At 67.0% G+C, this 57,671-nt stretch carries 52 protein-coding genes and 2 pseudogenes (1 of these 54 running past the window's edge); 22 read left to right on the forward strand and 32 right to left on the reverse strand.

What is annotated here, in order from left to right:
• Window positions 1–88 precede the first annotated feature (88 nt).
• The 10 genes from QSK18_RS34415 (at window position 89) to QSK18_RS34460 (ending at window position 9,234) form a co-directional block, all read left to right on the forward strand.
• Window positions 89–406 (forward strand): integrase core domain-containing protein, encoded by a 318-nt coding sequence (locus QSK18_RS34415; protein WP_285628305.1) that lies wholly within the window; start codon window positions 89–91, stop codon window positions 404–406.
• Between the two features lie 12 nt (window positions 407–418).
• Complete coding sequence (locus QSK18_RS34420) at window positions 419–1,573, forward strand: NsdA family TPR-like regulatory protein (protein ID WP_502894325.1); 1,155 nt, start codon at window positions 419–421, stop codon at window positions 1,571–1,573.
• A gap of 52 nt (window positions 1,574–1,625) precedes the next feature.
• Complete coding sequence (locus QSK18_RS34425; protein WP_285628311.1) at window positions 1,626–2,117, forward strand: TrmO family methyltransferase domain-containing protein; 492 nt, start codon at window positions 1,626–1,628, stop codon at window positions 2,115–2,117.
• 389 nt (window positions 2,118–2,506) lie between these two features.
• Window positions 2,507–4,255, forward strand: a complete 1,749-nt coding sequence (locus QSK18_RS34430) for an ATP-dependent nuclease (RefSeq protein WP_285628314.1) — start codon at window positions 2,507–2,509, stop codon at window positions 4,253–4,255.
• Window positions 4,252–5,775: a UvrD-helicase domain-containing protein gene (locus tag QSK18_RS34435; protein ID WP_285628320.1), complete on the forward strand. Its 1,524-nt coding sequence runs from the start codon at window positions 4,252–4,254 to the stop codon at window positions 5,773–5,775. The genes QSK18_RS34430 and QSK18_RS34435 overlap by 4 nt, the downstream gene beginning before the upstream one ends.
• Before the next feature lie 119 nt (window positions 5,776–5,894).
• Window positions 5,895–6,050, forward strand: coding sequence for a hypothetical protein (locus tag QSK18_RS34440; RefSeq protein ID WP_285628323.1), 156 nt, complete (start codon window positions 5,895–5,897; stop codon window positions 6,048–6,050).
• Window positions 6,047–6,256, forward strand: a complete 210-nt coding sequence (locus QSK18_RS34445) for a DUF397 domain-containing protein (RefSeq protein ID WP_352396719.1) — start codon at window positions 6,047–6,049, stop codon at window positions 6,254–6,256. The genes QSK18_RS34440 and QSK18_RS34445 overlap by 4 nt, the downstream gene beginning before the upstream one ends.
• Window positions 6,257–6,325: 69 nt before the next feature.
• On the forward strand, window positions 6,326–7,660 hold the full coding sequence (locus QSK18_RS34450; protein ID WP_285628329.1) for a hypothetical protein: 1,335 nt from the start codon (window positions 6,326–6,328) through the stop codon (window positions 7,658–7,660).
• Between the two features lie 4 nt (window positions 7,661–7,664).
• Window positions 7,665–8,201, forward strand: a complete 537-nt coding sequence (locus QSK18_RS34455; RefSeq protein ID WP_285628332.1) for a flavoprotein — start codon at window positions 7,665–7,667, stop codon at window positions 8,199–8,201.
• Window positions 8,202–8,667: 466 nt separating this feature from the next.
• Window positions 8,668–9,234: a GNAT family N-acetyltransferase gene (locus QSK18_RS34460; protein WP_285628335.1), complete on the forward strand. Its 567-nt coding sequence runs from the start codon at window positions 8,668–8,670 to the stop codon at window positions 9,232–9,234.
• A gap of 103 nt (window positions 9,235–9,337) precedes the next feature.
• Here QSK18_RS34460 and QSK18_RS34465 read toward each other — a convergent pair whose 3' ends face one another.
• The 5 genes from QSK18_RS34465 to QSK18_RS34485 form a co-directional block, all read right to left on the reverse strand.
• A complete protein-coding gene (locus QSK18_RS34465; protein WP_285628338.1) occupies window positions 9,338–9,538 on the reverse strand; it encodes a hypothetical protein in 201 nt (66 codons plus the stop codon).
• Between the two features lie 119 nt (window positions 9,539–9,657).
• Window positions 9,658–10,293: a hypothetical protein gene (locus tag QSK18_RS34470; protein ID WP_285628341.1), complete on the reverse strand. Its 636-nt coding sequence runs from the start codon at window positions 10,291–10,293 to the stop codon at window positions 9,658–9,660.
• 575 nt (window positions 10,294–10,868) lie between these two features.
• On the reverse strand, window positions 10,869–11,207 hold the full coding sequence (locus QSK18_RS34475) for a hypothetical protein (protein WP_285628344.1): 339 nt from the start codon (window positions 11,205–11,207) through the stop codon (window positions 10,869–10,871).
• A gap of 10 nt (window positions 11,208–11,217) precedes the next feature.
• Window positions 11,218–11,451: a DUF397 domain-containing protein gene (locus QSK18_RS34480; protein WP_285628347.1), complete on the reverse strand. Its 234-nt coding sequence runs from the start codon at window positions 11,449–11,451 to the stop codon at window positions 11,218–11,220.
• A 715-nt stretch (window positions 11,452–12,166) separates the two neighbouring features.
• Window positions 12,167–12,466 (reverse strand): hypothetical protein, encoded by a 300-nt coding sequence (locus QSK18_RS34485; protein WP_285628350.1) that lies wholly within the window; start codon window positions 12,464–12,466, stop codon window positions 12,167–12,169.
• Between the two features lie 182 nt (window positions 12,467–12,648).
• Here QSK18_RS34485 and QSK18_RS34490 point away from each other — a divergent pair, with 182 nt between their 5' ends.
• The 6 genes from QSK18_RS34490 (at window position 12,649) to QSK18_RS34515 (ending at window position 16,709) form a co-directional block, all read left to right on the forward strand.
• Window positions 12,649–13,467: a helix-turn-helix domain-containing protein gene (locus QSK18_RS34490; protein WP_285628353.1), complete on the forward strand. Its 819-nt coding sequence runs from the start codon at window positions 12,649–12,651 to the stop codon at window positions 13,465–13,467.
• Window positions 13,464–13,658, forward strand: coding sequence for a DUF397 domain-containing protein (locus QSK18_RS34495; RefSeq protein WP_285628356.1), 195 nt, complete (start codon window positions 13,464–13,466; stop codon window positions 13,656–13,658). The genes QSK18_RS34490 and QSK18_RS34495 overlap by 4 nt, the downstream gene beginning before the upstream one ends.
• Before the next feature lie 183 nt (window positions 13,659–13,841).
• Window positions 13,842–14,159: a hypothetical protein gene (locus QSK18_RS34500; RefSeq protein ID WP_285628359.1), complete on the forward strand. Its 318-nt coding sequence runs from the start codon at window positions 13,842–13,844 to the stop codon at window positions 14,157–14,159.
• Between the two features lie 129 nt (window positions 14,160–14,288).
• A complete protein-coding gene (locus tag QSK18_RS34505; RefSeq protein ID WP_285628362.1) occupies window positions 14,289–14,615 on the forward strand; it encodes a hypothetical protein in 327 nt (108 codons plus the stop codon).
• A 353-nt stretch (window positions 14,616–14,968) separates the two neighbouring features.
• A complete protein-coding gene (locus tag QSK18_RS34510) occupies window positions 14,969–16,060 on the forward strand; it encodes a hypothetical protein (RefSeq protein WP_285628364.1) in 1,092 nt (363 codons plus the stop codon).
• On the forward strand, window positions 15,993–16,709 hold the full coding sequence (locus QSK18_RS34515) for a hypothetical protein (protein WP_285628367.1): 717 nt from the start codon (window positions 15,993–15,995) through the stop codon (window positions 16,707–16,709). Before QSK18_RS34510 ends, QSK18_RS34515 begins: the two co-directional genes overlap by 68 nt.
• A gap of 145 nt (window positions 16,710–16,854) precedes the next feature.
• Here QSK18_RS34515 and QSK18_RS34520 read toward each other — a convergent pair whose 3' ends face one another.
• The 16 genes and pseudogenes from QSK18_RS34520 to QSK18_RS34595 all read right to left on the reverse strand — a co-directional run.
• Window positions 16,855–17,433: a hypothetical protein gene (locus QSK18_RS34520; RefSeq protein WP_285628370.1), complete on the reverse strand. Its 579-nt coding sequence runs from the start codon at window positions 17,431–17,433 to the stop codon at window positions 16,855–16,857.
• Between the two features lie 121 nt (window positions 17,434–17,554).
• Window positions 17,555–17,998 (reverse strand): lactococcin 972 family bacteriocin, encoded by a 444-nt coding sequence (locus QSK18_RS34525; RefSeq protein ID WP_285628373.1) that lies wholly within the window; start codon window positions 17,996–17,998, stop codon window positions 17,555–17,557.
• A 1,387-nt stretch (window positions 17,999–19,385) separates the two neighbouring features.
• Window positions 19,386–19,700 (reverse strand): hypothetical protein, encoded by a 315-nt coding sequence (locus QSK18_RS34530; RefSeq protein WP_285628376.1) that lies wholly within the window; start codon window positions 19,698–19,700, stop codon window positions 19,386–19,388.
• 103 nt (window positions 19,701–19,803) lie between these two features.
• Window positions 19,804–20,139, reverse strand: coding sequence for a hypothetical protein (locus tag QSK18_RS34535; RefSeq protein WP_285628379.1), 336 nt, complete (start codon window positions 20,137–20,139; stop codon window positions 19,804–19,806).
• Window positions 20,140–20,282: 143 nt separating this feature from the next.
• A complete protein-coding gene (locus tag QSK18_RS34540) occupies window positions 20,283–21,377 on the reverse strand; it encodes a hypothetical protein (protein WP_285628382.1) in 1,095 nt (364 codons plus the stop codon).
• 158 nt (window positions 21,378–21,535) lie between these two features.
• Complete coding sequence (locus QSK18_RS34545) at window positions 21,536–21,856, reverse strand: hypothetical protein (RefSeq protein WP_285628385.1); 321 nt, start codon at window positions 21,854–21,856, stop codon at window positions 21,536–21,538.
• 232 nt (window positions 21,857–22,088) lie between these two features.
• Window positions 22,089–22,661 (reverse strand): class II glutamine amidotransferase, encoded by a 573-nt coding sequence (locus QSK18_RS34550; protein WP_285628388.1) that lies wholly within the window; start codon window positions 22,659–22,661, stop codon window positions 22,089–22,091.
• A gap of 294 nt (window positions 22,662–22,955) precedes the next feature.
• Window positions 22,956–24,068 (reverse strand): C40 family peptidase, encoded by a 1,113-nt coding sequence (locus QSK18_RS34555; protein WP_285628391.1) that lies wholly within the window; start codon window positions 24,066–24,068, stop codon window positions 22,956–22,958.
• Between the two features lie 361 nt (window positions 24,069–24,429).
• A complete protein-coding gene (locus tag QSK18_RS34560; RefSeq protein WP_285628394.1) occupies window positions 24,430–25,713 on the reverse strand; it encodes a GGDEF domain-containing protein in 1,284 nt (427 codons plus the stop codon).
• 246 nt (window positions 25,714–25,959) lie between these two features.
• Complete coding sequence (locus QSK18_RS34565; RefSeq protein WP_285628397.1) at window positions 25,960–26,619, reverse strand: hypothetical protein; 660 nt, start codon at window positions 26,617–26,619, stop codon at window positions 25,960–25,962.
• 612 nt (window positions 26,620–27,231) lie between these two features.
• Window positions 27,232–27,825, reverse strand: coding sequence for a hypothetical protein (locus QSK18_RS34570; RefSeq protein ID WP_285628401.1), 594 nt, complete (start codon window positions 27,823–27,825; stop codon window positions 27,232–27,234).
• Between the two features lie 480 nt (window positions 27,826–28,305).
• Window positions 28,306–29,199: a DUF3846 domain-containing protein gene (locus tag QSK18_RS34575; protein WP_285628404.1), complete on the reverse strand. Its 894-nt coding sequence runs from the start codon at window positions 29,197–29,199 to the stop codon at window positions 28,306–28,308.
• A gap of 269 nt (window positions 29,200–29,468) precedes the next feature.
• The gene (locus QSK18_RS34580) at window positions 29,469–30,392 is read right to left on the reverse strand and encodes a hypothetical protein (protein WP_285628407.1); all 924 of its coding nucleotides are present in this window, start codon (window positions 30,390–30,392) and stop codon (window positions 29,469–29,471) included.
• A 370-nt stretch (window positions 30,393–30,762) separates the two neighbouring features.
• Window positions 30,763–31,548 (reverse strand): hypothetical protein, encoded by a 786-nt coding sequence (locus tag QSK18_RS34585; RefSeq protein ID WP_285628410.1) that lies wholly within the window; start codon window positions 31,546–31,548, stop codon window positions 30,763–30,765.
• Window positions 31,549–32,288: 740 nt separating this feature from the next.
• Entirely contained in the window at window positions 32,289–33,629 is a 1,341-nt protein-coding gene (locus QSK18_RS34590; protein WP_285628413.1) for a replication-relaxation family protein, read from the reverse strand.
• A 246-nt stretch (window positions 33,630–33,875) separates the two neighbouring features.
• Window positions 33,876–34,581, reverse strand: a pseudogene (locus QSK18_RS34595) (helix-turn-helix domain-containing protein); the annotation flags it as partial.
• Between the two features lie 155 nt (window positions 34,582–34,736).
• On the opposite strand from QSK18_RS34595, the gene QSK18_RS34600 reads away from it, so the two are divergent.
• The 3 genes and pseudogenes from QSK18_RS34600 to QSK18_RS36155 all read left to right on the forward strand — a co-directional run bounded on the left by QSK18_RS34600 (window position 34,737) and on the right by QSK18_RS36155 (window position 38,009).
• Window positions 34,737–36,173 carry a NucA/NucB deoxyribonuclease domain-containing protein gene (locus QSK18_RS34600; RefSeq protein ID WP_285628416.1) on the forward strand — a complete coding sequence of 479 codons (1,437 nt, stop codon included), beginning with the start codon at window positions 34,737–34,739 and terminating at the stop codon, window positions 36,171–36,173.
• A gap of 93 nt (window positions 36,174–36,266) precedes the next feature.
• On the forward strand, window positions 36,267–36,866 hold the full coding sequence (locus QSK18_RS34605) for an SMI1/KNR4 family protein (RefSeq protein ID WP_285628419.1): 600 nt from the start codon (window positions 36,267–36,269) through the stop codon (window positions 36,864–36,866).
• 368 nt (window positions 36,867–37,234) lie between these two features.
• Window positions 37,235–38,009: pseudogene (locus QSK18_RS36155) on the forward strand (transposase family protein).
• Window positions 38,010–38,026: 17 nt separating this feature from the next.
• Here QSK18_RS36155 and QSK18_RS34620 read toward each other — a convergent pair.
• The 11 genes from QSK18_RS34620 to QSK18_RS34670 form a co-directional block, all read right to left on the reverse strand.
• The gene (locus QSK18_RS34620; protein WP_285628429.1) at window positions 38,027–39,094 is read right to left on the reverse strand and encodes a hypothetical protein; all 1,068 of its coding nucleotides are present in this window, start codon (window positions 39,092–39,094) and stop codon (window positions 38,027–38,029) included.
• Between the two features lie 600 nt (window positions 39,095–39,694).
• A complete protein-coding gene (locus tag QSK18_RS34625; protein ID WP_285628432.1) occupies window positions 39,695–41,026 on the reverse strand; it encodes a replication-relaxation family protein in 1,332 nt (443 codons plus the stop codon).
• 436 nt (window positions 41,027–41,462) lie between these two features.
• Window positions 41,463–44,636, reverse strand: coding sequence for a type IV secretory system conjugative DNA transfer family protein (locus QSK18_RS34630; RefSeq protein ID WP_285628443.1), 3,174 nt, complete (start codon window positions 44,634–44,636; stop codon window positions 41,463–41,465).
• On the reverse strand, window positions 44,633–46,645 hold the full coding sequence (locus QSK18_RS34635; protein ID WP_285628446.1) for a VirB4 family type IV secretion system protein: 2,013 nt from the start codon (window positions 46,643–46,645) through the stop codon (window positions 44,633–44,635). Before QSK18_RS34635 ends, QSK18_RS34630 begins: the two co-directional genes overlap by 4 nt.
• Window positions 46,646–46,863: 218 nt before the next feature.
• Window positions 46,864–48,384: a PrgI family protein gene (locus QSK18_RS34640; RefSeq protein ID WP_285628449.1), complete on the reverse strand. Its 1,521-nt coding sequence runs from the start codon at window positions 48,382–48,384 to the stop codon at window positions 46,864–46,866.
• A 226-nt stretch (window positions 48,385–48,610) separates the two neighbouring features.
• Window positions 48,611–50,317 carry a conjugal transfer protein TrbL family protein gene (locus tag QSK18_RS34645; protein WP_285628452.1) on the reverse strand — a complete coding sequence of 569 codons (1,707 nt, stop codon included), beginning with the start codon at window positions 50,315–50,317 and terminating at the stop codon, window positions 48,611–48,613.
• A complete protein-coding gene (locus QSK18_RS34650) occupies window positions 50,317–51,102 on the reverse strand; it encodes a pilin (protein ID WP_285628456.1) in 786 nt (261 codons plus the stop codon). Before QSK18_RS34650 ends, QSK18_RS34645 begins: the two co-directional genes overlap by 1 nt.
• A gap of 1,113 nt (window positions 51,103–52,215) precedes the next feature.
• Window positions 52,216–52,842 (reverse strand): hypothetical protein, encoded by a 627-nt coding sequence (locus QSK18_RS34655; RefSeq protein WP_285628459.1) that lies wholly within the window; start codon window positions 52,840–52,842, stop codon window positions 52,216–52,218.
• 1,529 nt (window positions 52,843–54,371) lie between these two features.
• Window positions 54,372–54,620 carry a hypothetical protein gene (locus QSK18_RS34660; RefSeq protein ID WP_285628462.1) on the reverse strand — a complete coding sequence of 83 codons (249 nt, stop codon included), beginning with the start codon at window positions 54,618–54,620 and terminating at the stop codon, window positions 54,372–54,374.
• Between the two features lie 541 nt (window positions 54,621–55,161).
• On the reverse strand, window positions 55,162–55,320 hold the full coding sequence (locus QSK18_RS34665; RefSeq protein WP_285628465.1) for a transposase: 159 nt from the start codon (window positions 55,318–55,320) through the stop codon (window positions 55,162–55,164).
• 239 nt (window positions 55,321–55,559) lie between these two features.
• A complete protein-coding gene (locus QSK18_RS34670) occupies window positions 55,560–56,408 on the reverse strand; it encodes an LLM class flavin-dependent oxidoreductase (protein WP_285628468.1) in 849 nt (282 codons plus the stop codon).
• Between the two features lie 271 nt (window positions 56,409–56,679).
• Here QSK18_RS34670 and QSK18_RS34675 point away from each other — a divergent pair, with 271 nt between their 5' ends.
• The 3 genes from QSK18_RS34675 to QSK18_RS34685 form a co-directional block, all read left to right on the forward strand.
• A complete protein-coding gene (locus QSK18_RS34675; RefSeq protein ID WP_285628471.1) occupies window positions 56,680–56,871 on the forward strand; it encodes a transposase in 192 nt (63 codons plus the stop codon).
• A gap of 364 nt (window positions 56,872–57,235) precedes the next feature.
• Window positions 57,236–57,481: a hypothetical protein gene (locus QSK18_RS34680; RefSeq protein ID WP_285628474.1), complete on the forward strand. Its 246-nt coding sequence runs from the start codon at window positions 57,236–57,238 to the stop codon at window positions 57,479–57,481.
• Window positions 57,482–57,490: 9 nt separating this feature from the next.
• On the forward strand, window positions 57,491–57,671 hold the 5' portion of the coding sequence (locus QSK18_RS34685; protein WP_285628488.1) for a DDE-type integrase/transposase/recombinase. 101 nt of this gene lie beyond the right edge of the window; 181 of the gene's 282 nt are visible here — the first part of the coding sequence; its start codon is at window positions 57,491–57,493; its stop codon lies off the right edge, out of view.

Consider the following 57,671-nt stretch of genomic DNA (forward strand, 5'->3'; position numbering starts at 1 on the left):
GCGCTGAACGCGCGGCCAAGGAAGATCCTGGGCTGGAGAACCCCCGCGGAAGCGCTGAATCAGCTACTCTCGCAGACTTAACCAATGAGTGTTGCGACCACCCCTTGAGTCTGGTCAATACACGTCAGCCCAGTTTGCACGCGCAGCAAGCTATCTCGGTGTTCGTCTCTCCCATGGGCGCAAGGGCCAGTGCTGGGACAACGCCGTCGGGGAATCGTTCTTCGCGACCATCAAGACCGAACTGCTCGAGGAGGTCTCCTGGCCCGACCACGCCACCGCCGCGAAGGCGATCTTCGAATACATCGAGGGCGATTACAACACCCGCCGACGCCACTCCAGCCTCGGCTATCTCAGCCCCAACGCCTACGAACAATCCGCTATCCCGGCTGGCGCCGGGCTAGCCTGACCGACACAACCAATCTGTCCGTCAGAGCGGGTCAACCCCAACACCGCCTCCAAGCTCAACTGGACCGTTGATACGCTCACAGCACTGGCCGACCTCAGGAGAGACGACGTGGAACTGGAACGCCGCCGCGTTCTCGGGGCCGCTGCATACTCCATCGCCGCACTCGCCCTACCCGAGGACACCTGGTGGCAGCAGATGACGGCCAGGAGCCGCCGGCGTGCATCGACCGGCGCCCTCGTAGTCGGCCAGACCGACGTCGACGCAGTCCGCGAAATGATCGCCATGTTCTCCACCATCGATCAACGCCGCGGCGGAGGCCACGCCCGCAGCGCCGCCTACCGCTACCTGACCACCGACGTCGAGATGTACCTGCACGGCGCCTTCCGAAGCGACACCGTCCGCCGGGACCTATTCAGCGCAGCGGCCGAACTCGCCTACCTGGTCGGCTGGATGGCTTTCGACAGTTCCGAGCACGCCACCGCCCAGCGGTTCTTCTCCGTCGCCCTCAAACTCGCTGCAGAAGCAGACGACCCTGCCCTGGCAGGGCACATCCTTCGAGCCATGTCCCACCAAGCCGTAGACCTCGGCCATCCACCACAAGCACTCGCACTGGCCACAGCCTCCGTAGACGGCAACCGCTACACCCATGCCACCCCCCGCGAACGAGCACTCCTTGGCGTCGTCCACGCACGCGCACTCGCCGTCTCCGGCCGGGCCTCAGACGCATCTCAAGCCCTTTTACGCGCATCCGACAACCTCCGCGCCGCCCGGCCCGGAGACAACGACCCCGCCCGCGTATTCTTCTTCGGCGAAGCCAGCCTTTCCCACGAAACAGCCTGCGCACTCAGGGATATTAATGACCCTGCCAACGCGATCAAAGAGTTCAACCACAGCGTAAAGACCCGCAAGGCAACCACGTTCACCCGCACTCACGCCGTGACACTTGGCTACCTCGGCGCCCTTCACCTCCAACGGGGCGACCTTGACCAGGCTTGCAGTAGCTGGTCAGAGGCTCTCACCGCCATGGAGGGGGTTCGCTCCGGCCGCACGCGCCAAGTCGCCTCCACCATGCATAGCCTCCTCTTGCCCTTCCAGCGTCGCAACGTCCGTGTCGCTCATGAGATCACGACCCGGGCCACGACATACCTGCGCGAAAGCCCTACCTAGAATAGGACTTCCTTAAACGATCCCCCCACGGAACCCGAGGAGAGACACCGACATGAATGAGACGTTCGAGGTAATCCCCATCGCCCGCGTGATCGGTGGACGATCCGAGCCCACCGACGACTACTGGGGGGGAACAACCTCCATTATTCGTATCGACGCCGAACGCTTCCCCATCGAAGCCACCGCCGGTCTCGACTGTTTCTCCCACCTAGAAGTCATCTTTCGCTTCCACTTGACCGACCCCACGGACCTCAACCTCGGCGCACGACGGCCGCGTGACAACCCAGACTGGCCCCCCGTCGGCATCTTCGGCCACCGAAACATGCGCCGCATCAACTGGATAGGCGTCTCACGCTGCCGACTCCTCAAGGTCGACGGCCTCGACCTCCATGTCGAAGAGCTCGACGCGGTCGACGGCAGCCCCGTCCTAGACATCAAGCCCTGGTTCGCTGAGATGGGCCCCCGAGGCGAACAACACCAGGCTGCCTGGACGACGACCATGCTTCAGAAGTATTTTGCGCGTCGCAAAGGACATCCCGCATAGGTTGTTCGTCGATCACTACTGGACAGAAGATCGACACTGAAAATGCCGGGCGCACCGGAACCCAAATTTGGGCCGCCACCGCCGCTTCACCGAGCGGACGAAGCCCGGGTTGTAGCCGCGCATCCCCGGGCGATCCTGGACCACCAGTCGGCGACGACCACAACCGGGATGAACAACCGCAGCAAGCCGTACTTGCGAACTAGAGCCCCAACCCGTCCCCACCTGTAAGAGCCCAGAACCTCACTGCTATAACCGATCTACCGACCAAATAGCCCCAAGTTTGACCGAGACCGAGAAATAGGTCGTGTCCCACGGCTGCCGTCCCTTGGCTTCTGAGACCATCCATCCGGTAATAGGAGCACTTCAGACAAGGGGTACGGAGAGCAACGATGCGCATCCGACAGCTGAAGATCGAGAACTTCCGTGGAGTTCGCTCCGCCGTCTGGCAGGTCCCCGCCGAGCAGAATCTGCTCGCCCTAATCGGACCCGGCGACTCCACGAAGACCACAATCCTCGATGCAGTTCACCGTGCCCTGCATGAATCGTGGAACGTGAGCTTCCACGATTCCGACTTTCACAACGGTGACGTGTCACAGCCAATCCGGATCGAGGTGGTACTCGGCGATCTGGAGCCTGATCTGATCCGGATGGACTCCTTCGGACTCAACCTGTGCGGGCTGTCCCCAGAAGGTGAACTCTCTCATGATCCCGGGCCCCTAGATGAAGCCTGCCTCGTGGTGCGTTTGGAGGTTGAGCGCGACCTAGAGCCGGTCTGGACCCTCCACCGTCCAGAAGGCATAGGCGATCCTGTCACCTTGAAGGCGGGCCAGCGAAAGAAGTTCGGGGTGTTCCGGGTAGATGATCGAATCGATACGCACCTTCGCTGGTCCCGATCGTCGGCACTGGGACGCCTGACGGAGGAGCGCCATGGAACCAGCCAGACACTCGTAGATGCCCAACGGGCGGCACGGGCGGCGGTCGCGGCAGGCCTCAGTCCGGAGCTCTTGGAGCTGACCACGGAAGTCGGGCAGGGCCTGCGCTCGACCGGTAGTGGCGAGTTCCCCGGCCTGACTGCGGGCTTGGAGACCGACCTCAGCCATTCCCAGGGAAACCTAGCCCTGTTCGAGGCGGCAGTTCCGCTGACCCGCTTCGGGCTGGGGACTCGTCGGCTGGCAGGAGTGGCTGTGCAGCAGCTCGCCCATGCGGCCCGATCCATCATCCTGGTCGACGAGATCGAGCATGGTCTCGAACCCCATAGGCTCGTTCATCTGCTGACCCGGCTCCAGGCCTCCGGTGCTCAGGTCTTTTTCACCACTCACTCACCCACCGTCCTCACCCATCTCCAAGCCGAAAACCTCGCCTTGGTCCGTTCCAGCGCCGGCGCCACGACCGTACGTCAGCTGCGCGATCTCGAGAAAATGCAGGCCATCCTACGCTCGGTGCCGGCTGCCTTCCTGGCCCGTCACATCATCGTCGGAGAGGGAAAAACCGAGTTCGGCCTGTGCATGCAGCTGATCGATCTGTGGGATACCGAACGGGTGGCTGCCAGGCACCCTCCGAGCGCCGCTTTAGGTGTTGTCACGGTGGAAGGCGGAGGAGCCGAGGCCATTTCGCGATCGATTGGTCTGCGACGAGCTGGTTTTGACGTGACTCTCTTCGCGGACAGCGACGTTCCAACATTCAATCAGAAGGCCCAGGTACTGACCTCATTGGGCGGCAGGACTCTACTATGGGGCGACAATCAGAACGTTGAACAGGTGGTGTGCGCTGCCCTAGATGCCAAGGGACTGACAGCCCTGATCGAAGCGGCCATCGACTGCTCACAGCTGACCGGGAACGTCAAAGCGGCATTCGCACAGCGGCTTCGCGACAGCGGCGCGCCAACGGAATCCCCGCTAGACGTCGCAGCCTGGTCTCCAAGCCATTTTGACCTGATTAGAGCCCAGGCCGTCGTCTCGCACGCCGCTGGAGAAGGATCTTGGTTCAAGCGCGTAGATCGGGGGCGTGAATTGGCTCGCTTCATTCTGCTTCAGGACCCGGGCCCCGAAACAGCTCTGGCGCAGGGACTCGAGCGCTTGAAGGCCGCCGTTTACGGAACTGCGGAAGCAGACGAGACTGACCGGGACGATAGAGCGTGAGCACCACGAACCACCGCGCTGCTGACTTTATCGCGGCTCTCCCAGCCTCCATGCTTGCTCCGGCGGGAGTCGGCAAAACCCATCTCCTCACTCAGGTGATCACCTTGGTATCCGGAGGAACGGAATACATCCGTTCCGGGCAGCGGGTTCTGGTTCTCACACACACGAACGCGGGCGTTGATGTCATCCGACGCAGACTCCAGGACCTTGGCCTCCAGCAGCGGGCCCAAGTCGCCACCATCACCAGCTTCGCTTTTGAGTTAGCTCGGGCTTATCCTGGGATCGGTCAGGTCGTGGTACCGGCACTCCCGGACTGGAATGATTCACAGCGATACATCGAGGCCTCGGTCCGGGTGGCTCGTTCACCACATCTGCAGTGTGTGCTGCGGGCGACGTTCAGCCACGTTCTCGTGGACGAGTACCAGGACTGCACCCGGAGTCACCACGAGCTGATTCTTGCGCTGCAGGCCGCAGTGGACGCCTGCGGCGTCCTCGGGGACCCGATGCAGGCGATTTTCGGCTTCGCCGACCCGCTCGTCGAATGGCACGAGGTCCAGGAAGCGTTCCCATCGTTCACCCAGCAGTGTCAGCCATGGCGGTGGCGCGGTCACAACGAGGACCTGGGGACCTGGCTGCTTGACCTTCGCTCCCGGCTCGTACCGGGCGCCACCCTCGATCTGGCACGCGAGCGCCTGCCTCGGGGCGTGACACTCATACCGGATGTCAAGCCGTGGACCTTGAAGAACACAGCCCTCAGTACGGGAAGTGCCGACGAGAGTGTTCTCGTACTGACCGGCATCGCCCCGGCCATGGTCCGAACTGCTGCCGCGAAACTCGGCGGTCTGTTCTCCGCTATGGAGGAGATCCAGGGATCCTTCATGCGAGAGGCGCTAAGTGATCTGGCAGCGCGAGATCCTGCCCAGTTTGCCCACTGGCTCGCCGTGACCGCGAAAAAGTGTTTCGAAGGTTACGGCGCCCTGGACACCGGAGTGCTCACAGCACTTAACGGCGGCCGAACTGTCTCACACCTGAAACGAGAAGCCATCACTAGCAGCCTTTACGTTCTGGACGAGGTGCAACAGGAACGCACTCTCGAGTCCCTTGCGCGAGCAATGCAGGCTTTGGCTGACCTGCGGGATGCGCGCCTACACTCCCACGAAGCCTGGTACGACATCCGCAGCGCCCTGCTGGAGTCGCTAGCACCCGGGACCAGGCCCGCACCTGACGGTCCCCGTGAGGAAAGTGACCTGCACGATGCGCTCTCTCGCGTTCGCGAAGTGCGCCGGCACGTCGGCCGCAAGCAGCGTCGGCGCGTGGTCTCGCGGACGGTGTTGGTCAAAGGCCTGGAATACGATCACGTGATCATTACCGACATCAAGCAGTTGAGCGACATCTGCAACCTTTACGTGGCCCTGACAAGAGCCCGGAAGTCACTCACCATCCTTGGCCCATCTACCCTTACCCTCAAAGAGACTCCCTCAGGGCCGCGCGCCTCCACTCAACGCCGCCGTGCCTCTTAATCCCTCTGCTGAGGTGGTGAACTAGATGTTTCTGACCATGACGTTGTTGACGCCGTTTCGTAGCCGCGGGGCTAGGGAGCTGGTTCCCGGCAGCGGTGTGATCGCGACGGTAGCCATCGGTGGACACCATCACCTCCGACTTGGTCATCACCCAAAACGACCAGGTGGGCCACTACTGCCAACTCCATCGCGACCTCGCTGACGCTGCCCTGACCACTGCCGACAGCCTCGACTTCCTCGCCATCGTGGCGGAGAACCTGCACAGGACAGGATGACCATCGTGACTGATACCCCCACTTTCCTCACCTGGCGGAAATCCAGCCACAGCGGAGGCGGTGACAACTGCGTCGAGGTGTCGTTCGACCCTGAGGGCTACGTCGGGGTTCGCGACTCCAAGAACCCCAACGGCGGACACCTGACCTTCTCCGCCCACGAGTGGCAGGCGTTCCACGCCGGAGTCCGGGACGGCGAATTCTCCTGACCTGCAGATTCCTCCGTATCTGCTCCCCGAGGACTCGCCCTGGGAAGCAGAACAGCAGAAGATGGACCCATGTCCGATCGGGATGAAGAATCCGGCAGAGTGGCGAACCAGCGGCTCATCCAGGCCCGCCGACGCCTTTCCTCGCCCAGCGGTTCCGGCCAGGAAATGTCTCCTCAGGAACTTGCTGAGGCAATCAACGCTTATGTGTGGAAGCACCATAGACGTCAGGCGAACCTCGACCGGACGTACATTAACAAACTCGAAAACGGCACGCATCACTGGCCGAATCCCCAGTACCGGGAGGCATTCCGAAACGTTCTCGACGCCCCCACTGACGCGGCCCTCGGCTTCTACGCGCGGAACCGATCAGCGAAGCCCTCCAAGAAGGCCGTCCATCTGGACGCAGCCGTGACAACGCCGCCTGCCAGTGCACCCTCGCATCTACTCTCAGACCTGTTGCGTTGCAACATCGTTGCGGGTGAACCCATCGATGCGAATGCACCTGAAACGGATCATCTCCAGTTGAGGGCGCTGGTCGCGCAGAGGAACGTCGCCTATCAGGGCGCTGATTACGAACGGGCGCTGGCCCTTGTCCCCGCGGTGATGAACGCCGTTGCGAACAGGAAGAGTTCGCCATCGGTCGATCCGCGATCAGCCAGCGCCGCCGTTGCTCTGGCCCACCTGGCGCTGTCGAAATTGATGCTGAAGCTCGGTGACATTCATCTTGCCTGGATTTCCGCCGACCGCGCTCGTGCCCATGCCCGCGACGCCGAGGACCCCACACTGGAGACGGCCACACATTTCTCCATCGGCTGTGCTCTCTACGAGCTGCCCGACCGGCAGGACGAAGCTCGTCACTTGGTAGAGCGCGGTCTCGCCACCGCCAGGTCGGGCACCATCAACGATCCAGCGCGCGTCTCCGTGCTGGGGGCGCTGACGCTCCTGGCTGCTGTCCTTGCCTCCCGCCGGCAAGATCTGCCACAAGCCGAGCAGCACCTTCGGGCCGCCCGGAGTCTCGCTGATCAACTCGGCGGTGACCGCAACGAGCTGTGGACCGGGTTCGGGCCCACCAATGTCCTCATCCACCAAGTCGGCATCACCACCGTGACGGACCCCCAGCGCGCCATAGACCTGGGCGAACAGCTGGACACCTCGCGCATGCCGGTCTCGCTGGTCAGCCGCCGGACACAGGTGCACCTCGATCTCGCCACGGCCTTCAGCCAGCGACCCGAAGGCGACCCTTCGGCCCTACTGCATCTGCTCCGGGCCGAAGTGATGGCGCCCCAGCTGCTACGTGTTCATCCACCAGCCCGCTTGCTGATCAAAGACCTTCTGACCAGGGAACGACGATCGAGCACCCCAGGACTACGCGCTCTCGCAGCCCGCGCCAAGGTGGAAGTCTGAGCCGATGAGCAATCGCGTTCTCTACCTCATCGTCTGCGCTGCACCGCCAGCCCGGAACATCACCGAGCTGATCGACCTCCTCCACGCAGACAGCTGGGACGTCCATGTGATCGCGACCCCGAGCGCACTGGAGTGGATCCCCATCAGCAAGGTTGAGGCACAAACCGGTCACCCCGTCTCCCACCGACCGCGCCGTCCCGATGAAGCCCGCACCCTCCCCAAGGCCGACGCCGTCGTTGTGGCGCCAACGACGTTCAACACCATCAACCAGTGGGCCAACGGCACCAACGACACCCTGGCCCTCGGAATCCTCAACGAAGTGCTCGGGCTTCAAGTGCCTGTCATCGCAACTGTCTACGCCAAGCCCAGCCTGACATCACACCCCGCATTCGGGACACACATCGGCCTTCTCACTGGTGCCGGCGTCATCTTCACCGAAACCGAATCCTTGCGGCCGACAGACCCCAGCCACCCCTTTGAATGGCGCACCGTCACTGAACTTCTCGCATCGTTCGCCGACCCAGGGGCCAGGGAGCGCTGACCATGGCTGAACGGAGCTATGCGACCGGGAGAATGGCGAACAGGCGACTCCCCCAGGCGCGCCGATCCATAAACTCTCCCAGCGGGTCAGGGCCGGAGATGTCTCCGCAGAAAGTTGCCGAAGATATCAGTGCCTACGCGTGGAAACGTCACACCCGACTGGTGGACCTTGACCGTTCCTACATCAGCAAGCAGGAAATCGGTAAGCTTCGCTGGCCAAATACCCATTATAGCAATGCATTTCGACGCATCCTGCGGGTACCTCGAGGAGCGAAGCCAGGAATTCTGCTACGGATTCCTGCTGGTAGCAAGCAGCAAGATCAGCAACGTCGCCGAAGCGTATCCACAGGGTTAACCAAGCTGCACCCACCCCTGGTCACCACCCAAGATCCATCCCGCCCTACTCGAACGATCCAGGAACAGATCGCATCATTCACAGCCCGAACCGCTCGATCGGCTACTGGGCGATGACCGCCAAGCCTTCCGAGCACTCAGGGCTGCGCCTCGACGGCGGAAAAATAGTTCTGCGAGATCTAACGTTGCGGGATGTAGAAGACGTCTGGGCCATTGTTGGCGACGACCGCGTCACGTCCTGGCTCTCCTTCGCCTCCCGCGATCGCGCAGGGGCAGCCGCCATGGTCGCGAGCGCAGCGACGTCCGCCGACGTCCGTCCCCGGTCCGAGTACTACCTCGCCGTCACACCTCTGGATAGCGACCACGTCGTCGGCTTCGCCCGGCTCGCTCTCGGTGGAGTTCGCGCAGCCAAGCTCGGATACGCCCTGCACGCTGACCAGTGGGGCCGCGGATACGCGACGGCAGCCGCTCAAACCCTTACCCGGTATGCTTTTTCAGAACTTGACGTCCATAGAATCACAGCGGCTATCGGGCCCGAAAATCATCGGTCCATCCGACTGGTGGAGAAAGCAGGGTTCACTCTTGAGGGGACGCTGCGCGACCACGTTCACACAAACGGCGCATGGCGGGACAGCCTCTTGTACTCGCTCCTGAACGGCGAACAGCAGGGCAACCCTTAAGGCCCAAGGAACCAGCGGAGTCACTTCGCTGGCGCAGAGGCGGGCCTCGCGATGGAACGGGCTACTGCTTCCAGCTGCGAGCAGCCGTGTCTAGGAGCGTCTGTCATGACGACAGAGGTTTCCGGTCATCGCAGAACACGTTGAGGTGCTGAACGTCGCCGTGGGTCCACGCGACCACCCCGTCATAGGCCGCTTCCGGTGGACATTCTGATCCGTACTCCGGCGCCACCGCCGCCATGACCGCCGGCCTGCTCAGCACCTCCCAGTCATGCACGCGATCCTGCCACGCGTCGATAGCGCTCACGGCCCACCGCAGCGGGATGCCCACGACAGACGGTCAGCACACCCCCTGGTCGGCGCCCTACCCGGGCTGCCTACGCAACCGGTCGCATACCGCGGACGCAGCCCTGGTCGCTGGGGCGTTCATTCTCGCAAGAGACCGGCGCCCCCGGATGCGGTCTCTGGTCGAGTACGGCGGGCGAGATCTTCTAGCCAGAGAGCGTGCCGCGCCAGTTCCAGGGTGGTCACTGCTGGCAGGCCTTGGGCCAGAATCTGGGAGCGCACCCGGTTGCAGTGTTTCCAGGACCGCCTGTCCTGCTCAGACCACAAGCTCAGCCCGGTAGCGAACTTGAGCTGTTCGTGCAGGGGCAGCCGCTGGCTGACCTCCTCCCCCAGCGCCTGTGCCAGCCGCGCTCGCAGGGCTTCCAGTGCCTGCTCGAACTGCTCCAGGAACGCGGTCAACGCCGAGGAACCAGGCTCTCTCCTCCACCGTGGCGCCATCTCGTGCACCAAAGGCAGTTGTGCTCGTGCCGGATCCTCGTCATCGGAAACGGCTACCCATTCTCTCCGGCTCACCAGCAAACGGAACCTCCAAGCGTCCAACACTCTACGTGCGGCACACCACCAGGTCGTGATCGTGGCCTCGGCGCCCACCAGGGCGAGCACCAGGAGCAGATGAGCGGTGAACCAGCTGCCCACGATGATCGCTGGGATCAGCCCGACCAGGGCCACCTTCCGCGCGAGGACCACTGACATCGAGCTGGACCGGCCGCCGCTCAAGCGCTGAGCCTCACCGCTGGACCTGCTTCGGGTCGGGACTGATCCCTGACGACGCAGGCCTGCTGGTCCTGATTTCGCTGGGTGTGGGATCGGTGAATGACAATGCTCGGAATTGCCGCCTGGCGCAGGGCGAGAAACCTGGCCCGCTGCGGGGTGGTAGCTCGTTCCAGGACAGTGTCCAGGATGGCCTGACAGGTAGGCGTCTGAGTGAGAGAAGCTCCGCGGGCCTCCCAGTTGGCAACGGCGCGAGTGCTGATACCCAGATGCTCGGCGAACCCGATGACCGACATGCGCAGCGCGGTGCGGAGGGCCGCTGAGAGCTGGCCATCCCAACGCGACACCGCAACCAAATCATCAGATGTCAAGGCAATCCCGCGGGACGGGTCTGGCGCAGCAGGCGGCGAGGACGTTTCAGTGGTCACGGCTTACATCCCCTCAACGGGATCGATGGGCAACTGGGGTGCGACAGAGCGGTCTCTTGGCTGTGATCACGTAGCTGTTGCCTCTGCAAGCCAGGTCCAGACAAGCCCGGCTCTGGCCTGCGAGACCCTGGATGGAACGCGCGAACGGCGCTGTCAGAACACAGCGTCAAGGCGATCTTCCGGCCTTGCCCGCTCGACCTGCAGTAGGCTTGAAAGCTTCTGCAGTTCAGCCAACGTCAGGGTGTTGGTTCCGACATCGCCCGCGATGAGAACCGTAACCTTGCCCGTGCGAACTACCCGAAACTCGAGACGACCCCAACGGCGTCGTCTTCCTCTCCGCCAGTGTGTTCGTCGTACGAGATGCCTGGTCAGGGCAGCGGCCGAGATATCGACCAGAGGATGCCCCTGGTACAGAGCTCGCACTTCGTCTCCGAGCCGAATCAGCGTCAAGGCCTTGACTTCTCCACGGTTGGTGAGGACCTCGATGTCCATGCCCGGCCAACTATTCGTGGATCGCGATCGGGGTCATGGGCCGGTCAAACTCACCGCTGCGTGCACCTCGCAAGAGCGCGTCCCAGGCCTGTGGCAGGAACTCCAGCACCGGTCCCGCGCCTCGTGCACGGGAGTCGCGCAGCAAGACTCGTCCGTCCTCAGTGAACTTGACCTCGACCCCCTCGTCGCCTTCGCTCTCCTCGCATCTGAACCATTCACCGACTGGAGCCTGCGCCAGTTGCATCGAGTTGCCCTTCCCATTCGTTCTGATGGAGGTGGGCCGCCACCCCGGCCCCGCCGGGCGGAGGGAGCCCGGCGTGTGCAGCACGGCCTGGAGTCCGGAGCTGCAGCCGGGGCGGCGGCATGGTGTGCCCCGCCGGTGACAGGCGAACAGCCTCGTCATTGGGGCGGAGCGGTCCAACACTCAGCACCGCTCAGTTAATGCGGTTCCACTGATGCGGGATTCGCCGGATCGGTGCCGAGGGGTTAGGTGGGGAACGGCGAGGCGCACGCTGGCGGGTATCGGATCGACTTCGGGCTACGATTGCCTTGATACGGTCGGCCGGGGCGTCCCGGGTCTGCAGGGCACGCCCCATGCATGGCCATCTGGTTCGGCATTGCGGACAGACGCCCAGCACGTTCTTATGTGCTGCCATCGCCGCCTTTCCTCAAACATAGGATGTGGTGGGTTGTTGGTTCCGTCCCGGGCGAGGGCTGACAGACGCTGCCGGCCGGATTCCTGGCAGCGTCTGTCAGCATCGCCTGTGTCCCTCGCCCGGGACGGTGCCCACCTACCAGCAGCGCGGCATCCCCCGTTTGCCTGCATGCTGCACTGGTGGTGGGGTTTAGGCGCCGGAGCGGGTGGAGGGTGTCGGCGGGTGACTGTCACCCGCCCCGACGCTTCAGGGGGATCGTGCGCCGCCTGCGCCGAGCGGCGCACGATCCCGGCATGGGGTGGCTCAGCCGGGCCTGGCGGCCAGGGTTGCCAGTTCCTTTCTGATTCCGTCGCTCAGTAGGTGATCAGAAGTCTCCCGGCGTAACGTGATGCGTACTTCTCCTCTGCCGCAGTCAATCTGAGTGTCTCCCCAGGTCATGGACTGCAGGCCGGCCCTCCCGAACAGGGCGAGGTGACTGGCGAGTGATGCCGCCGGCATACAGGCGACCTCGGTGCCTGCATAGCGGAAGCGCATCATTCCTCGCCGTCGTGTGACGCGTAGGACGCCCACGTTCCCCTCCTTGTTGAGGATCTGGATTTCCATCCTCGACCTTTCGTTGCGAACCCATTTAGGTGGGGCCCGTCCGAGATGCTCGATGTGAAGCTAGATTTGACCTGCCGCTGATTCCTAGCGGTGCGACTATCATTTACACATCCGGACGGTCGGGCAACATAGCCACGGGATACGCTTTCACGGTTACGTTGGGCAGACGGGAGCGCAGCGTCATGACGGAAACAAGGGAACGCAGGCACCGGTCCAAGGAAGAAACGACGTTCGTCGGCCGCCGGATCGGCGGGCAACTCCGCCGCATGCGCGAGGCACGCGGCCTGACTCGCGAAAAAGTTGGCATCAAGGGCATCTCAATTCAGACCCTGTGGAGGCTCGAATCGGGGCAAGGGCCGTTCCGGGATCTCTACATCCGCGGTCTGTGCAGCAGGTATGGCGCCAACGATGAGCGCTTGGAGAAGCTGCTGACCATGGCCGAACGCTGGGACAACGAATCGTGGTGGGAGCCGTACGGCACGAAGTACGGAATGCTCTTCGACGTCGAGCTAGAAGCACGTCGCATCATCGTGGTGGCAGAAAGCCTCGTTCACGGGCTCCTGCAGACTCCCCGTTACCACGCAGCAGTCTGTGCGGTGATGGGCACGGACGAGCCGGTGCCGGTAGCGCTCAAGCTGCGGCAGGAGAGGCAGGCCCGCTTCTGGGCGCGCAAGCGCCCCCGCCTGACGGTCATCATGCAGGAGACTGCTCTGACACACGACTGGGGAGCCCCCCTCATCATGGATGAGCAGGTTGCCCATCTCTTAAAGATGACTCAAAATCCCGGCGTTGACATTCGCGTCATTCCGTCGACCGTGCCTCACAAGGCCATGCAGGGACCGTTCAATCTGATGGAGATCGACGAGTCGGAAACCCTGGCCTACGTCGAGCACTTGGACGGTAGTCGCTGGGTGACCAATACTGAGGCTGTCAGCACCTACCGGCAGACCGCCCGGGCGGTTCTACGGTCGTCCGTACCGCTACAAGAGAGAGCAACATGATCACGGAGTGGCAGAAGTCCAAGAAGTCCGGCGGCTCTGGCAACTGCGTTGAGCAGCGTCGCAACGGTTTGCACCGGCAGATCAGGGACAGCAAGAACCCCGAGGGCGCGATTCTGACGGTACGCGCGAGCGCGTACGCCGCGTTGATCGAGGCTGCCCAGGACGGCGAGCTTGACAACCTGGCTGATTGATCGGGATGTGGCTCACGTCGCTGTGCGACCGGGCCACTGATACGAGCCCCGGCCGGCATCGGCCGGGGCTCAGTCCTGCGTCAACGTTAATGTGTTCCTCCGACGGTACGTCACTGATCTGTTCACGCTGATCATTTGCCATTTGCTGTGCTCTCGTCAGGGCGGGCGACCACGCTGCATGACGTGGACGAGGCGCTGCGCCGACCGCAGACCTCGACGATCCCGCACCCCGATCTCAAGAAGGCGGGGATCGTCACCACGGCACGGCTGACCGAGCGGGGCCTGCAGCTGGCCCTTGACCTTGACCGGTTCATCGCCGGAGACCTGTCCGGGCTGATCGACGCCGAGACCAGCACCGACCTGGACCTGGACGCTGCGTTGCTGGTGTTCGACACCAGCGCGCTGCCGCACGAGTCTCCTGCCCTGGCGCTGGTGCTGGCCTCTTCGTTCCTGACGGCGGTGTGGGTGTACCGGCCCTGGAAGCGGCTGATCGTGCTGTAGGAGGGCTACCACACCACCCGACTGATGTACCCGGGTACGACGAGCGTGGCGACCATCCTGCGGTCCTTGGCCAAGCGTGGCCGAGGAATCGCTCTTTCGTTCGCGATGGTGATTCGTAACGTATCCGACGTGCCGGCCGACCCCGACGCGATGAGCCTGATCCGCGAGGCCGACGTCATTTACTGCTACCAGCAGTCCCGCTCCGACGACGCCGAGCAGGCCATCGCGCAGTTCCGGCCGCCCGAGCGGGTCTTCGACACCCTCGGCATGCTGTCCAAGAGATGTCACATCCTGCGGATCGGGACCGAGGCGCCCCGGCGGGTGCGGCACATCCGCGCCCGCCGGGAGGAATGGATCACCGACACCGAGGAGGCCATGACCGGCACCCGCCTGCACGACCCCACCCAGACCAGCGCCACCGGGGCGGCTGGCCTGATTGGGGAGGTCAGCGCGTGACCGCACCGGTGGTGCTCTTCGTCCTGCTCTTGCTCGTGGCGTGCCTGGCCGGGTTCCTGCAGGACACCTTCGGCAAGGGACCACGGGCCGGGTCACGCCCGGCCGACGATCCGGCCGGCGTTCGCCTCGCCGCGGCAGGTCCGGGCGGCGCTGTCGCCGGAGACGGTGCGCGCGGCCGGGTCGCAGGTGCGCCCCGGCCTGTCCCCCGATTCATAAGCTCCGTCAGCTGACCAGGCGGGAGATCCACGATGACAACCGTGTCCCCAGCATCCCAAGCTGCTCCTCGTGCGATCCGCAGTGAGGCCGTGGCCGGGTAGGAGTACGGGTACTACCTCGGGGAGCCGATTCGGCCCGTGGCCAACATGAGCTGTGGTCGCGAACGACCAGGCGCTGCGGGTGATCGGGCCAATGGGCAGCTGGGGACCTTTTGGTTACTGGCGCGCACGGTACGTCAGGCGCCGGGGGCGGTGCTGGCCACCTTCACAAAACCGGACGTCATCGAGCTGACCTACGGGGCGCGCGCCGGGCGCGGCCGGGTCGTGAGCGTGGACCCGCAAGGGGTCTGCCCGGGGCTAGAGCCGCTGCGCTGGTCGCCGGTGACCGGCGCCCACGACACCAAGGTCGCCGACCTACGCGCTAGCGCGTTCGTCGCCGGGACCTCCGCCAATGGAGGTAGGGATGATGCGGCGGTGTTCTGCCGGCGCCTGGCGAGCACGGTCCTGGCGTGCCTTCTGCACGCCGCGGCCTTGAACGGGGCCGGCCTTCGGCACGTGCTACGCCGGGCCAGCCGCCTGGACGACCCAGCGCCCCGGGCGATCCCCGAGCACCACCCCGGGGCCGGGCCCGGCTGGGCCGACCGGCTCACCGACGCCACCACCGGCGACGACCGAACCGTGGGCCATACCAGGGCGACCCTGGCCGAGGCACTGGCATGCCTCGCGCACGCCGAGGTTGTGGAGGCGATAGACGTCCAGGCGGACGGGGCCACCGACATCGAGGCGCTGATCGAGGCCGGTGGCACCCTGCACCTGCTGGGCAAGGCCTGCGCGTACGGCTCTGTCTCGCCGCTGATCACCGCGATGACCGAGGTCATTCTTGATCACGCCGAGCAGCTGGCCTTTTCGGCAGCCGTACCGGCCTGTGGATCCGCCCCTGCTGGCGGCGGCGTCGGGGATGCCGACTGGCTTCGGGACCTAGGACCTGTTTTGGAATCCGTTGGCTTCCGCACTGCATGCTTCCGGACCAGTCACCTCGAATCGGATGTCCGGGCGTGGCCAGACCCCCGGACGAGGTGTCTTCCAATCACGTTGCGCGCAGCCTTGTGCTTCACACCGAGGCGATTCGTTGCAGCGATCTGGCGATGGGAAGATCAGCATCATGAGCGACGAGGTCCAGCGCTACCCATCCGACCGGAAAGTTACCGAGATCGGGAAGGCGGTTGCTGAAGCGGCGATCGGGTCCATCCCGCTCATCGGTGGTCCACTCGCGGTGGCTCTGCAGTACGCCCTGGGATACCGGCTAGCGGACCGTCAGGAGGCCTGGCTGAACGACCTCGCGGCGAAGGTAGATCTGCTGATGCCGGGATTGGACTGGCAAGAACTGGTGGATGAGCCACCGTTCGTGGATGCCGTGGTGCAGGCGACACGCGCAGCAGCCGCAACCAGTGAGCAGGCAAAACGTCAGGCGCTGCGCAACGGCGTTCTCCACGTTGCCCTGGGCGATGCGCCGACCGTGGATGAGCAGGCACGGTTCTTCAGACTGGTCGACGAGTTCACGGTGGCGCACATGCTGCTGCTCGACTTCTTTTCCGAGCCCCGGCGCGCATTTGCCGATGCTGGCAGGGCGTGGCCGAACTTCCTCAGCTCGTCGAAGAAGGCTGTCTTCAAGGAGATGTTGAGCCCTTCGCAGGCCCGGGACGACGAGTGGCTGGATCTGATTTTCGCGGATCTTGAACGGGCACGGCTGGTGAACGCCAGTTTTTCGGCGATGTCCAGTGCTGGCGGGCTGGAGCAGAGCAACACCACGCCGTTGGGCGAACGGTTCCTGGCGTTCATCGCCGCACCCCCTGAGCCCCGTCAACAGACCGGCAGCTGAGCTAGTCTGCGCCGAGCTCGATCAGCAGCGGGTCCCGGAGCACCCGCGATGCGAGGTGAAAGTCCGCTGGTTGCAGTCCCTCGGAGATGGGTGCCGTAACCGCGTACGGTGCGGACAATAACGATCCCTGAGTGTGAACCGCAGGTCAAGCATTCATCTCTGAAGCTCTCTTACGAGTCCCGACTATCCAACGAAATGCTGCTCCCAGAACGATCAACGCCATTGTCAAGATTGCCGTCCCGCCGATCCATTCGCTGACCAATAGGAGCGCATGATCGTCAGGCGCGTCGTCCTGAAGCATCCAACCCCGAGTCTCGATGGCGCGATAGGCAATGAACGCAGGCACCGACAGCAGGGAAAGGATCCCTAGGACGCCACCCCGGTGAAAAAGCTTCACCACAAGCCCTACCGAAGCAGCCAGCAGAGACCCGAAGACAACGTAGAGCAAAGCATCCATCACCACCCCGGCGACATCAAAAACCTGGGCGCCACCGATCTCGGTCGCGTACGTCCCCCTCAGCGAATCCGAGACGTAGTACGCGATGACAGCCGGCCAGACAAAGAGCAGACCACTCTTCGTGGCCGACCGCCACGTCGGCATGGGCAGCGCTGCCAGAAGGCAGGCCGTCAGCCATGCCCAGTCATTGCCGATGACCTTGGCCGTGTACTGCGAGAAAGGCCCGAATCCATGGTTGATCGCAGAGTTCAAGGCACCGAAGGACACTCCGGCTATACTCAAGAAGATAGGGCGACTGTTCACTCGGATCTCGGTTCCAGTTTCTCTCAGGCCGGCCTGGGGTGACGACCTCACTCGCCCCAGGCCGACACTGCTTACAGCTCAGAGATTACGGGTTGCTGGTACGCCAGTATGTGTAGCAGGTGGCGGTGGTGTGCTTCGTGACGTACGCGTTCGCCCACGCGCCGGCATAGGTCCACGGCCGGTCCGTCGTGCCACCCATGGTGGCTGTGGCTCCATGAGCCACCCCATTATGGAAGTAGTAGGAGAAGCAGACCTTTGAACCATTGGTGCGTGCGGTCGCTCCGTAGTTCCAGGTACCACCGCCGACCGTCTTGACCGCTCGAGCCCCTGCCTGGGCGGTGTCGTCGATCGTCACCTCGCCGGTGCCATTGAAGGCCACCCAACCGCCGTCCTCCGTCGTACCCTGGTCCACGATCTCGATGTCACCCGTGGTGACGATCTCGACGGAATCCGCATGGGCGGTGCTCGCCCCCGCCATGAGAGACGCAGCTAAGAGCACGCCCGCCATGGCGCCGTTGCGTAGCTTCATTTGACGACCGCCGTGTTCGATGTAGTCATGACTACATACTTAGCGTTACGACAACGATGGTCAATGTCCTAGTTGTCACACTACGCACTCGCAGCGAGGTCTATTTAGACGTTATATGCACTGCATGCGCAGTTAGCCAGGATGTACAGCCGTCTCATGGGCAGCGCCAGCCCTCAGACCTCGGACAACTTCGCGTTCTGCAATCGCTGACTGCTCCAAATCCAGCTCATTGTCAAGCTGCTACGCCGTGGCCCGACGCTGGCGGTCCGTCTCACCGAGACCCCAGCGCTGCCCGCACATACGAATCAGAACCGCAACCGCCGCCGGGGCGTCGACCAGACACACATCGCCGACGCTTTCTCCCGGCGGGTCTGCAGCATCCGGCTCAATCTCTGCAAGCGGCGAGCGCCCATGGCGAAGACACGCTCGCGGGGCCAAGCCAGACGTGCTTCAAGATGGGCATGAACTGGCAACGGTGCTACCTGCAGGACTTTGCGGAACGCGAGACATCCCCAAAACGCAAGTAGGAAACAGCTCTCGTTCTCTGAGCCGCTTACCCCGGCCCGTTTGCGGGTCGGGGCGAGAAGGTGCTGTGGCAGCGCCCAACCTCTTGGGCCCCCAGACTTGTCAGGAAAGTTGCGTTGCGCGTATTAAGTCCCGTAGTTCGATCGATGTTCTTTGGGCTGCAGATTAATTCGGTCTTGGCGCGTTCGAGTGCTTGTTCGTCTTCCGGCTCCAGCGGTGGGGTGGGGCCTCGTCCCCGCCCCACCGCTGGAGCGTGCGGCTGCACTCGGCGACTGTGCTCTGCAGATCCCTTAACGTCCTTCGACGTGAGTCTGCGCCCACATCGTGTACGCATAGCGAGGGCCGTACAGCCGCGACCCGCACCCATCACAGGGCCTGGTGCTGAAGGCGTCCGTCCCGCAGTCGCAGTTTCTATCGCCGTCTCCGGGACAGCCGCGCTCCTCGTGCAGTTCTCGCGGCAGCCCGTAGCTCATATCACCCTGCTCATTCTTGAGAAGCGCCCAGGGAGGCGCGTCGTCGGGTTGGCGGCCCGGGTCAGGTTCGCCGTGCTCACGAGCCAGCAGACAGGCCTGGCACACCCAGATATCGAACAAGGTTCCCTCCTTGGCTGTGCGAATGCAGTGGCCCGGCCCACCGCAAGAGGAGGGCCGGGCCGCAGGGAGTTGCCGAACAGCTACGACCCCGGCGTCGGGGTCCGGTGCCCATACGTTGGGCCCCAGGAACGTCCGTAGCGGGGATGCGCTCGCTTCACAGTGCACGCGGACTGGTCCGTGATCCCGGCATCAGCGGCGGTTCCCCCACGTGGAGCCAGGGGCCAAGGGCCTGAGGCGCTCGGATCCCCGGGGGATGGGCGAGGGCCGGCTCAGCTGCTGCGTGAGCGTGTGTTGCCGCGGTAGATGTCGCCCTCGACGTAGGTGATCATGTCGCCGTTGGGCGCTTGCATGGCACAGTGGTACCAGGCCTCGAACCAGATGTGGTGCCAGCCGGCCTGGGTCAAAGATTCATCCACGCTCCCGTCACCACCGCTGCCGGCGAAGAACCCGTCTCCGGCGACACCGTCGCCGATCAGGGTCAGCGCCGTCTCCCTGGAGAGGATGCTCAGGACCTCGTCGGCTGTTCTTGCTGTGCGTAGTTCGCGCAGCTGACGCTCGATCACGGACCTGAAGTCGTCACTCATGGGGGTCTCTCTCCTTCGTTAATCTTGATGAGGTGGGGCGGCGTCACAACGCCCGAAGCAGGGCCGCAGGTACGGGACGCCGGGGCAGGTCAGCCGTGCTCGCTCAGGAGGGCTGTTCCGTCTGGACTGTCAGGAACGCGTTTCCGTGCGGGTCCTCGCCCACGGCCGAGTCCCAGGCCAGGTCTACGAGGTGGTCGCGTAGGTCTTCATGCAGGCGGTCCTGCTCCGGTTCGCTGCGTGTTTCCAGGAGGGAGCGGCCGTTCTCGTCGTACAGATTGCGCAGCCTGAACCCGTAGAGGTCTTGGTCGCTGGTCTCGATGTGTGCGGTGACCGCGGACGGTACGCGGGAGCGGATGAGTGTGAGCGCTTGCTGGAGGCTGTGTTTGTCGCGGCGCCACTGCGCATGGCCGCTCTCTTCCGCCTCGGGGGGCAGCGTCATCAGGGTCTGAGCCCTTCTGTAGGGGTGCGGTGGGCCGGGCAGCGGCTGGGATAGCGCGCGATGCCCGTCTGGCCGGTGGGTACGGGGTGCGGTGGCCAGACCTGAGCCTGGCCACCGCCTGTGGTGAGGAACCGACCCGTGCCCTAGGGGCGCTCTGGGCCTGCGGGTTCTTCGTTCTCGCGTGACCAGGTCGTGAGGATGTCCTCCACGAACAGGGCAGCGAACAAGACCCCTCCGTCTCGGGTCACGATCATGTCGACGATCTTCAGCAGCGTCTGCAACTGCAGTTGCTGGACTTCGGCGCTCATCACTAGGGGCGGCCGGCTGTGTTCTGCTGTCTGACGGGCGTTACGGGCGTAGAAGCGCGCCCGGTGCAGTGCGGCGCTGGCGTCGAGAACTTCGTCGCGCAGATGGTGTGCACAGATCAGGAGCGCCTCGGCGCGCGCGGCCACGTGTGAAGGTGCCTCTGCCGCGATGAACCGCCACAGCTCGACGGTGGCGTCGTCCAGCCACGTCAGGCAGGCCACAGCAGTCCGGGCATCCAGCAGGGCGTCGTAAACCGCCTGCAGGTGGCCGGAACTCAGGGCGTTCTCTCCGGCAGCAGCCAGGGTCCTGTGAGCCGCGCGTAGATCGGACCACCGTTGTACCTGGACGCTGACACTCCACCAGACGGCGTCCCCGGTCTGACTGCCTCCACCCTGGCCGGTCTCCTGACCTGCACCCTGCTCTGCAGTCTGACCTGCACCCTGCGCCGCACTCTGGCCGGCACTCTGGGCGGCAGTCTTGAAGGGAGCGGGTGTAGCACCGTGGTGGGTGACTGACTCCTGTCCGACGCTGGGGGCCGGGCGGGTGGTGTCTAGTCGCCAGGTGGGGACGTGGGAGACGCGGCAGCCGGTCCTGTCGGCGTGCACGATGCTCCAGCGCTGCGGTTCCTGCTCATCGCGCAGCTCCTCGGCGAAGGACCTGGCCTGGTTCGAGTACGCGAACACGTGGACGGTTGCTGCCGGGCCGGCCAGCGACAGGATCTGCTGGACGCATTCGTCGAGCCGCCAGGCCGCGTTCGCGTCGGCTGGGGGTGATGCCAGCACCAGGTGTGAGGTGTCGGCGGCGACGACGAACACCCGGTCGTCGAGTTCGAGCGCCCGGTACTGGCTCATCAGCAGGTGATGCAGGCCTTCCAGCGACACCGCTGGGGTGTGCTCCTGGTCAGGGGAATGAAACACGTTGTCGTGCTGCATGGTTCTCCGTTTCCACAGATGTTGTGTGGTGGACACATGACAAAGGCAGGCGCGCCGTAGCGGGCCTGCCTGGGATGTGAGGGCGGGGTGAGGGGTAGCGGGCGACCTTCGCTGTGAGGTCGGTGGGCCCCGCTCCTGTTCCGGGTGACTGGTCACGCTCAGAGGTAGTCGTCGAGGTTGGCATCGCCGTTCAGTTCGATGGCCAGTTCCTCTGCCATGTGCAGGTCACCGGCTGACAGCGCCGCCTTGATGCGGGAGCGGGCCCGCTCAGGGTCCGGGGCGGGCTTGTCCCCCACGATCAGGCGTTGGCCCCTGCCGGTCCCCAGACCCCGTCCATAGTCGAGGAAGCATGCCTCGCACATGTTCGCCCAAGGGCCCTTCGTGGTGGCACCGTCATAGTGCGCCTGGACCTTCTCTTGCTGCTCGTACCAGTGGATGTCGCAGTCCACCGGCTTGTTGATGTAGACGTCGTCAGCCATAGCTGACCTCCGTTCCTGGTTAGGTGTCGGGTACGACATGGGCGTGATGGCTGTCCGCCCCCTCCACGCCCGGGACGTGCGTCGTTGTGCAGCCAGGGCGCTTACGGCCTGGGATCCGGAACCGCCGGATCCTGGCCGCGTCACGTCCGGCTGTACTGGCAGGCAGGACGCGGCCGGTGTGGCGCGACTGGTGGACCGCGTGCGGTGGGGCCTGGCGCGGTGGACGGCTCGTTCACGGTTCGGGCAGGTAACTGGTGCCGGAGTGCCAGGTGCCGGTGTGGGTGTCCCAGTGGCCGCTGCCGGCGTTGAGCAGGTATCCGCGGTGGGCGGCTTCGCGGTTGCTGGTCAGCACGACCATGGTGTTGCCCGGGCCCATCCACCGTTCGGCGCGCACCCGGTTGCCCTGATTCAGCATGGATCCGAAGCGCACGAGCCGGCCTTCGGCGGCGATGCGGGTGTCGCTGCGCTCGTCGTGGCGGGAGCGTCGTAGCCCGCGGGGAAGGGTGCCGCTGTGGGCGATGACGGTGTGACGGTCGCCACCCAGGTGGAAGGGGTGGCAGTTTCCCAGGGTGACCGGGCCGCGGGTGGCGCTGCGGCAGTGGAACAGGGCCGGCGCATCGACGTACTCGGCCCGCAGGACCGCGAAGTCGCGCAGCAGCGGTGCGAAACTGAGGTTGTGCCGGACGATGAGACGCTCGCGGGTGGCGATGGCGAAGCCGTACCCGTCGCGGTGGCGGTGAGCGGCTCGCTGCAGATCGTCCTGGTTCAGGAGCGCATCGGCGGGCAGATAGCTCAGCAGGCCCATGCGGTGGCCTCCCGCCGGGCGAGGCGAGCGCACCTGCACGATGCGGGGGCGGATCCCGTGCGCGGCGGACGCCGGGCGCTCGGGTCCAGGGCGTTAAAAGACCTGTGCCTGGCGTGTTTCATGATGTCCTCCAAGGAGTGGGTGAACGACAAGAGCCGCCCCGGAGGCTCCGGAGCGGCTCGGTGTGGCGGTGACAGGAAAGGCCGTTGGTGACAGTGCAGCGCGGCGCAGGTGAGAGGGCCGGGCATGCTTGCCCGGGTCCTGGCCGGCCCTTGGCTCAGTGGCGGTGTGAGCTCATCTGCGTGCTGCGGTGGGGGTTGTGGCGCTGGGCCGGGTGGCGGCGATGAGACTGGACCAGCGGTGGTCCTCGATGCGGACGACGGCGCCGGTGTGGGGGGCGTCGATCATCCGGTTGCCGCCGATGTACAGCCCGACGTGGGTGATGGTGTCGGTGCTGGTCCCGAAGAACACCAGGTCCCCGGCCTGCAGATCGCCTACCGGCACGGGTGGGCCTTGGCGGTACTGCTCCTGGGCGGTGCGGGCCAGGGTGATGCCGGCGGCCCGGTAGGCGGCGCTGGTCAGGCCCGAGCAGTCGAAGCCGTTTTCGCCGTTGGCCGGCCCGTCCCCGCCCCAGAGGTAGGGCTGTCCCAGCTGGGACTGGGCGAAAGCGATAGCGGTGTTCACGGCCGCCGATTTGCCGCCGCCGGGGCACCCGGTGAGGATCCCGGCGGCAGGGGCGGTGCTGCTGTCCCCCTGCGGGTCCCGGGTCGTGATGGTCAGGACCAGAGCCAGTGCCTCTTGGACGTGGGCGGCGTAGGCGTGCGGATGGCGTGAGCGCTGCACCGCCTGGGCTGCCTCGGCCAGGGACAGGCGACTGTCCCAGCCGCGGATGTCCAGCAGCCCCGGTTGTCCGTCCTGACCGCCGGTGAAGAACATGTCCGCAGAGCGCTCCTGATCCATGCGCGCTTTCAGCGGCCCCCAGGCGGCGCGCTGCTGGAACAGCCCCCGCGAGTCGCGCCCGGCAGCATCCCCGTGCCTGAGATTACGCAGGGAGGATTCCTGGATAGCGGCGGCCACCGCTATCACCCAGCCTCGCGCAGGCACGTTCAGGGATTGCCCGACCCGCACGATGGTGCGGGCGTTGCCCAGCTGCTCGGCATCGAAGCGCCCGGCCAACTCGGCGATCTCGCTGCGCGAGGTCAGGCTCTGCAGCAGGTCGGCCCCGTCGGAGTCGCAGGACGTGGCGTCGGCGGTGAACGCCTCGGTCAGTGCCCTGGCGGCTGCCGAGGCCGGGTTGGTGTTCACCACGTGCAGGACTCCCTGCACGAGCAGGGTTACGGCGACCAGCACTGCCACGGTGGCGGCAGCGGCCGCCATCAGGGCCTGACCCCATCGAGACTCATTCATCTGCCGTCCCTTCTGCCTGCCGCCTCGCCCAGGCAGACCGCGGACGTGGCGAGCGTCCTGGCCGGACGTGCTGCCAGACGTTTCTGGCTGAGGCCACTGCATTGCATGGGTCGCACGGACGTCGACGAGCTGGTGGGCTGGGCGGCCTGCCGGTGGCCCCACCGCGGTGCAGGCGCCCAGCCCGGAAAGGGTCGACTTCCCCACCGACGGCCTTCCGGCTTCCGCCCGCGGTGGGGCTGGTTGGTGACCGTCCCGGAGACCGTCCGGGGCCAGCCCTGAACCACTCCGGGGCCAGTCCGGGGCCAGTCCGGGGGCAGTCCGAGGCCAGTCCCGTGCCAGTCTCGTGTGAGCCCCGGGGCCGTCACTGCCACGTTCCGGCGCCTCGGCCCTTGCGCCGCTCGGACAGGCTTTGTTGCACCACTGGCCCTGGGGCGCCGTCTTCTGCGCCCCCGCCGAACCAGGCGTTGCCCACCGCCCGTTCGGTGTGAGTCCAGCCGGCCCGCCCGGTTCGAGCACGCCGCTGCGTCGATGTGCTCGCGGCATGCCCGGCTGTCGACCATTCGCCCGAAGACCCGCCCAACGGTCCGCCCAACGGTCCGCTCGGCGGGGTGTTGGGTGCTACGGCGCGTCCGTTCGCCGGTGTGGCGGCCGACGGGTTCACCGACGCGAAGGACCCCGGCATTTCTTGAGCGGTCGGGGAGCTCGTCGGGACGGACCGCGCGGCGCCGTCCTGGTTGGGCTGAGTGCCGGCCGGGCGCACCGGCGCGTGGTTCGCGGGCTCGCCCTGCTGGGCGACGGTCGGCCTCGAGCGCTGGGGTTGCCTCACCTCGGGTGTCCCCTGCCTGCTGGCCATGACATCCGTGCTCTGACGGCCGTTGTACCGCCACTCACGGTCTCCATGACCGGATCGAGGGCCGGGTTCGCGACCGGCTTCATGGCTGGGGCGACGATCCTGTCCGCGGCGGGTCTGACGCTTGGCCCGGTACATGGACTCATCGGCCAACCGCAGAAGCCGGTCGCTGTCCAGTTGTGGGTCGTTGACGGCCACGCCCAGGCTGCCGGCCACCTTCAACTGCCGGCCGGCGACGTCGACCGGGGCGTCGAAGGTGTGCCGCAGCAGCCGATCGGCCCACACCTGGGCGACGTGCTCCGACAGGGACGGCAGGGCACTCGCCGTCGGCGGGGTATGCGCCGCGCTGGCGGGCGGCTGAGGGCGCGGGTACGTCCACAGGACAGCGAATTCGTCGCCGCCCAGACGGTAGGCGCTTCCGTGCCCGGCCATCGCGTGGTGCAGGCGGGAGGCCACAACCCGCAGCACCTGATCGCCTGCGTCGTGGCCGTAGGTGTCGTTGATGGGCTTGAAGTCGTCCAGGTCGATCAGGCCCATCATGAGGGTCGTGCTGGCGCCGCATGAGGTTTCGGCGAGCGCTTCAGCCAGGGCGGTGCGGTTTCCCAGGCCGGTCAGCGGGTCGGTGCGCGCCTGGCGGCGGGCCAGGCTGGTCTCGCCCTGCAGGCGGGCGACGGCTCGCCGTAGCCGCACCGTGTGCAGAACCCAGGCCAGGAGGGCCAGGATGAGCTGCGCGTGCAACGACTTTCGGGAAGGAAGCGTCACGGTCAGGACCGGACGTAGGTGGCTGCTGTTCATAGCTTTTTCTCCTTCGTGAGTTCCAGGCCTTCGTTGTCGGGGTGGGGCGGGACGCTCTGGGGCTGCGGTGGTGCGATGGCGGGAATGCCGTGAGGCCAGGGGGCTGCCTCGTCATGGGTGAGGGCGCCGGCTTGGTGTACCGGCGCCCTCGTGTTGGCAGGTGTTGATCGGCGTCGATCGGCGTCGATCGGCGTCGATCGGTGTTGATCGCAGTGATCAGCTACCGGTCGCGCAGACCGGGCGGGTTCACCGGGCGATGGGCCGCAGCGGCGCGGTGCCGGTGCGTCCCAGAACTTCTGCGGCGGTGAACGTTCCCGTGTGCGCACCAGCTGCCCTGCTTCGGCAGACGACCGCTACAGAGCAGCGGATCTGGAACTGCTCGTAGGGGCTCAGCCCCTGCATCAGCTCCTGCAGGTGCGCGGACAAGGCGGCCAGTGAAGCGGCGCGCAGCTGCACGTGGCGTCGTACGACGTCCTCGCCACGGTTGAGCCACTCATCCGCACCGGTGAACGCGTCCTTGGCCTGGTCGTCGCTGACGGCCCGCACGAAGTACGCGCGCCAGGCCCGGTACGTGCGCAGCATCCTCCACACCGAGGGGCGGGTGACGGTGAAACGGCCGTAGCGGCTCAGCCGGTACTCCCAGCTGACGCGCTGACACGCCTGACGGTAGGTGAACTGCAGCGGTGCAAGTCCCGGCTGCTGGTAACGAGCCAGCAGTGCCTCGATCTGCTCGTCCCAGACCACGGACGCCCTGATCGCCGCGTGGTACTCGCGATCGGGGTTGGCCTCCAGCAGCCAGTCACGCGCCTGCCTTCTGGACACCTTGGCCTTGCCGGCGCTCGTGGTGCGTCCGCCGGAGCGGATCTTGGCCGGCCGAGGGCCAGTGGTGACGTAGATGCGCAGCATGAATCGTCTCCTTTACTGAGAGGGGTTGGCCGGTCTGGCAGGGGCGCTGCGGAAGCGGGCATCGGCCGGCTTGCGCGGGTGGTGCGGTGGCGGCCCTACCGGGTGACGCGAGGCAATACCCGTGTTTCGGGTGTTGCGGGTACAGCCGTTCACGCCAGCGTTCTGGCGTTCGAGGCCTCCGGGGACCGGTGGTTGCGACGCTCGACCGCATGGTGCGGTGGAGGGCCGGGACCGGCCGTGGGAGGGCTCGATGGGTGGTGCTTTGGTGAAGGCCCCAGTCTGAGCGCCGCAGACACTGACCGGCAGGCGCCCGCAGGCTGTTCAGGCCTACTGCCCGCCGCCCTTCGGCCCACCCTTCGGCCCACCGCAGTCCCCGTTCGACTGCGACCGGCCCTGCAGGGGGCTGCTATCGTCCCGCCACCTCTGCTGCCAGCATTTCCCTTTCCCTGAGGGCTATGTCTTACCGCTGAGCACCCGTTGCCAGGAGTGATGGACGTCGTGGTGGCTGGCAGACAAAGCGAGCGGTCCCGCTGACCGGTCGGTTCGAGACCGAGCGTGTCAGCGGGACCGTGCGCATGAGTGGGCGCGAGGAACCCCAGGGATGCTGTCCTCTCAGGAGAGGATGTCGCTGGGCACCTCGGGTACATGCGCCTCGGCGGGCAGGTTGTCCACACGGAAGTAACGCACGTCGTGACTCATGAGCGCCTGGTCCCAGGCCCGCGTGCCGTAGTGCAGGTACTCCAGGCCGTTGTCGGGTGCGGTGCTGGCGGAGGTGTTGGCCCGCATGATCTGGCTGATCCTTCCCGCGGTGCCGAGACCATGGCGGCGGTGCACCCCGAAGACACCCGCGCCGCCGTCCAGTTGGGCGCAGCTGCGCGACAGGGCGGCCTCGAACGCGGTGGCTGGGCGAAGGAACTCGCCCCTGCGCGAACGCTCGCTGGACAGCAGGGTGTCGATCTTGAAGAGGTCGCCCCAGGGGCAGGGCGGCACGGATGGTGGAATCACCATCGAGGTGATGTCGTGATACTCGATGCGCGCCTTGATTCCCTGCGCCCCCAGGTGGTGCACCAGGTCCTCAGGACGCACCCGAGCCGTGAGGTCCGGGTACAGCTCGCGTAGCGTCCTCAGGGCACCGGCACGGTCGCGCACCAGCTTCGTCGAGGGCAGCTGATCGGGCGCATCGATGAACAAGCTGACAACGTTCACGTTCGTCCTCCGACATGTCTTGGGAATCTTGTCGAACTACCGTCGAACTACTGGGCTTTCCGGGGCTGCCGGCGTGCCACGTCCCGCCCCAGGTCCGCCTGCGGCAGTGGTGACCAGCAGGAGGCCGCATGTGTGGCGTTCTCCTCCAGCCCGGCAGCCGCCAGCATCTGATCGCCCCGGCGCAGCGACCGTAGCTACGCGCCCCTGAACGGCACTGCCTGCTGGTGGGGCTCACCGCCCCTCCGGCAGCCCCGACGCCGCCCCGCGGCTTACCCGTAGCCGCCCGGGCAGGACAACGCGCAGGCGTGACGTGCAGGCGGTGCGGCACGTCCAGTAGGCGCTTCATGGTGGGGTGCCCTATCGGTGTAGGGGCACCCCACCATGATGTGGTCGGTACCTCAGCACGTAGCTGAGCGTGGGCGTCTCGGCGTTCTGGCTCCAGCCGTGCCAGAGCGTCGAGACGGACGCTGCTGTGGTCTCTTACAGCTCCGAACGCCACTCTTCAGCGGTCAGAGCTGCCAGGTACTCCAGCCAGCCGCCCAGCTCCTCCTGCGTGAGACCACGCGGCGATGGCGTGGTCGTCGCCCTGTCGTAGCGCACGGCCGTCCACCGCTCGCTTCCGCCGACGCTGCCGCTGTACAGAAGGCACAGGTCCCGCCAGGTGAAGGCCTGCCCGCTCTCGGGGCCGGCGAGGCGGACCTGCGTGGCCAGGTCGCTGAGGTCCCGGCAGGCCAGCAGAGGGACTTCGGAGCCGTCGCCGACCCAGTTGCCTTCGTGGTGCACGAGCATGGCAGCGGTGAACTGCCAGAAGGCCAGCAGTTCCTCCTCCACGGCCGAGACAACCCGCACCGGGAAGCGTGGGTGCAGGAAGTTGGCCCACCAGTAGGCCGCGAACCACTGGGTGTGCGTGCTGAGCAGCTGCCACTGCAGCGTCCCATCGGGGGCCGGCTCGCTCAGGGCGGCCTGAACCTGCCAGGTGCCCGTTGCCACCGTCAGGTTGACCATCTCGGCCGGCGCGGTGGTGTCCTCCCCCGCCTCATCGACCGGGCCCACCAGGAAGGCCGGGCCGTTGACGACGTCGCGCCCGTGAAAGAGCGGGTTGTGCACCCACAGCAGGCTGGTGGCCCGCTGGTTGACCGGCATGGCCAGGATCTTGCCCTCCTCGTTGCAGTACAGCGAGGCCTGCGGCTCGTCCAGGTGCAGGACCTCGAAGTTGCCGTCCACCCACGTGTGGAAGGCCTGGGTGCGGGCGCCGCGCTCCAGGGGGACCTGCTCGAGCCTGATGGGCTCGTCCAGGTCCACGGGGATGACGACGGCCAGCATCTGCTCCCCCGAACCGGCCCCACCCCCGTGGGGCGCGCCGTCACCGACCATGCCAGGACCAGCTGTCGTGGCTTCGGTGGAACCTGACCCACCCGGCTGCTTCTGGGAGCCCGTAGGGCTGGGTGTGCCGTGAGCATGGGCGTTGTTCTGGTTCATCATGGACCTCCGATTGTCGACGTGTGTTTCCTGTGTCGCTCGCCCCACCCGTGTCTGTGCGGGCAGGACGAGACGGTTGTGCTCGGCCGGGACAGCACGAAGCGCCCCGCCCCCGGTGCAGGGGCGAAGCGCTCAGGTGTGCGTTCTCAGGCCAGGTGCGGGTTTCAGAAGCGACCCGCGTTCAGCTGCCGGTCGTCGGCGCTGCAGATCCGTTCGATCAGGCTCCGGAACCTGCGCTGGGCGATCAGGGCAGGCAGGTCTGGCACTGCGAAGGTCACGCCGTGCCGCACGGCCAGCCAGCGTTCCCGATATCCGCTGTCACTGAGGCTTTCGGGGACCTGCTCGCCGGGGCCGGTGTCGCGATCAGCTGCGTGTCCACGGCTGTGGCTGCGCTGCTGCCAGCCGTTTTGGCAGTTGTCCCGGCGACTTTCCTGGCGGCCGTCTGCGCCGGGACCGGGTGCGCAGGTACGAGTGTTGTCCCGCTGCAGCAGGAGCAGATCCTGGTAGCGGTAGGCGCGCACGTGTTCGGCGTCCCGGGTGATCGCACCGGCCAGTTCCGCCACGTTGTAGCAGGCGCGGATGCCGTGCGCGTGGCGGTGCTTCAGCGCCGGGTTCCCCGTGGCCGGCCGGGCATGGGCCTCGACGATATCGACCCACCGCTGCAGCGTCTGGGCGTTCACGGCCGGGACCGCTCGTACGTGCTGGGCCTGGGTCCATCGCCCGGCCAGGCCCAGTCCCCACGTGTAGGCCTCGTCCCAGGTCCTGAACAGCAGGTCGTTGCCTGCCCACTGCCCCGGTTCGCCGTACGTGCCCACCTGGACCTCGAACATGCCCTGGTAGGTGGCCAGGTTCAGGAACTCGTCCGGGATGCTCCTCAGACGGTTGGCCTCGCGCGGGCCGACGACGATGGCCGGGCCGAAGACCCACGAATGCTCACACGGCTGGGCCCGGTGCGCCTTCAGCAGGAGGCTGGCCCGTTCGTTGACGGCAAGGCCGTCCGAAAGGACCTGCGCGTTCACGAACATGGTGGCTTGGGGCCGCTCGAGTGCGATGGCGACGGCCCCCTGGCGGGCCAGCCATCGCGCCATGCGCGCGGCTTTGAGGCCGCCCGCCCGGCGTAAACGTTCATCATCGTGGTGCGAGATGACGACGGCCTCAATACCCTCGCGCCCCGATGAGCCTGGCTCCTGCATGAGGCTTTCCGGTAGCGCGTCTGTTGACGATGATGCTCGATCCATCGTGTGCTTCCTCGGGATAGTGGGATGGCAAGTGCGGTGCCCGGTCTGGTGCTTTCCAGGCACGAAAAAGCGCGCCCACCGAAGGTGTGGACGCGCTGAATGGGGGGTGGATCGGGACCTGTGCCGGCCCGGCCGTGGACATGAGCTGTCCCGGTCCTGGTCTGTCAGGCCCCTGGCCCGACTCGTCGCCGCCTGGCGGCGACCAGGCTGCCGGTAATGATCAGTTGGGGCCTCGCCGTGGTCCCGGGACGCTGCGGGCACGGACCGGTCCGGGCTGGGCCGGTAGCGCCGTGATGGCGCTGATCAGGCTGTCGAACACGCCCGCCGCGATGCACGGCCGCAACGGGGTGACCTCGAAGGCCGTGGCCCCGTGGATGAGCAGCCACTGTTCTTGTCCGTCGCCCAGATTGACCAGACACAGGTCGCCGTAGCGAAAGGCCGTCCCCGCCCTGAGGGGCTCAGCTGTGATCCCCTCAGCCAACTGCGGCACCGACCAGCAGACCCTCAGGTCCTGCAGATCGAACTCGTGCAGCGCCCCGGCCGCGAGCGCCTCACCCACCAGCGTGCTTCCGCGCTGGCGGCGCAGGTGCTCACGAGCGATGTGTACCCACAACTGCACCTGCCGGTCGGGGGCCAGGTGCACGACACGCGTGTCGGTGACCGCTCCCTGCAGGGCGCTCAGGTGCAGGGCGTGTTCGTAGGCGCGCTCCCAACTGGTGTAGGCCGTCGCGCAGGGCGCCCAGGCGTGCGGGGAGGCCGGGCTGGTGATCTGCACCTGGTAGGCCCACGAACCCACCAGATGCTCGACGACATCCTCCGGGACGGAGCCGTAACCGCCGTTTCCCGTGCTGCGGCCCACGAGATAGGCGTCGCCGTAGACGCGCCGGCGAAGCCTCATCCGGCGATCGTGCAGCCAGGCGAACGTCGTCGCGCGCTCGTTCTCCAGCGCCGCAACGCTCTGCTGCGCCGGGTCCGTCAGGCCCTGCGGGTCCGGATGCTGCCACACCAGGACAGCATCCAGGTGCGCGCAGTCGGCCCGCAGGTCCGCCCTAGCCGGCAGGGGTCCCTCCCCGGTATAGGCGTTCACGGGAACGCTGTCCAGACGTACCGGCCGATCCCGTTCCTGAGGGATAACGAGTGCCAGGACCGTCCCGACCGGTTGTTGCCGGCCATTGTCGGCTGGGTGGCCAGGGTCGCCGACGATCAGGGGCTGTTCGGGCCCGGTGGCCTCGTCCTGGCGTGGCTGGCGCTCGCAGGAGCCCATGTGCGTCTGCTCGCCAGGTTGCCCTGCAGCGTCGGGTTGTTCGCGTGGTGTTGGTGACGACAAGTGCACGCTCCTTCGTGGTGGTGGGATCTGAGGTGAGCTGTGAAGCCCGAGTGCGTGGAGCATGTGAAGGTGCAGTGGTGCGGATCCGGCTTCCCCGGTCTGAGGCCTGTCTCTCGACCAGGAACTGGTGGAGGTGGTGACGGGCACGCAGGCACAGGAAGGGCCGGCCTTCCGGCGCCGGGGCGTGTGCCGACGGATCGGCGTACGCGCAAGGCGCTGTCAGGTGGTGCTGGGTGGTGATGGGTGGTGCTGGAGAAAGGACCAGCCTGGACGTTGCCGGCGCACTGCCGCACCCACGGGTGGGCCTTTCACCCCACCCGTGGGGTGGGCGAGGCGCTGTAGCAAGGGGCGATCGGTGAGTCGTCCTGGCCCGTGCGGCATCTCGGCGACATAGGTAGGACGGGCAGGGATTCGGTGAGTCAGCGGCTGCCCAGCCCGAACAAGGGGTCGTCCTGGGGACGTGGTGGTCCTGGGTCCCACAGACGCTGCGAGCTCGCGCGAGTTTCGAGGTCGGACAGACTGACTCGGTGCCCCGCGGCGGCCGAGATCAAAGGTGGGCCCGGGTCGCTCGAATGAGCGCCGGCAGGTTCTTGACCGGCGTCGGTGGGGTGTGCCAAGTTGGCGCGTTGCCGTGCGCGGGGCTCGAAGCCGTCCATGGGCTGCCAGATCTGACCGGCCGGCCCCAAAGGGTCATCAGTGATCCGTTCACGGCTGGTGGTCAGCACCGCGAGCGGTGAGCCGGCTGACTGAGTCGTGGAGGCAGCCTGGTCCTGGCGCCACGCATCGGGGGGTCCCGGCATCGCGTACGGGTGGGCTGCCGGGCGGGGCGGGGCTGCGGGCCAGGTGGGGTTCGAACTGCGCCGCTGGCGGATGTACTCGTGCAGGTGCCGTTCACGCGCCCGGGTCGGTACCACGATCAGCACCGGCCAGTCCGGGCCTTGACCCTCGCCGCAGAAGTTCTGGTACGGGCCAAGTTTGTCTGCCAGCTGCCCCAGGGGCTCGGTGCCCCGGTCGTATTCGAGGTAGAACCCCACCTGGACGAGGCCGGATCCCCTGTCGCCGGGTAATTCCACAGTGCTGGTCGTCTTGTCCCCTGCTGATGGGGCGGGTCCGCTCCCAGGGTCGGCAGCAGGGTCGGCAGCGGGGCCGGTCATGGGGTGGGCCGCGAGGGTAGTTGTGGGTAGGGGCGTGTACTCCCAGACGCCGTGCCCGTCGGGGTGCACGTGTGCGCCCACCTCGCGGGCGGTCCGGGCAGCCGACCACCAGCGGGCCACACGAGCCGCCCCCGCCGCTTGCGTCGGCCCGCTCGCAGCGGCCATGTCCGGCTGGTGGGGGGATATCGCTCGTGTGGCAGCGATGAGGGCGACGAAGAAGTCGTGGATGCCGTCGGTGTGCTCCAGTTGGGAACTGGCGGCGGCTTTCTCGTTGCGGGTGCGCACGGCGCGCGGGGTGGGTTCGCCTTCCTCGGCGGCGAAGGCCGCCCACCGACTGCCCCACTGATCCAGCACCCAGTGCTCAGGCAGGCGCCGCCCGGCCCGCTGAGTGTGGAAGTTGGTGACCCACCCCTGGCGCCGTAGCCGCGCCAGGCGTCCCCGGGCGCTGTCAGGGCTGGCGAACAGCAGCGCGGTGATCTGCGGGCTGGTGAGAGTGGTGTGCTCGTGCAGCAACTGCATGAGCACGTGATCGCGTGCGGACAGCCGCTGCAGGGCCTGCAGGTAGGCGCTGCGCGAGCGCCCCCGGGCAGCGGAGGTACCGCTCATGCAGGGCCCCGGCAGGGAGCGCGGGCACAGCTCGTCACACCGTGCGTGGCTTCGGCAGGCTGCCTGGTCTTCCCCCTGTCGGGGTATCTCCTCCAAACAGGAGATAGTCGCAATACGCCTTCACGTCGCCTCGCACGCTGGTGGGCCTTCTGAGCTGGCCCGTTGCCCTGCCGGCGCCCCACCCGGGACGTGTGGCGCCCGGGCGGGTCCGGCACGGCTCACGCCGAGGTTGTTCATGGCTCACAGGAACGCGCCGGATCGGTAGCAGGAGCCGTTGCCGGTGACCACTCTGGTGATGCGCTGAATGCCGTGCGCAGCGAAAAAGGCACGGACCCGCGCCATGGAAACGATGGCGGTGATGGTTTTCTCGTTAGGCAGGTGCTCGGTATAGGCCAGGCGGCAGAAACCGTCGATCGCGGTGTGAAGGAAAACGTAGCCGGTCCGGACACCTTGATCGCCGAGGCGATGTGGACGCGGGCATCCGCTCGCCGGGAGGGCTTGTGCGCGGCGCTGCCGCGGCCGTGGGCCTTCCATCCACCGCCCTCGGGGATCCTGCCGAACTTCTTCACATCGATGTGGATCATGTGGCCGGGATAGCGAGCGACGATCTTCTGAGCCCGTTTGCGGTGGGAAGAACTGGACGGGTCCAGGTCACGGCGGCGGCTGATGCCGAGCTTGCGCAGCCAGCGGGCCACGGTTGCCTCGCTGATCCGGATACCCTCGGGCTCAGCTCGGTGACGATGGCCCGGGTGGAGAACTTCTTCTCCCGCCGCAGATGCTCGATCTTGGCGATGACCTGCGGCGATGTCTGGTTCGGGCTGACCTTCGGGGCGCTGGAGGTATCGACGAGGCCGACCTCGCCCAAGCGCCTGTAGCGGTTGGTCCACTTCGAAAGGCACTGGCGGCTGATACCGGCCTCGGCCGCGACGTGAGCGATCGGACGGTGCCTCATCGTTGGCTGCGAGCGTCGGGCGACTCGACGGAAGGCGCACGAGAGCGGCCGAGCTTGGGCCACCCGCGTGATGATGTCACTGTCTGTTAGACCTTCTAGGTACTAGAGGTCCGGATGTGCACAGGTAAACCTCAGGTCGTGTTCACCTTGTTCTCATGCGAACGAAGCGCAGGAGATCCCTGCTTGGAGCCGCTTTGGCGGTTCTCACTGCTGCATCGCTGGTCTCGGCCGGTGCTGTAGGCCTGGCGTCAAGTGCCGCAGCGGCCACGACCGGCAAGGTAACACCGGGTGATCTGATCGTGGGTACCTGCTACGGCGGGCAGAGCTCGGACGCCACGCCGTGCTGGGCATTCCAGATCGACTACCCCAATGTGAAGGACATGGCGGTTTGGTACAGGACTGCCGCCGGTGACGAGGGCGACTTGACCTGGAAGACCGGCCAGCAGCGGACCCAGAACTCAGCCGGGTTCTGCATGGAGGCATGGCAGCGTGGGGTCACCGACCCGATGGACATGACCTTCTCGCTCTACTCCGGCGGCGACCATGTGGCGGACCTGCCGGTCAAGGACGCTGTGGCAACGCCCTCCGATGTGACCGCGGCTGCTCTGCTGCACCAGATCAACCGGCTGAGCCTAACCGATGTGTCCCGGATGAACCTGTGCGTCGAGCTGGGACGCCTTTTCCCTGCAAAGGCTCCTGACTCCAGCGTCCCGTACATCACGCAGGCCTGCCTCGCGGAAAGGGCGGCCGAGGGACGGATCAAGTTGACCGAGTTGCTGGTCAGCGCTGGCGCGGTGGCGGTGTGGCAGACCTTGTACAAGATGGACCACCCCGACCAGGACCCCTCCCCGGGCCCGTGTACCACTGCCTGCCCGAACCCGGACCCGGTCGACCCGGACCCGGTCGATCCGGACCCGGACCCCGTGCCGGAGCAGTCGGAGCGGGATCGGGTCATCGAACGGATCCTGGAAAAGTTTCCCTCGATGGACTTCAATGATGCAGCCGGGGCCGCCGATACCTGCCTGGCGACCCAGCAGAAGCTTCTGACCGTCGAAACCTACTCAGGTCCTGGCAGCCCGTGTCTAGAGGCCAACATCTTCTTCCCGGGCAGCAACGCCGGCGGTGCAGCGATCCACGACCGTGACGTCATCTCGGCCAACCCCGAAACGGCATGGCTGACGTACCGCAGTCCTGAGGACCGAGACACCATCGACGGTGTCCCTCACGACTGGTATATGCGAGCCGGTTTGGTTACCGACCGCCGGTGCGTCGACGCCCCAGCCGGAGATGACCTGGATTGTGACGAGTACCCCTTCTACTCCACGATGGAAGGTGGTCCCGGCAAGGGTTCGCTCAGGTTAGTGCCCTTCAGCGAGAACCGTTCAGAGGGAGCGAGTCTCAAGAACATGCAGAACGATGACGCCTGCAACATGGCAACTCGTACCTGGGGATCTGGCAGCACGCAGTACCTCGTGGTCCCCGTGGCAGTGCCTCCAATTGAGGACGGTGGCCCCTACGGTGGTCCGCGGAGTTTCCACATCTGCGGGAACGAGAAGTACCCGCTCATGCCCCCCGGCTGGGGCATCAACTAGTCCACGCGCACGGGGTGGCGCTGACCTCGGTCGGCGCCACCCCGTGCGTCCTGCAACCGAAACGGACCTTGGGGGCGTAGAGCCATGGGCGTCGTGAGAGACCTGCTGCAGGAGCTCAATGATCGGTGGGCGGAACAAAGCGCACCGATCGCTCGGTACCTGTTGCCGGGCGCGACAGAGCAGGAATTAGATGAAGCCGAAAAACAACTCGGATTCCCGCTGTCAGCGGAAGTTCGCGATTGGTACGGCTGGCACAACGGATATGACCTGGTCCCCGGTCTAGCTCCTCAATGGCCTTCGCGCAAACTCCCCGGCAGCCTCAAGGAAGCAGTGCGCGACCATCATGCAAGTCGCGCTCAGGCTCGCGAGTTCGCCGAGGAAGCCGGCGGCGTCGCCGAGTGGAACTTCGGCGCTACCTGGGTTGCTCTGACGCGTCCCGGCAAGCAGATGGTTGTCGCCGACAATGACCGGGCAGGTCAAGACTCGCTGGCTCCCTCGGCTCTTCGGCTCATCATTTTCGACGAGCCGGAGAAATGGAATCCTCCCCGTCTGCCTTCGTTGATGTCCCTGCTGGAAGCCTGGCTGACCTTAACGCAACAGGGCACGTTGCGTTTCAACCCGACGGTTGGAGATTGGGAGGAGGACTGGAGCGCAGTTCCCCAGCACCTGCGCGTCCGTGGTCTCATCCTCTGACGTATTGATCATTTTCCGTCTTACGAAAAGTATGATTGAAACATTCTTGCCTGTTTCGAGGAATGATATCTCACACCCGATCGCTCCGGGCGCCAGTATGAGACACCGTAGGGCTCGTGGGGGGAGTGTGCGCCTGAAGGCTGCCCGAACTGTCCGGCAAGTTCGATCGGTCTCGCTGGGCCTCCTGAGAATTTCCGAGTAGGCCCCCAATAAGTGAGCCCATGCCAACCTCCTGAGTCATAGGGGTTACGGGGGCAGTAAGGGTGCACGTGGCGGTGGCGGGAACGTGAGGAAGCTCCTGGTGGGATCCGGATTGTCGAGATCAAGAACCACCACCAGGAGCTTCGTGTGCTTGTCTATCGCTCGGCATGAACGTGTCCACCCGTTCGCTGAGGTTTGTGACGAACGCGCTGCGCGCCCACCGCCAGCTGAAGACCCGCTGGCGTGTGTTGTCCTCCCACCAGCAAGCTTTGATGCTGATCGCCTATCTGAAGAAGGGCGAGACCTACCGCGGCCTGGCCGCCAGGTTCGGCGTCGGTGCCAGCACGGCCTTCCGCTATCTGCGTGAGGGTCTGCAGGTCCTGGCAGTTCTGGCCCGAACCTGGAACAGGCCATCCAGGTCGCCGCGCGGAAGGCGTACGTGATTCTGGACGGCACCCTGCTGCGGATCGACCGGGTGGCCATGGCCTCGAAGGGCGGCCGCATCTACTACTCGGGCAAGGCCAAGGCTCATGGGGTGAACGTGCAGGTCCTTTCCGACCCCGTCGGCCGGCTGATCTGGGCCTCACCTGCCCTGCCAGGCGCCCGCCACGACGCCGGAGCCGCCCGCGAACACGACATCCCCAACGCCCTGGCCGCAGCCGGGATCGACGCGTTCGCCGACACCGCTTACATCGGCGGTGGCCCCACCATCACCGCACCGTTCCGCCGGCTGCGCCAGGACCGAAACACCCATCTCTTTCGACGCCAAGAACTCTCCGCTGGCCAAAGGCCGTCAACACGTCCATCTCGCAGATGCGCGCACCGGGCGAGCGAGCCAACGCTGACCTCAAGAGCTGGCGGATCCTGCTCAAGATCCGCTCCAGCCCAGTCCACTCAACCGTACTGGTCAACGCCGTTCGAGTCTTGATCCTTAACAGCTGATGGAAGTTGAAATGGGCTCAGTCAGCCTCCCCCAGGGCGTCCACAACCCAGATCAGCGCCCCTGCCCCCCACGGGACAGCCTGCAGCAGGTTGGCTCCACAGATGAAGGTGGCGGTGGGACACCAAACGCCCGATTCCCTTAGCGAACTCCAACAATTCAAAGACGGCGAGCTGACGGCCACAACGCTCTGGGCGCGCGCCAGCATGGGCTGGGCCGGTAACGCCGTAATGGCGCTGATCAGACTGTCGAAGACCCCGGCTGCGATGCACGGGCGCAACGGGGTGACCTCGAAGGCCGTGGTCCCGTGGATCAGGAGCCACCGTTCCTGCCCGTCAGCCAGATTGACCAGACACAGGTCGCCGTAACGAAACGCCGTCCCCGCCCGGAGGGGCTCGGCGCCGATCCCCTCAGCCAACTGCGGCACCGACCAGCAGACATTCAAGTCCTGCTGATCGAACTCATGCGCCGAGCCGTCCGCGAGCGGGCCCGCCACCAGAGTGCTTCCGTGGTGGCGGCGCAGGTGCTCGCGGGCTATCTGTGCCCACAGCTGCACCTGGCGATCGGGGGCCAGGTGCACCACCCGCGCGTCGGTGGCAGCTCCCTGCAGGGCGCTCAACTGCAGGGCGTGCTCGTAGGCTCGTTCCCATCTTGTGTAGCCCGTCGCGTACGGCGCCCAGGCGTGCGGTGAGGCCGGGCTGGTGATCTGCACCTGATAGGCCCACGAGCCCATCAGGTGCTCGACTGCGATCTCCGGAACGTCGCGGTAGCCCTCGCTTCCCGTGTAGGGCGCGACGAGATAGGCGTCCCCGTAGACGCGCTGGCGAAGCCTTACACGGCGATCGTGCAGCCAGGCGAACGTCGTCGCGCGCTTGTTCTCCAGCACCGGCGCGTTCTGCTGCAACGGGTTCAGCAGGGCGTCCGGGTCCGGACGTCTCCACACCAGGACGGCGTCCAGGTGCGGGCAGTCAGCCTGCAGGTCCGACCCTGCCGTCGGTAGTCCCTGCCCGTTGGGTGCGTTCAAGGGAATGCTGTCCAGACGCACCGGCCGATCGCGCTGGTCGGGGATGACCAGTGCGAGGACCATCCCGCCAGGTTCTGGCCGCCCGCTGTGAGCGGCGTGGTCAGGGTTGCCGACGAGCATGGGCTGGCCGGGCTCGGCCGCCTCGTCCTGGCGTGTGTGGCACTCGCAAGGGCCGGGGCACGTCGGCTCCGGGGGGTTGCCCTGCGGCGTCGGGTTGTTCGGGTGGTGTTGGTGATGACAAGTGCACGCTCCTTCGTGGTGTTCGGATCTGGGATGAAGCCGTCAAGGCTCGGGGTGTGTCGCATTCGAAGGTGCTGTGGTGCGGGATCCGGTTTCCCCTTGTTCGGGGCCTGTCTCTCGACCAGGAGACTGGTGGAGGTGTGGACGGGCGCGCAGGCAGAGGAGGGGCCGGCCTTTCGGCGCCGGTGCGTGTGCCGACGAACCGGCGCACGCGCAAGGCGCTGTCGGGTGGCGATGGGTGATGCAGAAAGGACCAGCCTCGATGTTCCCGGTGCTACGGCCTGACCCACCGGTGGGGCTTTCACCCCACCCGTGGGGCTAGCCCCACAGGGCGAATGGCGGTGGTGAATGGCGACGCCCGGCAGGCCAACCTGGCCCGTCCGAGCTGGCTGGCTCAGGCAGACTGGTTGGATCTCGGCGGCCTCAGTGGTGGCCGAGCCCGAACAGAGGGTCGTCGTGGAGACCTGGCGGCCCTGGGTCCCAGAGTCGCTCCGAGCTCGCCAGGGCTTCGGGGTCGGACAGGTTGACGCGCCCTGCCGCCAGCGAGGCCAGCGAGACACTCGGGTTCTTCGGGTGGGCGCCAGCGCCTCTATCGCCGGGCTCCGCCGGGCCGGCCTGATCGGCCGAGTCGGCGCGGTGCTGCTTGCCAGGTTCGAAGCCGTCGATGGGCTGCCAGATCTGGCCGGCGGGGCCCCACGGGTGGGCGTTGATCTGTTCACGGCTCGTGGTGAGCACTACGAGCGGCGAGCTGGCTGACTGAGTCGAGGAGGCGGCCTGGTCCTGCCGCCACGCGTCGGCGCTCCCCGGCAAGTCGTACGGGTGGGGTGCTGCTCGGGTCGGGGCTGTGGGCCATGTGGGGTTGGAACTGCGCAGCCGGCCCACGTGCTCGTGCAGGTGCCGTTCACGCACCCGGGTGGGTACCACGATCAGCACGGGCCAGTCAGGGCCTTGGCCTTCGCCGCAGAACTTCTGGTACGAGCTCAGTTTGTCTGCCAGCTGACTGAGGGTCTCAGTGCCCCGGTCATATTCGAGGTAGAACCCCACCTGCATGAGGCCGATGCCCGTATGACCGGGTACCTCCACGGTGTCAGGCGTCGCACTGGCGCCTGATGCCGCGGAGCGGGTCGTGGGGCCGGTCGTGGGGTGGGCCGCGAGGGTAGTTGTGGGTAGGGGCGTGTACTCCCAGACGCCGTGCCCGTCGGGGTGCACGTGTGCGCCCACCTCGCGGGCGGTGCGGGCGGCCGACCACCAGCGGGCCAGCCGAGCCGACCCAACCGCCGGTGTCGGCCCAGGCAGCCCGCTCGACCCGGCCGGTTCCGCATCGTGAGCGGATGTGCGCCGGGCAGCAGCGATGAGGGCGACGAAGAAGTCGTGGATGCCGTCGGTGTGCTCCAGTTGGGAACTGGCGGCGGCTTTCTCGTTGCGGGTCCGCACGGCGCGCGGGGTGGGTTCGCCTTCCTCGGCGGCGAAGGCCGCCCACCGACTGCCCCACTGATCCAGCACCCAGTGCTCAGGCAGGCGCCGCCCGGCCCGCTGAGTGTGGAAGTTGGTGACCCACCCCTGGCGCCGTAGCCGCGCCAGGCGTCCCCGGGCGCTGTCAGGGCTGGCGAACAGCAGCGCGGTGATCTGCGGGCTGGTGAGAGTGGTGTGCTCGTGCAGCAACTGCATGAGCACGTGATCGCGTGCCGACAGACGCTGCAGGGCCTGCAGGTAGGCCCTGCGCGAGCGCCCCCGGGAGCCGGGCCCGCCGCTCATCCGGTGCCCCGGCAGAGACCTCGGGCCCAGCGCGTCACACGAGGCGTCACACAGCGAGTCACACCGTGAGTGGTCCCGGCGGGCTGCCTCGTTTTCCCCCTGTCGGGGTATCTCCTCCAAACAGGAGATAGTCGCGATACCCGCGCGCGCCGCCTCGGACCCTGGTGGGCCTTCTGAGCTGGCTCGTTGCCCTGCCGACGCCCCACCCAGGGCACGGGGCGAGCGGTCGGGTCATGCACGGCGCCAGCACGCCAGGCCCACCACGCGCTCACACGGTCCGTGCCCGTCGCGTTCCTCGCCTTCCGTGACCCCTTCGTGGCCCGCGGTGCACGCTCTGGCCGGTTCACGTTCGCGCCCTCCGGCCGATGCAGGCTGGCGCCTCCATGCCGGACGCGGGTGCCCTGGATCGGCCCGTGCTGGCGGGGCCGGTGTCTGCTCATGGCTGGTGTCCGGTGAGTGGTGGCTCCGATGCTCCGGATGCACCGGTTCCTGTGTCCGGGCTCGTATTCGGGCCTGTATGCGGGTCGGGGTCCGGGTCGGTGCGTGGGCTGGCGAGCGGGCCGGTCTTGCGTACGTGATCGCGTACCCGCTGGCGGGCGGCGGGGTTGCCGTCGGGCAGGGGCATGGTTTTCAAGGTGAAGGCGCGGGTCTCGCGGTTGCCGGCGACCAGGCGGGCGGCGGCGGTGTAGGGGCCGAGGTGGGACAGGTCGCGCTGGTCGAGGTCGGGCAGGGTGTGCCGTTCCAGTTGGGCGGCGTCCTCGGGTGAGCAGGTGAACAGGATCTTGTTGCGGGCGTTGGCGGACAGGCTCTGCTGGATCTCGGTGGGTAGCTGGGCGAGGTTCTGGTGGGCCAGGACGAATGAGAGGTGGTAGCCGCGGGCCTCGGCGAGCATGTCGCTGACGCCGCCGGAGAGGTTGAGGATGTTGTGGGCCTCGTCGGTGTAGACGGTGGCGTCGCGGCGCTGGTGTTCGGGGATCGCGGCGCGGGCGATCGCGGCCTGCCACACCGAGGCCAGCAGCATCGAGCCCATGAGCTTGGAGGCGTCCTCCCCCAGCTGGCCTTTGGGGATGCGGGCGATGAGGATGCCGCCGTCCAGGACGGTGTTCATGTCGAACGTGGACTCGGGCCGGCCGATGGTGTGCCGGACGAAGTCACGCAGCAGGAACGAGCGCAACCGGGCCAGGACCGGTGCGATGACCTGCGAGCGCAGGCCGGCGGGGCTGGATTCGTACCATTCCCAGAACCCGCCCAGGCCGGCCGGGTCGTCCAGGTCCACCGTCATCCGCGAGCGGAACTGTTTGTTGTTCAGCAGGGCCGGGATCGAGGTCAGGACCGGGCCCGGGTGACGCATCAGGGTCAGGCACGAGACCCGCAGCGCGTCGTCGATACGTGGCCCCCAGTGCCGGGCGAAGATGTTCGCGAAGATCGCCGCCAGGTTGTCGACCTGCAGGGCCGGGTCAGCGCCGGGACGCACCTGCAGCGGGTTGAAACCGGCCGAGCCGCCCGGCTGATCGGGGTCGATGAGGATCACCCGGCTCACGGCGTGGGCGGGCATCCGGTCCAGCACGTCCAGGGCCAGGTCCCCCTTGGGGTCGATGAGCACGACCCCGCGGCGGGCGTTGATGTCGGTGAGGATCTGCCGGCACAGCAGGGTGCTCTTGCCGACCCCGGTGGAGCCCAGCACGTGCAGGTGCTGGCGGGCATCGGCGACCGCCACTCCCACGGCCCGCCCGTCGGGGCCGCTGCGCCCCAGCACCTTCACCCCACGCCCGCCCGAGGCCACCACCGTCGGGGCCGGCACCGAGCGGGCCTGAGCCCGGTCCAGACCCGGCACCGCCACATCGGTCGGCAGGGCCGCCAGTCCCGCCAGTTCCCCGCCGCCCATCACGAGCATCTCGCCCATCTGCCGGTTCTCCAGGGCACGCCGCGGCGAGCGCAGGGGCCTGGCCACCAGGCCGTTGCGCTCGTCGTGGACCACCAACGCCGCCGCCAGGGCATGGGCACTCAGGTTCAGACCGGCCAGGATCCGCTCCCGCTCGGCCCGACCGGCCGACCTACCGCGCTCAGTTCGCCCGGCGCGTTCGGGGTGCCTACTGAGGCGGGCGAACGTACGCAGTCTGCCGCCGGTGCCGGCAGGGGGCTGCTGCTTTCGCGGTGGGGCGGTGTTCTGTCGGGTCTGGGTGACGGCGATGCGGATGCTGACGTCCCACAGCAGGCCGGTGCGGACCTTGTCCAGGGCGGGGCCTGCATCCCGTTCCTGCAGGGGGCTGGTGGCGGCCCTGTGCGCGGGCGCGCCGGTGCTGCCCGTCCTGGACCTGCTACCGGCGCTCGTCCGGGCGGTGGGGCCACCGGTGACCGCGGAGAAGATGGCCTCGATGACACTGAGGACGATCTCCATCACCGTCAGGACCATGGTGCCGATCAGGGACAGCGCCCCTGCGCTCGCACCGGACAGCCCCGTTCCTAACGGCCCACCGTGCTGTTGGGTGCGGCCGGTCTTCAGGCCCACGGCGCCGGCGCGAAGGCGCGCCACCTGACGGCGTGAGGGCCGGCGCACCAGGATCTGCACGCAGGCACTCTGGTCGGCCCGGAACGAGGCGCCTTGTTCCAGCAGCGCCCGCATCGGGTCCACCCGGTGATCGGATGCGGACCTGAACGTGTACCAGCCGGGCAGCCGCGCGCTCACCTGCCGGCCGACCTCGAACACCTCGGACCCGGGGGTCGCCTGCGGGGCGCGCATCGTGCCCCGCCGGCGGGCGACAGGCTCCAGTCCCTGTGCCGGAGCGGCGGGGCTGCTACCTCGCCTGTCTCGTCCCCTGTCCATGGGTGGGCCTACCTGTTGGCCCTCGGGTTGGCCTTCGGGTGGGTCTTCCGGTTGGCCTTCAGAGTGTTCCGGTGGGGTGCGCGGGTGGTGGCTGCCTGGTCCCTGAGTCTGCGCAGGTGGGTGGTGGGGCGTCGGCGTGTGGGAGGCCGCAGCGTCGGCGGGCCCGCCCAGGACGGGGATCGGTGAGGCGCTGGGGCGGATGGTGGTGCTCGTTCCGGGCCAGGCTGCGCGAGCGGCCGCCGCGATGGGACGGACCGGGACGCTGGCCGGGACCCAGACCACGATCGTCAGTTCGCGCCCCACCCAGCGCAGTTCCCAGGCGATGTAGGCGGGCCCGTAGACCAGGCGCCGCCACCCGCGGCGGCGCAGGAGCCCAGCCACCTGCGACCACCACAGGTCGACGCCGTGCGCATCCACCTCGGCCGGCGGCAGGATCAGGATCTCCTGCGCCCCCTCCAGGGCCCGGCGCCGCTGCCATACCTTCCAGCGCCGCCACAGGTGGGCGCCCTGCGCCAGGAGCACCACGGCCAGGACCCCGTACGCAGCCACCTGCACCGGATGAGCCCGCACCGCCTCGAGCGCGCCCGTCCAGACCCGGGCCAGTGCCTGCAACACCTCTCCGGCAGGGTCCGAGAAACCGGGCCGGGTCTCGGTGTTGGCGGCGTCCAGGACGTCCACAGCGAGAGCGTCGAGCCCGGTGACGGCGACGGTGTTGCTGTCGGCACCGGTGAGGTCCTCGCTCCAGCGCAGAAGCCTGTCCCCGAGCGGGAGTCCGTGGACGGTCACAGCTCACCTGCCAGGTCGGGCTCGCCCTGGTCGCCGAAGACGTCCTCTGCCTCGTACAGCTCGTGCAGCTCCTCCGGTGGAGCGCAGGCGATGGCGTGCTCGGCCGGGGAGGCGATGATGTCCACCGGCACCCGCGCCCCCGCCAGGAACAGTCCCTGCCCGCGCCTGGCTGCGGTCAGGAACTGCGCCTCCCCGGGGCTGAGCGCGCAGGCGCGGGTCAGGTCATCGATAGCCTGAGGGGCCTGACGCAGTAGCAGGAGCGTCGCCGAGTTCGCCAGCACCACCTGCCCCAGTTCGCTGCCGATCAGGTCCACCACGTCCGGGGTGATCAGCATCAACCCGGCGCGGCGCTTGCGAGCGGTCTTGGCCAGCCGGGCCAGGAACCGGGCCCCCGCCGGCTCCGACAACAGCGTCGAGGCCTCATCGACGACCACCAACTGCCGCCGGTGCGCACCAGGCAGGCCGTCGTGGGAGGCACTGCGCTCGCCGCTCGGGCGATCGACCGTCCGCCAGATCGCGTCGATCGCCAGCAGCATGCCCACCGGACGCAACTCGTCAGCCAGCAGCCGCGTGGTCCACACCACCAACTGCTCGCGCCCCACGTCCAGGCCTGCCTCCACGCCGCTGCCGTCGTGGCCGGGCTCCCGACCGGTGGTGAACAGTCCCTGGTACGAGCCGTTCACCCACGGGGCGATGCGAGCCATGAGGTCGGCTGCGATCTGTGCTGCGCCGTCGTCCCTGCCGTTCCCGTTGCCCCTGCCGTTCCCGCTGGCCCTGCCGGTCATGCCCGTTGTGCTCGCCGCACCCGGTGCGCCTGCAGCCGTGAGGTTCCCTGCCGGCGCGAACTTCCCTGCATTCCCTGAATTGCCTGCATTCTCGGACGGCTCTGACTGACCTGCCCTTTGGGCGAGGACGTCGAGCAGGGCCTCCAGTGACGGCGCCGGCCTGCTCCAGGTGGCGGGGTCGGCGTCGATACCGGCCCCGGCGTAGGTAGCAATGACGGCCTCGTCGAGGACGGCGCGTTGCTGCGGCCGCAGCGCCTCCTGCAGCATCACGTCCACGAGCGTCTGGACGAACAGGCAGCGGCGGGTGAAGGCGTCCGGGTCACCGGACGGCAAGGCCAGCGGGTTGACCCGGATCCCGGGTGCCCCCAACTCCAGCACGAGGCCGTCGACCTGGCGGGCCAGTTCCAGGTACTCGCGTTCGGGGTCGATCACGCACACCCTCACGCCGTTGTACATCTCGCGCAGGATGGACAGCTTCACCGCGTACGACTTCCCGGCCCCGGAACGGGCCAGGACGACCTGGTTGTGGTTGTCCAACTGCCACCGGTCAGCATCGACCACGCCACCGGTGAACAGGTTCAACCCCACCAGCACCGGCGCCGACAGCCCAGCAGCCCCACCGGCAGCCTGGATCTGTGTGAAGACCTCGTCGCTGTCCGGGGTCTGTGCCCCCGATTCGCCGGGCCAGGCCTGCAGCTGGCGCCCCGGCGACTGCGACAGCGACGACGATTCGAGCACCGGTAGTGGTGCGGGCAGGTCCGCGCCGGCCAGGGGGCAGGCCGCCGCCAACGCTGCGGTGTCCATGATCCGCCGCATCGGGCTGGCATCGGCCCCGATCGGCAGGGTGGAGGTCCAGCCCTGCTGCTGACGCCAGGTCATCACGTGCGTGTCCATCAGCATGGACGCCGCGTGGGCCTGCACCCCGGCCACCTGGGCCTGCAGGTGTTCCAGGCTGGTGGCGTGCACCGTGATCAGGACGGTTGTGGTGAACAGCCGGCTCTCGCCCCGGGCCACCTGATCGGCCAGGTCACCGGCGTCCTGACTCACCGCCTCCATCAGCGGGTCCTCCAGGCTGCCGCGCTCAGCGCGCAGGCGCCGCCCGGACTCCATCCGCACCCGGCGCCGGCGGATCCGGGCTGCGGCCGCCTGAGCCGGCACCGGATCGACGTGGACGGCCACATCGAGCACTCCCGGCCACGACGTCAATGGCTCCAGCCACGCCATGCCTACCTCAGGCGGAAACCCCGTCACCGCGAGCGTTGTCGACCAGGTCGAGCCCACCTGCAGATGCGAGGACGCTGCACGCACGACACCCGTATCCGCAGCGCCCTGCGGCGCCGGCACCCCGAGCGCCTGCCGGGGCCGCTGCCCCTGTCGGCGCTGCTGCCGCTGAGGACGATCTCCTGCACCCTCGCCGCGCTCGCGGCGCTGCCGCCGGCCCATCACTGCGGCCTCCGAGCGGCATCGTCCGTCTGCGGTCTGATCGGGTGGAACAGTCGCTGCCTACCGGCATGCGCTGCGGTGCTTACCCCCTGAGCCGTTCCCGCCTCGGGCTCTGGCTCTGCTGACGCAGCAGCCGCCGCGTCCACGCCGTCAGCCTGTGACGTGTTGTGGCGCGCCTGTCTGCGGCCATCCGGGCGCGGCACCTGCGGTTGTTCTTGTGGCCAGGGCCTGTCGTCTGGGTGCGACGCCTCCTGCGGCCACGTCGAGTCAGGCCATGCTTCGTCCCAACGATCGCCCCATTCGTTGTCCCAGGGCTCACCCTCAGCCTCGTCGTCGTCGGCTCCGTCGGCTCCGTTCGCTAGGCCGTCATGGGTGGAAGAGGCGAACGCGTAGTCTCCTTCCAGACCGCCCGCGAACAACCTCGCCGTGGGCCGGGCGGCTCGGGAGGGCAGTCGGCAGGGGGTCCAGGAACTGTGTAGAACCTCCCGGACCTGCCCGCCGTCGAGGACCTCAGCGCTGACGCCCAGTGCCTGCAGTTCGCCGGCGCTGCGGTGGGCCCGGGTCAGCGCCTCGGCAGCAGCGCGATGCGAGACGGTCACGCCGCCTGCGCTCGGTGGCCGATCCGTGCGGGCGCGGCTGCTGAGCCGGGCTCGCAGCAGGGAGGGCATGTGAGCTACGAGGTGGGTGAGATGTTCGGCTCCAGTGCTGACGCCGCCGCTGCAGGCAACTAGGACGCTGCGCTGAAGCGGCCTTTCGGACTCATAGACGTCCAGCAGCATCTCGGCGTGATCCAGGGCCAGCGCCGCCAGCAGCGGGTTGTCCAGTTGGCCGGCCGCGACAGCGACGTCGCTGGCCCGGGAAGCCAGGTCGGTGGGCCGGCTACGCACCAAGATCTGCACCGGACCCGCCAGAGAATTCAGCCAGCGTCCCATCCCGGCAGCCAGGACCGCTTCCTCACGGTTGGTCGACAACGCCGTCATGATCGTGGTGCAGGCGATCAGCGCGACGTGGCGGCCATCGGCGTGCACGAGCACCCCCTCACCGGTCACACCCGCCAGCGGCGCAGTCGCCGACCTGCCCCTCCTGGCCGCCAGGCCACCGTCCTGCTGGCGTGAACGCCGTGAACGCCGCGAACGCCGGCCAGCGACTGCTGTTTCACCGGGAGAAGCATCACTGCTGTTGGGGGCAGGAGTCAGGTCACGAGAGGTGGTCATGGTGCGGGGGTTGAAGCGGTAGCGCAGCGCCGACAGCAGCCACCGGTCCAGGCCCAGCCCGTCGCGGCGGGCCATCACCAGGGCCAGGGCGAGCGCGACGACAGCGCCGCTGGCAGTGAACAGGACCACGGTCGGTACCGCACCAGGCAGCGTCTGCCAGACCAGCAGCAACGGCGATGTCAAAACCCCCAGGCTCAGCAGTTGCCCGGCGCTCAGGCCTGCCATGACTTGCTCGGCAGCATCAAGATCGGCCGGTATGCGGGCACGGACCCGTTCGTCGAAGTCCTCAGAAGCAGTCGATGCCATGAGCAAAAAGTCCTTTACGAAACGAGGAAGAGGTCGAACAAGCGAAAGTGGTTCTGAAACAGGCCTTCATGTGCGGTGAGCGCCATGAAGCGGAAGCAACGGGAACGACGTCGTGCTCGCACGCGGCGAGCGTGAAGCTCGCTTTTGGGGTGGCCCGGTCGATCGGGTCGCGTTGCTCGGCGGCACGATCGACCGGGCGTGCGGTCGCTGGCGGACGGGCGGCGGTTCAGGTGCCCGGAGGTGGCGGAGGTGGTGTGCGCGGCCGACGCCGCACAGGCGGTGGGGGTGTGCGGGGCTGACGGAAGGCCCGGGGCGCCACCGCCTGCTCCCGCCTGCTGTATGTGGCCGAGGGGTGCCTGGCGGCCGGGCGAGCCCTGCCGCCGGTCGGGTCGGCGCGACGGGTGTTGCGGGGGATCTGCCGGCCCGTAGCGACGCCCTGGTCGCCTCCGCGCTGCACGGGGCGCAGGGACCGTGGCCTCACCTGCGATGGGCCCGCCGGGCTCTGCCCCACCCGGGTCACACGCGTCGGCGCCGTCTGAGGGCGCCGGTCGCGGCGGAAGACCGTACCCCCGCCCGAGCGGGCCGGTTTCGTGCCAGGGGCCGCGCGCCGGACGACGATAGTGGGGTTGCCGGCGGTGCGGCCGGGCAGCGGCGCTGGCGGCCTCGCACGCCGTACCGGCGCGGACTCGTCCAGCAGACGCCCTGCTTCCACGCTCCGGGCCTGCATCTGGATGACGGCGTCTAACTGCCGGGCGGTCTTGGCCTGCCCGGCCAGGCGCGGTGGCTGCTGCGCCTGGGCGAGGGCCGGGCGCCCCCGCAGCCGAGCGTTCCGCTGCTGCTGTTCACGTCGCTCCCGGATCAGTTCCTCCTGCCAGGTGGCCCGGGCCCTCGTCGACATCTGCCCGAGCGCCAGCGCCGTATGCAGGCGAGGCGCAGGCCGCAGACGGCGGGCTGCATCACCCCACTGCCAGATCGCAGTCGTAGGTGCAGCGAACTGACGGCGGCGCCAGCGTGCCTGCACTGCCCTGACCACCCAGCCGCCCGGGTGAGTCCGTGAACGCAGCGCCCGGTTGACCATCGTGTACCGCAGGACCATGCCCACCACCGAGCGGTTCCCGGTGCCGCCGGTTCCCAGGAAACGTCCGATGATGGACGGCATCCGCATGACGACGATCAGCAGGCACAAGATCATCAGCATGTTGGTCAGGACGTCGGAGTGATCGAACGAGCCCACCCCCGACAGGTCGCTGCCCGGGTCCAGGAGCATCTCCAACCCGAACTGCAACGCTCCTGCCTGTGCGACGACTGTGACCACGACGACGCCCAGCGACTGCCACCAGGCCCTCGCCACCCCGTCCAGCCACGGCAGACCATGACAGGCCAGCGCCAGCGGCGCCAGACCCGTCAGCAGCGCCAGCCGGATGAACCGCGACAGCCACGTGATGAGCAGCGACACCAGCAGGATGACAATGACCACCTGGATGACCAGCAGCAGAAGAATGGACTCCGGCGCTTTCGCGATCTGCTCGAGCATCCCCTTCGAGGCGTCCAGACGCTCCAGCGCCGCCTCGCTGTCCGGTGCCAGGGTCGCGATCAGGGCGTTCGCTGCCCTCGTGATCTGCTGCACGACCCACACCGCCAGGTGCGAGGCCACGAACCCCAGGACGGCCCGTTCGATCAGGCTCTTGGCGGTGTAGTCGCTCTGGACACCGCCACGGGCCATGAGGACGACCCCGGCCACCATGATCACCACGACGTACCCGACCTGCACCACGTCCAACGAGCGCCCGGCCAGCACGATCACCGGCTGCTGCGCAGTGACCTCCGGCACCCGCAGGACCAGCGTCTGCACCAGGATCAGCAGCCGCGGCACCGGGTCCAGCACCGGGCCGACGAAGTACTGCAGAACCTCTTGGACCAGCCAGTCCCCCATCAGCCGACCCCCAGGATGTCCTGCAACACCGAGACGATCTGCGGCGCCAACAGCGCCAGGGCGAACCCCGCGCAGGCAGCCCCGAAAGAGGACTTGGCCCGCTCCACGCCGCTGGGTTCCCGCGCGAACAACCACTGCAGGCCCGCATACGTCAGCAACAAGATCGCCAGGCCCACGCTGATGCTGCGCAACCAGTTCGTCGCGTTGTTGATCACCGTGGGCAGATCATCGGTCTGACCGGGGTCCTTCGGCTGGGGGTTCACCGCGAACCGGCTTACTGCGAACTTGGCCCGCATGGCCCGGTCCGCCGTGGACCACGATGGACCGGAGCGGCTCACCGATTCACCACTGGCTGATCCAGCCGTGAACCGTGCCCGCGCGACCTGCTGCTGTGCCGGATCATCGGCGTGAGCCGCACTGACCTCTTGGCGGTTCACGGGCACCCGGTTCATCGAGCCGGTGATGGTCCACGGCCCTGATCCGGCGCGGGCCCAGACGCGCGAATTGATGACGGCCTGATCCCCTGTGCGCTGCACCGCGAGGGCCGGTCGCGTCAGCGTGCGCGCCTGGGGGCCTTCTCCCCCGCATCCAGCGTCGGTCCAGTCGGTCCGGGCCTCACACTCCCGGCTGGCCGTCCCCTCGCTGACCTGCGAGATCACATGTGCTTGGCCCGGGCCGGCCGGCTCGGTGCGAACGCAGTGGTTCACCGAGCAGACCACGGCCAGGACCAGGGCCAGCGCCCCCAGGATGGCCAACTGGACCACCAGCAGGACAAGGCCCACCACGACGATCCGCCGACCCCGGCCAGGCCGGCGACCACGCCGCCCTCGGACCACCCGGCCGCCATCAGACGCTCCACCGCGCACCGCCCTGGACCGCCCACCCTGGCCCACACCAGCCCACGGCGTGGACCGCCGGCCGGCCCGGTGGACTGCGATGTGGTCCATCCGCGCTCGCGCCGACCGGATCCGCGCTCGCCTGGTGAACCGGGCCTGGCCCGGTCCGTGGTCCACGCGCTGATCCGTGAGCCGGACCGTGGGCCCAGACTCAGGTTCATGTCGCGACCGATGCGTGGCGCGGTTCGTTCCAGTCAACCGCCGCATCATCCGGCTCATCACCCGGCCCGCGCCTTCCCTGCCAGAACGCCGCCCACCGGCTGCTGCACCCCGTCGGTGCCTTGCGGCAGGAGCGTCCTTCCTGCGCTCGGACAACGCGGCGGCGCGGTGAACGGGCCCGGGCGCCAAAGGCCGCGGCCTGCGCCGTCCGGCCCGCGCGCGGGCACGACTGGCCCGCACCCTGCGGGCCCGAAAGCGCCGATCGTGCAGCCGCCGGCGCGGCACCTGGCGCGCCGGTCGTGGGCGAGGCCGACGCGCCGGCATCACCGATGACGAAGGCTCATCGAGGTCACGACTCAGCGGGATCGGCTGGCCCGGCACCTGCAGGTCAGGCGATACGTCTGGCTGGAACGGATCCGGCTCGCAACCGTCACCAGGACGATCATCGCGAGCATTACCGGACTCCTGCGTCATGGAACACCTCCACCCACGGCAGCTGCCCGCGCTCATCGCAGGCACGCCGACCGCAGGCCGGATCGTGATGGAGCCCCGCCGGAACACTCAGACTCCGGCCAAGGCCTGGGCATGAAACACGCGAGGTCCCCACCCGGCCCGACCCAGCAGGCCGGGACGAGCGAACGAGAAACCCTCACCTGGAAAGAGCCCACCCATAGGCCCCACTCATCACGCCCGAAGCCGAGAACCACCCCACCGTCGGGCTACCAGACAACGCAGGCGCCCAACCACCACCCCAGCGCCCCCAGACGTCAGCGCCCGGCCGCCCCGTCGACGCTCAGGATGGCCCTGCCCCATGAACGCCGAACGGGACAACCGCATCGCGACTTACAGCTCGCCGCGGAGGACGGCGTTCGCCACCGCGAGCTCGGCCCGACGCCTGCGGGCCGACACCGCTGCCAGGCTCACGCCAGCCCGTACTGCCTCCGCACGCAGCGGGTGTCCCTCCAGCCGCGTCCGAGCAATCAGCTCACTGTCCTGCGCGCAGATCAGCCCCGCCCCAACCGCTCTCCACAACACCAGCTCCGGATGCCCCTCAACTGCAGCCGCCCGATCCCCGATCGGTGACAAGCCGTCGTGGGCGCCGCCCCCGGCATCCAGAGTGCGCAGCGCGTACCGGCTCGCAGCATCCAACAACCTCCCCAACACACGAGTCTCCCTGCCCACCTGACTGCTTGCGGCCTGGAGCTCGATCAGGAACCCGGTCAGGAGCTCACCGTCGATGTCCTCGAGCGCAACGTCGGCCGGTCTTAACTGCCGGTGCAGTAGGCCCGAACGCCGCCGTAAACCTGGCAGGGCCAGCCATAGGCATGCCGGCAGCCACACATCCCAGGCTCGTCGCAGACAGCGCAACAGTTCCGTCCAGCACCTGTCCTTGAGCCCCGCCGGGGTCGCGGTATCCAGCAGCAGTCCACGCAGCTCTGGTAGCTCCAGCAGGCCGACGGCTTCGCCCACTCCGAGGCTTCGTCCGTCAAAGATCGGCCGGGTCCGAACCTTGGACCACTCCAGTCCCGCCCGATGTACCCCGCTCAGAACGCTAGGGGCACGCCCATGGAAGTCTTGAGGTACGGCCTCCCCGCGAGAATCACGGTCGATCTCGACTTCGGTTGTTCCTTCTGTCTGGCTCTCTGTCATCTTCAGCGACACACCTGCTCCTGGCTTGTCGACAGCAGTCGTGGCGAGACGCACCGACCAAGACCATCCGCGCACTCGGCGCGTCTAGATGCCAGAGCAACCACGGCCCCGACAGGGCCACGGCAGGCCCACAGCAAGCCTTTGGGCGCAGTCGTAGCGCAAAACCGCTCTACCCCAATCGGCGGGCCCTCGGCGCATGGCCTGTCCGGTGCTGCTCTAGCGTCGAGTTAGCACCTGTCCCGTTGGCCAACCGGTGGCACCTGAAGACGTGCGTCGCAGCAGCCGCCACCTACACGTAGTCGACGGGCACTACCTAGATTGGTCGCCGCCCTACGGGTGGGCCATCCGTAGCCCCACTGGGAGACTGCTCGTGGGCCTATCGGTCGGCCTACCTTCGTGAACGTGCCAAGGCCCCGGCGACGGGCCGCCCCTGGGGTCTGAAGCAGCGAAGCTGGTCGATTGCGCGGACCATGAGGGCGAAAGAGATGCGGCAGGTGCGGGTACGCGAGTCGTCGGGAGCACCGTCCACGAACATCCGGTCACCAGCGACAACATCTTGGAGCCACGGTGGCCTAGACGTGCTGGGCGACCGGGATGACCGTATCCAGGGCACGCAGCGAGTGCGCATTCACTTCTGGTACGCCGTGAGCACCAGCCGCCGCGGCAGGCGCTTCCGTCTAAGCACAGGGCTGGCTCGGGCAAGGCGAGCACAGTGGAATGCAGGAGACCGCAAAGAGTGCTTGCATCGTTGCTCGATGGGACACCACTGTTCAATCTTGTGCGTGTCCACGACCCACCGGTGGTCATTGCCAGGGCCGGAGACGGGAACGTAGACATTCACGTAAGGTGGGGGACAAGGCGTCAGGTGCTCATCTGAACCCGTCGCCCTACCGGGCTGCGTTCCGACATGGCGTGAACGCGCAGAGACGGCGGCATCCGATAAGGATGCCGCCGCTTTCTGATTCCCGGCGCTGCGCTCGCCCGACTGCCGTTGAGGCAGGTCGCCCCCAGGTACACGTCAGAGTGTGACGGCCCGGAACGTGGCAGGCCAGAAAGTCAATGATTCCGCTGGGATGCCGGGCGTGGTGGCGCAGGGCCCCAGCGAGGTTGGCGACACCGTTCAAGCGGTGAGGGTCCAGGGTTGCGGATCGCAGAGTGCCCATCGCGTGGCACCGGTGCTGATCTTGGCTGTGGCCCTCATGGACTGTCACGTCTCTATGCCAGTGGCCCCTCAGCAATCTCCGCTTTCAGTTAAGGCTCAAGGTGTGAACGCGTTGACCAGAACCGAGTTCTTCAGGTGCTGCTGCTGGCCGGCGTAGTGACGACCTGCGTCTGGAGGCGTTGGAAGATCAAGGAATGCTCTGGCTGTGCGTGTTGTACGTGTTGGCGCTCAAGGCCCGTACGACATCGTCGCTGATCATGAGCTTGCTGCAGGGGCCCTTGCTGTAGGGGCCGCAGTAGATCATCTTGCGGCGTTGTTCGCTGGGATACAGCTGGCGGACCTTGTGCACGCCCACGACCCACGAGTGGCGCCATTGCCGGGCGCCAGCCGGCTGGCTGCTGGTGCGTCCGGCGCGGCGCAGCTGGAAGACGCGCACCTCCGCGACGGCGCCCCGGGGCGGTGCGCCTCGCAGTTGGCGGCGCAGCCGGTTTATTGCTCGCAGCGGTGGGTGGCCAGGGGTTCGACAGAGGCAGGGGCGAGACTGATCATCGTGGAGCCCAGCGCACCACAGGCTGAATCGGTTTCGCGCCGCAAGATCTGGTTCGGGACGCGGCGTGGGCCAAAGGCCGTGGCGGTGATCCGTGGATCCCCAACCGGCGAGGGCTGACGTGGCTGACCCGGCGACCACCCTGCGGGGCGCGGTGGACACCGACGCCGCTCGCGCCAGGCGTAGTAGCCCGAGCGGGACACGTCGAGTTCCCCGCACATGAAAGCGACAGAATACCCGCCTGACGCAGCCCAGTCCGCGATCGCAGAAAAGATTACTGCTGGTCTTTCGCGAACCAGGTCGCAACTCTTCTTGCGAAGTCGACCTGCATCTGCAGCTCGTTGATCTTGGTTCTGCCGTCCTTGGCCTGCCGCCGCAGCCGCTTCAGTTTCCGACGCTCGTCATCATCCAGCGGCTCCGCCGCCGACTGTTACTCCCGCTCCTGCCGTTCCATCTTCACCCACTTGCCGAGCGTGATCTCGTGGACGCCGACATTCCGCGCGACCTCCGCGACCGTTTCCCCACCGATCACGTACGACGTCGATTGTGCCTCGTACTCGGCGGTGTAGGAACGCCTCGTTGAACCCATCCCGGAAACTCCCGACAGATCGGGCAGTCACACCAGGTGTCCACTCAAGCGGGAACGGTCCACGACGACAACTGTCCGGTCAGACGGTGTTCGAAGATCCCACCGAGGACACATCCAGCACTTGGGCGGTCAGAGCTGCAGCAACACCAAGCAGAGGTGGTCGATGCGGCAGCCCAAGCCGCCGGGTTGCCGACATTGTCTCGGTCTCGACCTGCAAGGGCACAGGTCTGGACGTACAGTCACGTCCCGGCGAGCCGGTCGATCACGGGAGCAATGGCCTCGAGCGTAGAAGGGCCAGCGACGAAGTAGGAGATACCCAGTTCCTCGCGCCACCTGCGCAACCTATCGACCACTTCGCCGGTGTCATCGGTTCTGATCGCCGAGATGTGTTCCACGTCTGGGCGGATACCGTACCGGACCAGCCACTCCGGCCCATCCCCACCACCAATGTAGAAGATTGAGACAGCCAGTTTGATCCGTTCAAAGCGCTCGCCGGCGCTGTGCCGGATTAGCGCTACCTTCTCCTTCAAGGCCCCCTCGGTCGCCACGGCCAGATGAATGATGTCGGCTTGCCTCGCGGCAAGGGCAAGCAGGCGGTCACCCGACCCGGCCACCATGATCGGCGGACGAGGCTGCTGCACAGGACGCACCGGCGCTTGCTCCGCCAGCCGAGTAACCTCATCGATCGTCGTAGCGACCAGCCGAAGGCGCTCAGCAGCCGAAGGGTAGGTCATCCCAAGTTGCTCTGAACCCGACGCGTTTGCGGGGTGCCCCGCACCGATACCCAACTCAAAACGCCCGCCAGAGAAATGATCAAGACTCGCGGTCTCCCAGGCAATGACACCTGGCGCATGCATCGGCACTGGAACCACCAGCGTCCCCAGTCGAAGGTGTTCAGTAACCGCGGCAGCCGCGGCCAGCACCTGGAACGCGGAGAAACGGCTTGGCCCGTCCGGAACCAGCAGGGTTGAGAAACCCAGATCCTCTGCGCGGCGGGCCGTCTGCACCCAGTCATGGGCAGACGTGAAGCCGGTAGTTCCCAAACCGAAAGGGGCTGCTGCCAAACCGAACCTAAACGCGTGGGACACCCGACCTCCACTGAAAGCTAAATTTGGACCGGCTTGGCCCGTACCTACACACGAAGAAGCCGTCATCAGAGTTCAAGCGGAGAGCTGAGTTCAGCTGAGGCCTATACAAGCGTCACGTCGCCGCGGCTTGAACTCCTCCACGTCGTCCCCTGGGTTGTCGAGGGTCATCGCCAGTCCGGCAGGCCGACTGCTCTCGGCCCCACCTGAGGTTCCCCCGGGATGGTGGACACCGAGTCAGCAGGACCTACGGTCCTGCTGACTCGGTGTCCTCATGCCTCCTCGTAAGCGCCGGTCGTACACGACCGAGTACAAGATCGAGGCTGCCCACCGCGTGATCGACTCTGGGCGCACCATCTCCGAGGTAGCCCGGGATCTCAAGATCGCCCCAGGGATGCTGAGCGTCTGGGGCAAGGACGAACGCCGCCGCGTCAGCGCTGCCGCACCCCTCGGGATAAGCCCTTAGACGCTGTCGAACGGGCCGAGCTCCTACGGTTACGCCGGCAGGTCCCGGAGCTGGAGAAAGACAATCAGTCCTGGCAAAAGCTTCGGTGTACTTTGCGTCGAGGCAGAAGAACCCGCGCGGTTCGAACTGATGGCAAAGTACGCCTGCCCCGAGCAAGACCCCCACCGCGATCCCGGACAGCCGGCTGAGCTCGGCCCCGGCCACGACGGCGACGCTCAGGACACGAAGGAGCGGCCGGGGGTGATTCTCCGTGCGGCGACTAGCCCGTCTGCTCCAGGTGTGCACCTCAGTCCTCTACTCCTAGAGCCAGCGGTGCGCCGCCACCGAGCCGCCCCAAAGGCAACAGCGCCGAACCAATCTGGCAGTGAAGATCCTCGACATATACGCCGAGTCCGACGGGACCTACGGCTCCCCACGGATCATCAACGAACTGCGCGATCGTGGTGATCGTGAACGCCAAGACCGTCGCATCGATCATGGCGGAGATCGGGATCAGGGCATCAGTCCCCGAACGTTCAATGTCCGCACCACCGTGCAAGAGCCGGACGCCTTATTCCCACCGGACCTCGTCAACCGACAGCTCGACCAAGGCCACCTGAACGCCGCGTGATTCACCGACATCACCTACCTGACCTGCGGCCAGGGCGACATGTTCCTGTGCGCGATCCGGGACGGGCATTCCCGGCGCGTCCTGGGCTACGCCGTGAACGACCACTTCGACGCACCAATGGTCGCGCGGGCCATCGACTCCGCGGTGGCCACCCTTGCTCAGGAGGGTCTAGTCGTGGCCAAGACCATTC

It is taken from the genome of Kineosporia sp. NBRC 101677, assembly GCF_030269265.1.
GTDB classification, from domain to species: domain Bacteria; phylum Actinomycetota; class Actinomycetes; order Actinomycetales; family Kineosporiaceae; genus Kineosporia; species Kineosporia rhizophila.

Bases quoted from the DNA above. Each gene is read 5' to 3' on its own strand.
- QSK18_RS34495 (WP_285628356.1), top strand. From the start codon at position 13,464: ATGATCACGGAGTGGCAGAAGTCCAAGAAGTCCGGCGGCTCTGGCAAC.
- QSK18_RS34545 (WP_285628385.1), bottom strand. From the start codon at position 21,856: ATGGCTGACGACGTCTACATCAACAAGCCGGTGGACTGCGACATCCAC.
- QSK18_RS34675 (WP_285628471.1), top strand. From the start codon at position 56,680: ATGCCTCCTCGTAAGCGCCGGTCGTACACGACCGAGTACAAGATCGAG.
- QSK18_RS34475 (WP_285628344.1), bottom strand. From the start codon at position 11,207: ATGGACATCGAGGTCCTCACCAACCGTGGAGAAGTCAAGGCCTTGACG.
- QSK18_RS34425 (WP_285628311.1), top strand. From the start codon at position 1,626: ATGAATGAGACGTTCGAGGTAATCCCCATCGCCCGCGTGATCGGTGGA.
- QSK18_RS34430 (WP_285628314.1), top strand. From the start codon at position 2,507: ATGCGCATCCGACAGCTGAAGATCGAGAACTTCCGTGGAGTTCGCTCC.
- QSK18_RS34575 (WP_285628404.1), bottom strand. From the start codon at position 29,199: ATGGTCGGTGACGGCGCGCCCCACGGGGGTGGGGCCGGTTCGGGGGAG.
- QSK18_RS34600 (WP_285628416.1), top strand. From the start codon at position 34,737: ATGCGAACGAAGCGCAGGAGATCCCTGCTTGGAGCCGCTTTGGCGGTT.
- QSK18_RS34490 (WP_285628353.1), top strand. From the start codon at position 12,649: ATGACGGAAACAAGGGAACGCAGGCACCGGTCCAAGGAAGAAACGACG.
- QSK18_RS34580 (WP_285628407.1), bottom strand. From the start codon at position 30,392: ATGGCGCGATGGCTGGCCCGCCAGGGGGCCGTCGCCATCGCACTCGAG.
- QSK18_RS34565 (WP_285628397.1), bottom strand. From the start codon at position 26,619: ATGCTGCGCATCTACGTCACCACTGGCCCTCGGCCGGCCAAGATCCGC.
- QSK18_RS34625 (WP_285628432.1), bottom strand. From the start codon at position 41,026: ATGAGCGGCGGGCCCGGCTCCCGGGGGCGCTCGCGCAGGGCCTACCTG.
- QSK18_RS34560 (WP_285628394.1), bottom strand. From the start codon at position 25,713: ATGAACAGCAGCCACCTACGTCCGGTCCTGACCGTGACGCTTCCTTCC.
- QSK18_RS34515 (WP_285628367.1), top strand. From the start codon at position 15,993: ATGAGCGACGAGGTCCAGCGCTACCCATCCGACCGGAAAGTTACCGAG.
- QSK18_RS34540 (WP_285628382.1), bottom strand. From the start codon at position 21,377: ATGCAGCACGACAACGTGTTTCATTCCCCTGACCAGGAGCACACCCCA.
- QSK18_RS34460 (WP_285628335.1), top strand. From the start codon at position 8,668: ATGACCGCCAAGCCTTCCGAGCACTCAGGGCTGCGCCTCGACGGCGGA.
- QSK18_RS34590 (WP_285628413.1), bottom strand. From the start codon at position 33,629: ATGAGCGGTACCTCCGCTGCCCGGGGGCGCTCGCGCAGCGCCTACCTG.
- QSK18_RS34455 (WP_285628332.1), top strand. From the start codon at position 7,665: ATGAGCAATCGCGTTCTCTACCTCATCGTCTGCGCTGCACCGCCAGCC.
- QSK18_RS34620 (WP_285628429.1), bottom strand. From the start codon at position 39,094: ATGGTCCTCGCACTGGTCATCCCCGACCAGCGCGATCGGCCGGTGCGT.
- QSK18_RS34550 (WP_285628388.1), bottom strand. From the start codon at position 22,661: ATGGGCCTGCTGAGCTATCTGCCCGCCGATGCGCTCCTGAACCAGGAC.
- QSK18_RS34665 (WP_285628465.1), bottom strand. From the start codon at position 55,320: ATGGGTTCAACGAGGCGTTCCTACACCGCCGAGTACGAGGCACAATCG.
- QSK18_RS34445 (WP_352396719.1), top strand. From the start codon at position 6,047: ATGACCATCGTGACTGATACCCCCACTTTCCTCACCTGGCGGAAATCC.
- QSK18_RS34635 (WP_285628446.1), bottom strand. From the start codon at position 46,645: ATGGCGTGGCTGGAGCCATTGACGTCGTGGCCGGGAGTGCTCGATGTG.
- QSK18_RS34525 (WP_285628373.1), bottom strand. From the start codon at position 17,998: ATGAAGCTACGCAACGGCGCCATGGCGGGCGTGCTCTTAGCTGCGTCT.
- QSK18_RS34485 (WP_285628350.1), bottom strand. From the start codon at position 12,466: ATGGAAATCCAGATCCTCAACAAGGAGGGGAACGTGGGCGTCCTACGC.
- QSK18_RS34645 (WP_285628452.1), bottom strand. From the start codon at position 50,317: ATGGGGGACTGGCTGGTCCAAGAGGTTCTGCAGTACTTCGTCGGCCCG.
- QSK18_RS34640 (WP_285628449.1), bottom strand. From the start codon at position 48,384: ATGGCATCGACTGCTTCTGAGGACTTCGACGAACGGGTCCGTGCCCGC.
- QSK18_RS34530 (WP_285628376.1), bottom strand. From the start codon at position 19,700: ATGAGTGACGACTTCAGGTCCGTGATCGAGCGTCAGCTGCGCGAACTA.
- QSK18_RS34535 (WP_285628379.1), bottom strand. From the start codon at position 20,139: ATGACGCTGCCCCCCGAGGCGGAAGAGAGCGGCCATGCGCAGTGGCGC.
- QSK18_RS34450 (WP_285628329.1), top strand. From the start codon at position 6,326: ATGTCCGATCGGGATGAAGAATCCGGCAGAGTGGCGAACCAGCGGCTC.
- QSK18_RS34555 (WP_285628391.1), bottom strand. From the start codon at position 24,068: ATGAATGAGTCTCGATGGGGTCAGGCCCTGATGGCGGCCGCTGCCGCC.
- QSK18_RS34480 (WP_285628347.1), bottom strand. From the start codon at position 11,451: ATGCAACTGGCGCAGGCTCCAGTCGGTGAATGGTTCAGATGCGAGGAG.